Genomic DNA, 44,608 nt, shown 5'->3' with positions numbered 1-44,608 from the left:
GGACTGAACCCATAGACTGTTCCCAGAATAAAAAGAAGGGTAAAGCATTTTAATTGTCAATGGGTTGTGAATGTGTGTGTTGTTTATACCTTATTCCTGAGATTATTTAACCGAAGGTAATATTGTTACAACGCTTCTTATCGAGATTGCAACTAAGATAAAAATTTACTCTAACCACATACGTTAACGACATTGATAAATGAACATCGTAAATATCGCAGGTATCCGCTCACGGCAACAGTAAGGATTGATCCCGTAATCAGCACTGCATTATATACCATGACCATTAATATTAGCAGAGACGGAATAGGAGTTTATTCAAACTCTCTAGTACATAATGGAAGTGATGTAAAATTAGATATCATGTTCAAGGATATAAGAGGTAAGGACATGATGGAAACACTGAAAGGCAAGGTTGTACATAGCTACAAATGGCACTGGGTTTATGTAGCAGGGATTAAATTCAATCAGCTCCTAAGTCAGGATAACACACCGTATTTGCTTGAATATATTGAATATTGTGAGAATAGGGATAATTACTTATGTATCATCCCAGACATCACATGATGTGACTGATACATTTTTGATATAAAATTGAGAATAAAGGTATCAAGAACATTCGGATCAAAGTGTTCCGGTCTGGCCCTGTCATCACATTCTGTTATAATTATTTTAAACGCCATTTGGTGATCAAATGGAGGCTTATAAGGTCTCTCACTCCGCAAGGCATCATATTGATCAATCAACATTATAATCCTGCCTTCCAGCGGAATATCCTCTCCCCTTAATCCCCTGGGATAACCTGATTCATCTTTCTTCTTGATTATTCATATTAGATTTTAACATCAGGAAAGTTGCTGGCTGGAATTTCTCTGACATCAAATAAACCCGTCAATTTGTCATCTTCAAGAAGAATCATCTTTACCTTTCCCTGCCATGCATTTTTAAATGCCTTATGCTCCTCTTCGGTAGCCTGCCCTGTAAGAACCAGTGAAACCAATTCGCCCAGGCGAGGATCTTCGGGCACTACATCTGGATTATAAGTAACCGATACCGTTTTTCCCGTATCCAGCCTCTGGAAGATAAATGTATTGTACTCAAAAAGTTCCTCATCAAATACAAGGAGGTTTCTCCTTCTGAACTTGCGGCCCAATCCAGCAAAACCTGTGACCGGCGCGGCCCCTGTTATTAGGGATATAACCTGTGACATTGGGCCATAAGCGAGATCCGTTGCCTTACCCTTAACGGCAACATGTATTTCCCCCCTGACCGGAGTATCCGTCCCATAAAGAGCAGACAATGCCTTTGCGGTGATTTTATAAGCGCCTGATACAGCAGGACATGAATGCCCCGCAAGTTTGACGGCATCAGGATACTTGAAAACCAAAAGCTCCCCATCCTCCATCGAACCAAGAATATAGGCAAGGGGATCTTTGAGCCTTATAGGCTCGGCCATATCAAAGAAGTCCTGACTCCATTTACTCTGACCTTCTGCCATGGGTTGCATTATATCACAATTTATAAATTTACTATACACATAAACCGGTAATTAAATAAATTCCAGGGTTTTAATCAATGCCTCGGCCTTATAAAGGGTCTCGTTATATTCCCTGACCGGATCTGAATCTGCAACAATGCCTGCCCCAACCTGCACATGAGCCCAGCCATCCTTTATTACGAATGTCCTTATTATGATATTAAAGTCTATATCACCTGTATTGCTGAAATATCCAAGAGAACCAGTGTACGGCCCCCTTGCAGTAGGTTCCAGTTCATCTATTATCTCCATGCAGCGGATCTTGGGCACACCTGTAATGGTGCCTCCCGGGAACACAGCCTGTATAAGATCCATGGCGTCTTTGTCATGTCTTATAGAACCTGTAATATTAGACACTATGTGTGTGACATGGGAATACGGTTCCAGTACCATAAATTCATCCACACGGACAGTACCATATCTGCATACCCTGCCTAAATCATTTCTCTCAAGGTCTACCAGCATGATATGTTCGGCCCTCTCCTTTTCATCTGAAAGAAGCTCCTGCTGAAGCATCCTGTTTTTCAGCAGATCAACTCCACGCGGCCTCGTTCCGGCTATAGGTCTTGATTCTATAATACCGTTATTTAACCGCACAAGCCGCTCTGGCGAAGAACTTACAAGCTGTATATCCCCTGTGTCAAAGAATGCAGAGAAAGGAGAAGGATTTATTTCCCGGAGTATTCTGTATAGATTCAAGGGGTCAATACCCTTTATATGGGCTGATAACCTCTGAGAAAGGTTTGCCTGGAAAATATCCCCTGCAGATATATACTCCTTACAGCGTTTAACCATATCTACATATTCTTTCTTGGTCAAATTGGGCATTACCCTTGTTTTCGAACCCCTTACCCCTATGTTAATTACACCCTTATGCTGACGTATCTTGTCTTCAATCTCTTTAATCCTCTTTCTACACAACACCTCACCGGGCCCATTATCTCCAACAGTTGCAACAATCCACCCCTTCTGCAATACATTATCAAACGAAACCACGAGATCTACATTCATCAGCACAATGTCGGGTATCTGTAAATCATCAATTGCATGGTATGGTAAATTCTCAATGAGATGAGCAAAACCATATCCAAAGTACCCAACTGTACCGCCAACAAAGGGAGGAATACCTTCAATTCGCTGAACCCTGTTTCTCAGTGACAATTGTCTCAACAACTCAATAGAGATATCAGGATCATCTGATTTACTTTTAATAATGATTTTTGGTTCTACTCCGATAAATGAGTAACGGGATATTTTCGGGCTGACAGCATGACTCTCAAAGATAAAAGATGGTCCATCTCCCCTTAAACTGATAAAACTATTAAATGGGTCTGTCCAGGGAATTTCTTTGAAGATGATATGCATTTTTGATAATTATATCAGAAATAAGCAGATAATCGAAGCGGAGATTAGCCATGAACCCAATAAAAGATGATACTAGAATGGAAACCTCAGAATTACCCCTAAACAAGGTTGCTGTTAAGATGGCCGCTGATGTGCTGCAGTCCCTTTCAAAGGCTATCAAGGCTCTGAAACTCTATCCGGACAACAGCCCTGTCAGACAAAAGATTATTTCTGACGTAACCAGTAAATTCTCGAATTTTCTTCAGGAAAATGGAGATCTCATATTAACTGTAAGACCTTTTGAATTCTTGTATATGGGAGAAGTTGTCTACAGTCAGCAGCACAAAGAAGACAGTCTGGCATTCAAATTCTTTGGTGATGGAATACGTGAACTGGCTTTTTCTGAAAATCTGCAGGAGCATGAGCTACTTGCATTTATTGATGTTATTCAGGGCAACAGGGAGCGGGATGACGATGATGACATTGTAACTCTTATGTGGGAAAAGGAGTTTAAAAATATCCGCTATGTCGTTATAGAAGAAGGCGGGGAGACGGATGGGGGTCAAGATACAGCAAATAATAACACAAAAAATTTATTCGGCTCTGCACTAAGCAAAGACGCTTTAATGGATGCACATAAGGCAGAAAACCTGCAGGGCCAAATGCATCCAGGGTCTCATAATCAATCAGCAGGGGTAGAACATGAGATAGAACTGCTTTATGGAAAACCTTTTGGTGAGATATTCGTTATAACTCCTGAGGAGGCAGAGACAATAAAAGAGGAGATGGTAAGGGAATCGAAAATCAATCTTTTTTTAGATATGCTTGATATTCTCTTTCTGATTCTTGAAGTCGAGGAAGATACTGACAGTTATGCAGAAATAATGACTTACATAGAAACATCAATTAAGACAATGATTATGTCAGGAGATTATACACACGCTATAGAATCTTTGAACAAGATCAAGACAATAGCTGAAAGTGAAAAAGAGAATAGACCGAAACATGCTGAATCAGCCTCTGGGGTAATAGATGCACTTGGAAATGAAACATTTCTACAGCAGTTCACCATGTCTATGAATGCGAGCAAAGCTGATAATTTTGATGAGATATATACTATCCTTACAATGCTTAATAAAAAATCAATTTTACCTATGACAAATATGCTTTCATCTCTCGAACAAATGAAAAATCGTCATGTTGTGTGCGATGCGCTTGCTGTACTTGCAAAGGATGATTTAGATTCAGTGCTGAATAAACTTCATGATGATAACTGGTATATTGTCAGAAACATAGTTTATGTACTTGGCCGTATAGCAGATTCCAGGGTACTGAGCCACATTAATAGTATTAAGGACCATAGAGAACCAAGAGTAAGAAAAGAGATAATCCATACTCTGTCTGAGATTAATAGTGATGAGGCAAAAAATATGCTTGTCTTATATCTTAATGACAGTGATAGTTCTGTACGAGTGTCAGCATTAAAAAGATTAACATTAATGGGACACAGAAAAGCAGTTTCGGAGATATTGCGGATAATCACTTCTGAGGCATTTGACAGGAGAGAGATATTTGAGAAAAAAGAGTTGTTTTATTCGCTCGCCGATCTAGGTTCTGAGGATCAATTGCCATTCTTGAAAGAGTTATTAATGAAGAAGTCACGGCTTTTTGGCAGAGCAAGAGTTGATGAGATGAGGTTACTTTCTGTTCATGCACTCAGGAAGATGAACGTCTCTGCCGCTACAGATATCATTAGAGAGGGAGCATCATCCTCTGATAAGGTTATAAGAAAGATATGTGAAGACGCACTTAGAAGCGCGGGGAGGAGGGATATATGACAAGCGGAATATTTGAAGAGAAAAAAGGATCTGCTGCAAAAGATTTCACAAATAATCTGTATAAACTTATCAGAACCGCTCAAATCCATGACTCCATAAATGTTGCAACCATTGCCGTATTGAAGAAGACGATGGAATCTATAAAGATACTGCTGGACAGGGGCGGCCAATTCTCCCTGAGACTATATCAGGAATCTCTATTTATAGATGATGAAAAAATAAGAGTAGATATTGAAAATTTTTTAGCCTGCACAACTCTCATGAATGAGATGAAGAAACTGAGTGTTGGTTCAATTTCATTCTCGCATCAATCAACCATAGATGAGCTCTGCAGGTTTATCTATGCCTTTAATAGTGTTGAATACAAATCTGCTGATCCATTCAAGGAGCTTGAGCACAAACTGACAGCTCAGGGCATTAATAACATTACGGTTGACAGGATCGAAAATGGTGATGTGGAAGATGGAATACACATAATTCAGGATTCTAAAGAAGTGGCAACAAACCTGTACTTCAAAACGCTCTCAGCCGTATCAGATGTAATGGACAGTGCAAAATTAAAGAACGCGGTGGGGATAAAAAAGACCAAAAGGATGATCCAATCAATGGTTGATCTGATTGTGCGGGAAGAAGCGACTGTCCTGGGGTTAACAACGCTGAGGTCTTATGATGAATATACATATAATCACTCAGTTAATGTATCTATTTTATCTATTGCTATAGGGCAGAGGCTCGGTTATGACAGAAAAGCGTTGAGTGATCTCGGCATGGCCACCCTTTTTCATGATATTGGGAAAATTGATCTCCCGCTTGAAGTCCTCAACAAGCCTTCAGAATTCACTCCAGAAGAGTGGAAGATTATGCGGACACACCCGATTAATGGCGTTAAAACACTCCTGAGACTGAAGGGACTTCAGGAACAAGCAATTAGAATGATATTATCAAGTTTTGAACATCATCTGAACTATGATCTTTCAGGTTATCCAAAGCTTGCATCAGCCAGGCGGGTCAGTCTGTTTGGCAGAATTACATCCATATGTGACTGCTATGATGCACTGACATCAGCAAGGGTTTATAATCGTTCACCACTGGTACCTGACAAGGCCCTTTCTTACATGATGAAAAAGAGTTCTATTGCCTTCGACCCCCTGTTATTAAAGATTTTTGTGAATGTAATAGGAATTTATCCTATCGGAACCATAGTACTTCTGAATACGCAAGAATTAGCAGTAGTTGTCAGGGCAAATGCAAATCCTGTTAATATTCATAAGCCGTGCATAAAGATTATAACGGACTCTCACGGAAATGAAACTGATGGGGAAACAATTGACCTGTCCTGGGAATCGAAAACAGCCATCGTCCAGTCTGTTGACCACAGAAAGTACGGCATAGAGGTTAGTAAATACTTCATTAGTTGAATATTATTTTTCTTCTAACAATCAAATTATCCGTGCTGCCCAATTATCCTTGACAAATAATAGTTACTTAGCGTAATATAGTATATCAGTAATAATTACTATTATTATGTCAGGAGGTGATATGGACGTACCAGAAAAGGTTGATTTCAAACTTAATACTCTTGGTCAGCTTTGCCCAATGCCTATCATACTAACATCAAAGAAAATGAAGGAAATGTCGCCGGGCGAGGTGCTTGAGGTGATTTCTGATGATGCAGGAATTAAGAAAGACATGCCGGCGTGGTGCAATACAACAAAGAACGAATTCATTGGACATGTTGAGGATAATATGGTGTTCAGGGTTTATGTAAGAAAGAAAAAGTAATTCATGCATCGTAATTCCAAGCAGAGGAAACTCATCCTGGAGGCTCTAAGGCAAAGCAAGCTCCATCCATCAGCAGACTGGGTATACAGAGAAGTTAAACGGAAGATACCTAACATTAGCCTTGGTACTGTATACAGAAATCTAAGGTTTCTTAAGGAGGCAGGTGAAGTTACAGAGATTTCATGTGACGGCAGTGAAGGCAGATATGATGGAAATCCGCATCTTCACTATCACATAACCTGCTATAAATGCGGGCAGATAAGAGATGTAGACAATATTATCCTGCACGACATTGAAGAAAAGGTAGCTGCATCAACTGGATTTAAAATAACTAATCATTGTGTCGGATTTGCAGGCATATGTAATGACTGCCAAAATGACACTCATTAACAAGGAGGGAAAAAACATGTCACACGAGGCAAAAAAGTTTGAATTAAAGGGTTTGGAAGGACTGACTGAAAGTCAGATTTCTCAGCACAGGGATATTCTCTATGTTGGCTATGTAAACAAGCTTAATGAGATAGAGGACAAGCTTAAGACTGCCGACCGCTCTAAGGCCAATCAGATATACAGTGAATATCGCGGCCTTAAGACAGATGAGACATTTGCATTGAACGGTGTCATTCTTCATGAATTATATTTTGAAAATATGGGAGGTAAAGGAGGAAATCCCGCGGGACAGATAGCAGAACTTATAAAAAGAGATTTTGGCAGTGTTGAACGTTGGATAGAGGATTTCAAGGCCTGCGGAATGGCCGTCAGGGGATGGGTTGTTCTTGCATACAACATATGGGATGGAAAACTGCATAACTATGGCGCTGATGCCCATAATTTCAATTTCCCGGCAATGGCATGGCCTTTGCTGGTAATGGATGTATACGAACATGCATACACTATAGACTATGGTGTTAAGAGACCCCCATATATAGATGTATTTCTGAAAAATATCAACTGGGAGGTTTCAAACAAAAGACTGGATCGTATCGCAAAGTTGATATAATACTCCCATAATCCTTCCCTCTCCGATTATGAGAGGGAAGGATTATGGGTTCTAAAATTCAAGTTTTCATAACGCACTTATATTTGCAGCTAATTGTTCAGCTAAACTCATAAAAACCCGGCTCTGTGGAGAAGCAACATCATCTGCAGTTACAGGCCTGCCTGCATCACCGCCCTCCCTTATTTTAAGGTCAATAGGAACCTCACCCAGGAAGGGTACATCCAGCTTCTGAGAGGCTGACTTCCCTCCACCGTGGCTGAATATGTCTGATCGGCCCCCGCAATGTGGGCACGAAAAGAAACTCATGTTCTCGACAACGCCAAGTATTGGGACATTGAGCTTTCTAAACATGGAAATTCCACGAACCACATCGAGAAGGGCCACATCCTGCGGCGTAGTAACAATGACTGCCCCTGTCAGCGGCACCTTCTGCGACAGGGTAAGCTGCACATCACCGGTTCCAGGCGGAAGGTCCATCAGGAGGTAATCAAGATCGCCCCATTCCACATCAGTAAGAAGCTGTTCAACGGCCTTCATAACCATAGGACCCCTCCAAATCAGGGGGGTATCCTCCGGAATCATAAACCCTATTGACATCAGACTGACCCCGTATTTTACGATCGGTATCAGCTTATCGCCACGTATCTCAGGCTTTTCAGTAACACCCATCATTATTGGGATACTGGGACCATAGATGTCTGTGTCCAGCAAGCCTACTTTTGCTCCCGTCTTCGCCATTGCGACAGCAAGACTTACACTTACAGTTGATTTACCAACCCCGCCCTTTCCACTTGCAACTGCCACGATATTTTTCACTCCGGGCAGTATCTCTTCATTACCGGGCATCCTGTGAGAAGACACATTGGATGTCACTTCCACTCTGACCTCTGCAACACCTTCAATCCGTTTAACTGCCTCTTCAGCCGCCTCCTTTAACTGAGCCTTCATAGGACAGGCAGGCGTCGTCAGCTCAAGCTCAAAAGAGACCTTGCCCTCCTCTATTTTCAAATTCTTAACAAATCCCAGAGAGACCACATCCTTTTTAAGATCTGGGTCTTCAACACTCCTCAATGAATTAAGTACTTGTCCTTCAGTAACTAACATACTCCCCCCTTGGTTTAGCGTTAACATTACAGAAAGTATAAGATTTATCTATTATTATATTACACAAAGACGTGGGAAATTACTATGACTAAAGTCATAAGTAACACAGATTGGTCTGGTTATGATAATCTTTTAAAATGAACCCCTGACGCCGAATCCAATGAAATCTCTATCCAGCATGTAATAGGGGACCAACCGGTCTTCTCCGGTAAGAACACGTACTGCATTCAAAGATGTATGCGTAAGTGCAACCATAAAGATCTTGTCCCTGTCTATCCCGGTAGTCTCGGAAATCCCGATAGGGTCAAACCTTGCATTTTTATAAGGAGCAATATAGAAGGCATAAGTTGAATACCATAAGAAATCTGTCATACTGAAGAACATAAGCGCCTGGTTGTACGTCGTATTATTCTCTCTGTATTTTCTAAGCGCAAATTCAAAAGTATAACTCGACGCCACTTCACCTGCCATGTGATAACCTGGTTTAGCCTTATTTTCTATCTCTGTAACTGTACTCAGGCCAAGAAAAAAACTATTATTTTCCTTAGTAAAGAAATTAAGTGTATTACCCTCAGCGCCTGCCTGATTGGCTATGACATAGTGTCCTGTTTCGTGTATGCCAAGATTTGTAAGGAAGGCCAGCCCAATTAAGGGGATATCTTTTAGATCTGCCGCTGATACCCTTGAAGAACACATTAATGTGATAATAATACATATTGATACAGCTGCAATTTTACACTTCACCTCTATACCCGCCTGAGTTGTCTGTTTAACATCAATATAATTATCGGCGTTCAAGCTCGGCGTCTTAATATGCAAGCTTTTGATGATGAAATGCCATTAAGGTTTTACTCTGCAACTCCGAATGAATTCTAAGTCTTAACATTCTGAATAATCTGATAACCTTACATCAAGAGGGCTCAACTATGAAGATTAATGAAATGAACAACAATGCCTCACTTCAGATAAACAATAATTCTTTGGGTAAAATTGGCCGGAAAAGGAGTGGATTCTCATTAAGCCTTTATGTTAATGGTCAGTCTGAACAGGTCACGGTTAAGATCATAGACAATAAATCTAAAGAAACCATACGCGAGATAACATCTCATGAGTCGCAAGATATTTCTTCTCAGATATACGATATTGCTGGACGATTATATAACGAAAAGGCATGAATCCTCAAAACCTCACTCTTGATGCCTTACAATTCAGGAATCCAACCGGCGCTATCACATAGTGACATTTCACATCCTTAGAGCAGAACAAAATAAGTATTACTTCATTACTATACTTAACCTTGCTCCATCACCATTATTAGATTCTTCCTGAACCTGTTGTCATCTTCTCTGCGTCTGGCCTTCGGCCCTTTTACTCGTCTGCCTCCCCTTCTCTGCCTGGCGGAGGCATGTCTCCTTTCGAGAAGTGAATCCATTGCATGCACTGTATAGATCAGCCCTGAAGGAGACAGGGCAAAAACACCATTACCAAGCACTAAGGACGCTAAACCAAAATCGGAAGTCACTACAATATCCCCTGATGACGCTTTGTTAACTATTGCCATGTCAACGGCCTGAAATGATGAATCCACTCGTAAGACTGACATGCCATCCAGCTCATAAATATTATGGGCCATACTGACAACCATGATGATGTTAATTCCGCGCTTATGTGCCTCTTCGTAAATTATATCCCTTACCGGACAAGAGTCTGCATCAACAAATATCTGCATAATGTAACATTTACCATCCTGTTACGGGTAAAGTCCCCGCGCCAAATGAGCATCAGCAAGTCTTTTGAGTGAAATTGCCATAGACGCCACCCTCATATCTATATTCTCGGAGAGTGAGTAGCTCAATACCCTGTTAAATGCAGTAATTATAATGTCCCTGAGTTTTTCGTTTATCTCCTTCTCCTTCCAGAAATATTTCTGCAAACCCTGAACCCATTCAAAATACGAGACGATGACCCCACCTGAATTGGCAAGTATATCAGGGATAACGAATATTCCCCTGTTTTTTAATATCCCGTCTCCTTCAATAGTAGTAGGATTATTCGCCCCTTCTACAACTATCCGGCATCTTAACCTGTGAGCATTATCTCCCCTGATCTGCCCTGAGATTGCTGCCGGGATTGCAATTGTACAGTCTGACTCAAGAAGTTCTTCGTTTGTAATCATGTCGCCGTCAGGGTAACCCTCTAATGTATGCCTGGCCTTTTTATAGGCAATTACATCAGTTATATTCAAACCACTGCCGTTATAAATACCACATCCGGAATCACTGACCGCTATAACCCTGATTCCGGTTTCCACCAGAAAACGTGAAGCATAGGAACCTACGTTTCCAAATCCCTGAACTACGGCCGTAGCGCCTTCACACTTAATTCCCAGATGTTTCATGGCCTCAATAGCTACATAAACGACTCCCCTTCCAGTCGCCTCATCCCTCCCCAGAGAACCGCCTATACAAACAGGCTTTCCTGTTACAACTCCCGGGACAGAATATCCCCTCTGGTGGCTGTAAGTATCCATCATCCATGCCATGACATTCTCATTGGTTCCAACGTCAGGCGCCAGTATATCATGGTCAGGACCGATAAAAGGAAATATCTCTGCAGTATAGCGTCTTGTGAGGCGTTGCAACTCTTTCCGTGAAATTTTCTTTGGATCGCACCTTATACCCCCCTTAGCTCCACCATATGGCAATCCAGCCAGCGAACACTTCCATGTCATATTCATTGCGAGCGCCGCCACTTCACCAAGACTTACATCAGGATGGTATCGAACACCTCCCTTGGTAGGACCGAGAGCAGAATCATGCTGGACCCTGAATCCCTGAAAGACGTGAACATCACCGTTGTCCATCCTGATAGGCATTGTGACGCAGAGGGCCCTTTGAGGAAGTCTTAGTCTCTTCCAAATATTCGGGTCAAGACAAAGCCACTCAGCAGCAGAATCAAACTGGGCAAGGACATCCCTGTATGAAGGTGTGTTGAATTCTAATGGAATTTCTATCATCTCATTATCCCTGACTAATCTCCATCCCATCATACGCCAGTTCAATACCTGACGGAAGTTCGTGATTGACTTTATGGTGATCAAATGCATGGGAAAGGTGTGTGAGTAGTGCCCGCTCCGGCTTCAGCTCCTTTATTACATCTATGGCCTGTGCAAGTCCATAGTGCTTTGCATGAGGCTGGTAACGGGTCGCATCCAATATAAGAAGTTTAGTTCCTATCAATAACTTTTTTGTATCATCAGGAATTCCACTGCAGTCAGTAAGGTAAGAGACATCATTTATCCTGAACCCAAGTATGGTTGACTCTCCATGAAATATCTTTAATGGTAATATCCTCAGACCGTACAAAGAAAATTCGCTGTCAACAATATTAACCTCGAGTCTCGGGACCCAGTCACGTCTGGCGGAGCCATCGAAAATATAACTGAATTTATGGCGTATAACTTCCATAGTATCAAGACCTCCATAACACGGGATAGGATTACCCTGGATGTGATTAAAGCTTCTGAGATCGTCAATACCATGGATGTGGTCAGCATGAGCATGCGTAAAAAGAACGGCATCTACCCTTTCTACACGGTTTGCCAGGGCCTGGGATCGTAAGTCTGTCGTTGTGTCAACCAGTAAATATTTATCACTTGGAATTTCCCTTTCAAATCCCCCCTTACCCCCCTTTTCTAAAGGGGGGAGTCGTATTTCCCCCTTTGAAAAAGGGGGATTAAGGGGGATTTCAGCAGTTATGAGTATTGAGGACCGCGTCCTCTTGTTCCGCGGGTCGTCTGACTTGCAAACATCACATTTACAACCAATTACAGGCACGCCCGTAGAAGTACCTGAGCCGAGAAACAGGACTTTCATTATCCCCATGCACTATCCTGAAGTACCAGCCTTTCCACAGGTTTTCCGTTTTCAATATGCTGATCTAATATTTCATTAACGTTTTCAGGTTTGACCCCCTGATACCATACAGCGTCAGGATAGACAATTACAATCGTTCCGGCGCTGCACACACCTACACACGTAGAGCCGCTAAGCACAACCTTGCCAAACAGATTTCTCTTCTCCATCTCTTCAGCAAATTTCATTACAACGGGTTGTGCCCCCCTCTCCCCGCAGGAACCCTTCGGGTGACCCGGTGGGCGGGTGTTTGTGCAGACAACAATGTGGTATTTCGGCTTTGGCATTTATTTTCCTCCTCTTTTAAAATATAGAAAAATACGTTAACCTATACGAAGGCTTACTGTCAAGTGCAGCACTTAAACGCTGGAGTCCAGGGCTTTTACAAACCAGATCGAAAGGATTTAATATGAAATTTTCTAAAAACGATATATTAACTCTGATGCAAGGCAAGGCATACCGACCTCTCCTGCTGACAGAACTCATGAGAGTTCTCTCTGTTCCAAAGAAACGGAATGAGGCGTTCTCTGATACATTGGAAAAGATGCTGCATGACGGTTTGATAGTAAAAATACGGGGTGACCGCTACGGCCTTCCTCAGAAGATGAATCTTGTCACAGGTGTCCTTCAGGGACATGCGGACGGATATGGGTTTGTTATCTCCGGCACAGAAGGAGAACCGGATGTGTTTATCCCGCGCAGAAACATGATGGGGGCAATGCATAATGACAAAGTAGTGGCAAGGATTGAGGCATCAGGGAGAGATGGCAAGAAGGAGGGGCGAATTATCCGGGTGCTTGAGAGATTTCACAAAAAAATTGTCGGGCGTTTTGAGAGGGGTAGGAATTTTGGTTTTATTATTCCGACGGATAAAAAAATCTGCTATGACCTCTTTATCGCACCCAAATATATCATGGGGGCTAAAGATGGTGATATGGTGGTAGCAGAAATCACATCTTATCCGCAGAGTGCAAGAAACCCTGAGGGCGAGATAATAAAAATTCTTGGCAAATCAACGACGCCGGGTATTGACACAGAGGTCATTATTGAAGAGTACGGACTTCCGGCCAGGTTTACTCCGGAGATACTTTCAGAGGCAGAATCACTGCCTGACGAGGTTACAGAACATATGTTGCAGGGACGGCAGGACCTCCGCAGTCTGCGGACAGTAACTATTGACGGGGAAAGGGCAAAGGATTTTGATGATGCGGTCTCGATAGAAAAAACTGCTGATGGTAAGTTCATCCTTTGGGTCCACATTGCAGATGTCAGCCACTATGTCGAGTGGGATTCTCCCCTTGATAAGGAGGCATACTCACGCGAGACAAGCGTTTACCTGCCTGACCGTGTCATCCCGATGTTCCCGGAAAAGCTGTCCAACCATATATGCAGTCTGAACCCGAAAAAAGACCGTCTTACCCTGACCGTGGAGATGCTATTCGACCATAATGGAACACGTACAGGTTACAAGATATATGAGAGTGTTATAAACAGCAATGGCAGGATGACTTACACTGATGTAAAAAAAATAGTTGTAGATAAAGATCAGGAACTGATATCACGGTATGAATCACTTGTTGACATATTTCTCCTCATGAATGAGCTCTGTCTTATTATGCGATCCAAACGGATGAAGCGCGGAAGTATAGATTTTGATTTACCTGAACCGGAGATAATTCTGGATCTTCAGAGCAATACTATAGATATTATCAAATCAGAACGTAATATTGCACATCAAATAATAGAAGAGTTCATGATCGCTGCCAACGAGACGGTTGCACAGCATATGTCGGGAAAACCTATACCATCCATCTACAGGGTGCATGAACCTCCTGACGAGGATAAGATATCAGAATTCAATGAGTTCATCTCAGAAATAGGATACAGCCATAAGCTTATGTTCGAAAATCCCAAGACGTTTCAGAGATTGCTGCATAAGTTAACGGGAAAACCAGAAGAGGTATTAATTAATAAGCTTCTTTTGCGTAGTATGAAACAGGCAAGATACTCGATAGATAACATCGGTCACTTCGGTCTTGCGTCACAACATTACACTCATTTTACCTCGCCAATCCGCAGATACCCTGACCTTATCATCCACCGGCTGGTTAAAGAGACTATTAAACGGCGCTACCTTAAAAAAGACATGAAGCAGCATCTTGACACCATATTGGCTGAGATAGCACGCCAGACATCAGCACGGGAACGTAAGGCAATGGATGCAGAAAGGGATGTAATAGAACTGAAGAAACTTCAATATATGCAGAGCAGGACCGGAACTGAATATGACGGGGTAATCTCGGGAGTCACTGCATTTGGTTTCTTTGTTGAACTGAAGGAAATACTTGTGGAGGGGCTCGTCAGAGTAACGTCAATGTATGACGACTTTTACAGATTTGATGATAAAGGTCACAGACTTCTGGGAGACAGGTCCCAAAAGATTTTCAGGCTTGGAGACAGTGTCCGTGTACGTGTGGAGAAGGTCAACATGGAGAATAGAAAGATAGACTTCACTATAGTATAATGCTAAAATATTTTTATGAAATTAAAAAAGGAACGGGTGGCAATCCTGGCGACTAATATCATCGAAGGACTTTTGAAGAGCGGTTTGATTGTACCATCCGTCCCACGGGAAGAACTTATAAAAAAGATTGAAAATACAATAACCGGTGATCTGATGATAGAAGAGAAACTTAATGAAGAGGTTCGGGAGATACTTAAAAGCCACTCAAAGCAGCTTGAAAAGGAGAGTGTGAATTATCAGAGAATGTTTCAGATGGTCAAAGACAGACTTGTTAAGGAAAGGGGAATTATTCTTTAGCATGACACTGAGCGAAGACAAAATAAACCACCTGTCACACCTTATATTAAACAGCCTTAAAAATATTCCTGTTACATTAAATGGAGATGAGGTCACTACCTTACGGGAAATAAAGCGGCTGATTGCCTCAGAAGTCCATCTCGATCAGGAAGTAGATGCCATTGTGAGAAAGAAACTCGCCGTATACACTATGAAGATTGCCGAAGGAACTCCTGACTGGAACCACCAGTACAACCGTTTTTTTGAAGAAGAGATGAAAAAACGACGGAGATAAGCGGATAATCAGTATTGATTATCTTATTCGTCAATATCTTTATCATAGAACCTTCCCTTTATCTCATTAAACTTAGCATATTGCTTTGGGAACATGGTCTTAAGCCTGGACATTTTCCGCCTTATGAATGAGCTTGACCGTGAAAGAAAAACTAACCCGATGATAAATGGGACAAAACCAGGAAAAAATGGAAGCAGGAAGCCTAACAGTCCAATAACTACTAATACGGAACCTGTGGCAAAACAGATAGAGCGTTTAACCATAACCTACTGAATGTCTATTTCTGCTATTGTAATATTTTTATCCACTATATTGAAACTGCCGATCTTTGTTTCCTTGCTGTCATTTATCGAGATAATAATATAGACCGCTTCAGGATAGTAGGCGAGTTCAACATCTGTTCGTGAAGGTAAGGCAGGATGGTTGGGATGAGAATGGTATATAGCCTTCAATTCTATCCCAAGACTCCTCATCTCTTTAAAAACCTTCATCTGCTCAGCCGGGTCCATAAGGTAAGTTACTTTGGATTTGTCAATATTTCTCATGCGGTAGATGTGTGTTGCCTCATCACCCTTACCTCCAAGTATTCCGCAACACTCAAGGGGAAAATCAGTCTTTGCATGTTCAAGCATGGCACTGGAAATATTGGAAGGAACTTTTAGCATAATAAATAGGGACAGCGACTATTTATTTGAAATATAATAAATAGTCGCTGTCCCTATTTATTATATTTTAAGTGTGCAGCTCTGCTCGTAGTCCATCAACTCAGTAATCTTTTGCTCTTTTCCGCACAGGAAGCAGTTGGGGTCTTTCTGGGTCTTTACCTTGAGAAACTTCATACCAAGGGCATCATAAATCAACAAGTGAGACGCAAGCGAACTACCCATTCCAAGCACTTCCTTAACTGCCTCAGTCGCCTGGATTACTCCGACAGTACCGGCAAGTACGCCAAGGACACCGGCCTCCTGACAACTTGGCACAAGACCAGGTGGTGGCGGCTCAGGATAGAGACACCTGTAGCATGGATGACCATCATGAGGCTTAAGCGTAGTCACCTGCCCTTCAAACCGGAAGATACTACCGGATATAAGTGTTTTTTTACTAAAAAAACATGCATCATTTACAAGAAACCTTGTGGGAAAGTTATCTGACCCGTCAAGCACAAGGTCATAATCCTTGATTATATCCATTATATTTGCCGAAGATAACCTCTCCCTGTAAGGAATAACCTTAACATCAGGATTTATGGCCTCTAAAGTCATCTTTGCTGATTCTACCTTAGGCTTATCAATTGTCTTCATCGAATGCAGGATCTGTCTCTGAAGATTCGACATGTCAACAACATCGTCATCTATTATTCCGATAGTGCCAATTCCAGCTGCAGCAAGATACAAGGCTACAGGTGATCCAAGTCCTCCTGCACCGGTAATAAAGACTTTAGATTCACAGAGCTTCTCCTGCCCCTTACCTCCAACCTCAGAAAGGATAATGTGCCTGCTGTAGCGCTTAATCTGATCCTCAGTAAAATCCATTAATCATCTTCCCTCTCTTGCCAGTAGTTGACGCTCAAAAATGTCCTGACGCCGCATGACCCGTTGCAATTGACTTCAGCGCAACGGGTACACCGCCTTTTTCAGCGTCAACTACTCGATAATATTTCTCTCTATAGGCTCTACCTTCACGCCCTTTGCCCTCAGGGATTCAACGGCCTTCTCTATCTCTGCGGAATCACCTTCCAACTCAAGCTCAACCCAACCTGTCTTCTCCCTTACATCCGCCCTTCTTACATTGGTAACAACATTAAATTCGCGGCCTAACTGGTAGATGATTGGCTCCGTAATCTTATCCTCCGGAAAATTAATTCTTATCCTGTAATGTGACATCCGTCTATCCTCCGGCTATGGCAGGGACAATAGAGACCTCATCACCATCTGAGAGGACCGTATCACTGCCCTGTTTAAATCTTATATCCTCTTCATTAACATATATATTCACAAACCGCCTCAGGTTTCCTGCCTCGTCACAAAGCCTATCTTTAATCCCGGGATACCTTACTTCAAGGTCCCCAAGCATCTCCCCTATTGTGTTCCCTGATACATCAACCTCTCCCAACCCGTCGGTTAATCTACGCAGCGGCGTTGGAATCCTAACCTTAATTGCCATGTTCCACCTCTTATGTTTTTCCCCTGATGTTCAACGACTTTTCAAATGAGTCCATAGAAGGATCAATCCTTACAACATCCCCGACAGCGTTTATTACAGCCTCCTGAGTCTTGAGGCCATTACCTGTGACATAGGCTACTACGGTTTCATCCCGGGGAATTAGCCCCTTCATGGCTAACTTCTTTAAGACTGCTATGGTGACCCCGCCGGCTGTCTCGGCAAATATCCCCTCTGTTCTCGCAAGGAGCTTAATACCATCAACGGTCTCTGCGTCAGAGACTGCCTCAATATTACCCTTACTCTCATGCACGGCCTTAAGGGCATAATATCCATCTGCAGGGTTGCCAATCGCTATAGATTTGGCAATAGTATTCGGTTTAACAGGTTTAATAAAATCCCTGCCTTCTTTAAAAGCAGAGGCTACCGGTGAACAACCTTCGGCCTGAGCTCCATTCACCCTGGTAGGCACACTGTCTATCAACCCGAGGTTCTTAAACTCATTAAAACCCTTCCATATCTTTGTCAACAATGATCCTGATGCCACCGGAACAACTACATGCTCTGGCGCCTTCCACCCGAGTTGCTCGGCTGTTTCAAATGCGAGTGTCTTTGAGCCCTCGGCATAATATGGTCTGATATTAATGTTAACAAATGCCCAATTGAACTCTCCCGCCACCTCACTGCACAATCTGTTCACATCATCATAATTTCCGTTCACTGCAACTACTGTAGGAGCATATATAAGGCTTCCCAGTATCTTACCTGCCTCAAGGTCACCCGGTATAAATACGTAACACTTTAGTCTGGCCTCAGCCGCATGGGCTGCCACAGAGTTAGCGAGGTTTCCTGTTGAAGCGCACGCAACAGCGGTAAAGCCTAGTTCCCTGGCCCGTGTAATGGCCACTGCTACGACCCTGTCTTTAAATGAAAGTGTGGGGTGGTTTACAGTATCATTCTTAATATAGAGTTTTTTCAAGCCAAGCTCTTCACCAAGATTCCTTGCCTCAATCAGAGGTGTAAAGCCGGCGTACAAACCAACCGTTGGCGGACCTTCAACAGGAAGAAGATCGGCATATCTCCAGAGACTACCGGGGCCGTTTTCTATTCGTTCCCGGCTGATGTGCTTTTTGATCTCATCGTAATTATAATCAACTTCGAGGGGACCAAAACAGAACTCACAAACGTGCAATGCAACAGCCGGATACAACTTCCCGCACTCCCTGCATTTAAGCCCTTTTATTTTTTGTTTTAAGGTATCAGATGTTGCAGACTTCTTGTTCATAATCTATCAATTCTTTAATCGTGGGATTTTCACCGCATACCGGGCACTTTAGATTTCTCTTAATCTTGATTTCCCTGAATTCCATCTTGCTGGCATCGAAGGTCATCAATCTGTCTTTGAGTGGTTCCCCGATATTCAATATTAATTTTAACACCTCTGTTGCCTGTATAGTCCCCACTACCCCGGCAAGCACACCAACCACTCCAGCCTCCTGACAAGTCGGTATCAGACCAGGGGGAGGCGGGCTATTAAAAACGCACCTGTAGCAGGCGGTCTCATGGGGTACAATAGACATAATCTGGCCGACAAACCTCAATATCCCGCCATGTACGAGCGGCTTACCAGTAAAGACGGCTGCATCATTAGCTAAAAATTTTGCCGGAAAATTATCAGTGCCATCCAGAATAACATCATACTCTTTAAAAAGGCTTAATGCATTATGAGAGGTCAGGAGTTCATGATATGTTTTTACCTCTACATCCGGATTTAACGCCTCGATTTTCTCCTTTGCAGAAATTACCTTTGGCTTATCAATGTCGGATGTCTGATGGATTATCTGCCTCTGTAAATTTGAGAGATCAACGACATCACCATCAATTATACCAAGAACTCCGATACCCGCAGCGGCAAGATAGTATGCCGCTGGTGAACCGAGTCCACCGGCGCCAATTACCAATACCCTGGATTGGCCTATCTTCTTCTGCCCCTTCCCTCCAACCTCAGGCAGGATTATATGCCTGCTGTACCGCTTTATCTGATCGTCAGTGAAGCCCAATCATTTCCTCCAATCACAAGTTCCCAAGTTGACGTTCAAAAATGCACAGTTGCAAGGAAGGATATCAAATTTTAGGCGAGGCGTACTTTTTCGTACGTTGAGCCTTAAATTTAATGTCCTGACGCCGCAAATGGGTATTTTTCAACGTCAACTACATTCTGAAATATTTTTCTATGCTTATATATCTTTCCCCTGTATCACACAACACAGTAACAACATTTTTCCCTGCCCCTAATTTCTTTGCAACTTTCATGGCGGCAAAAACATTTGCACCGGATGATATACCAACCATAAGCCCTTCTTCTTTAGAAAGCAACTTTGCTGTTTCGAATGCCTCATCATCAGTTACCGGTATAATCTCATCAATTATATCCCTGTTTAAGACACTGGGTATAAAACCTGCCCCGATCCCCTGGATCTTATGCGGCCCTGGAGAACCCCCTGATATAACAGGTGATGATGCAGGTTCAACTGCTACGATTTTGATATCCTTTTTCAGCCCTTTAAGAACCTCGCCAACCCCTGTAATAGTGCCGCCAGTACCTACAGCAGCCACAAACGCATCTACCTTTCCATTCATGACATCCCATATCTCAGGAGCTGTAGTTTTTCTGTGTGACTCCGGATTTGCCGGATTTGAGAACTGGTCCGGCATAAAATATCCGGGGTTTTCCTTCAAGAGTCTCTCAGCTTCTATAATAGAACCCTTCATTCCATCTATAGCAGGTGTCAATACTACCTCAGCCCCAAAAGATGAGAGTAGTCCAAATCTCTCTGTACTCATACTCTCAGGCATGACTAAAATAGCCTTATAACCTTTAACTGCTGCTACAAGGGCTAAGCCAATCCCGGTATTACCACTTGTCGGCTCGATTATAGTATCACCAGGGTGAAGCTTTCCTGACTTTTCCGCTTCCTCAATCATGCTTAAACAGATACGGTCTTTTATACTTCCGCCAGGATTAAATAGTTCCATTTTGGCATACACATTCCCGCCATCGAGGCCGGGGATCTTATTTATCCTGACCATGGGAGTATTACCTATAAGATCAATCGCATTGTTGTAAATTTTCTTACTCATATAAGCCTCCTCCCATGAAATAGAGAAATTCTATCTCATCACCATCCTTTAATTGTGTAGTGCCATAATCGTCCCGCTCGATCATCTTAGAATTTACTTCGACAGCTACCATCCTCGGCTCTATATTTCTTTCCTTTAAAACATTCAAAACCGAAACTGCTTCCGTTTCCTCATCCTTGCCATTAATCCTGATTCTCATTGCTCACAACCCCTCCTCAAAGATTATATAAAATAGCAGGAAAGCTTCAAAGTTGTCAAGTATTTGTACACCAAAATATGTTGACAAGTACAAATTAAAGTGTTAGTCATTAATGTAGCATACTTTTTCAAAGGAGGTGATAATTTCTCAGGAAAACTTAATTAATTTACATTCTCAGGAGGTGTATTATGGAATCAAAGGTTAACACAACGTCGGAAAGAATACTGACGTTGGTTAAGGAAAAGGGTTACATATCATTTTCAGAGTTAGAAGTAAGCCTGGATGACTCATATAATGTAATTTTTCTTGCGATTGATAAATTAGTACGGGAAAACAAAATCAACCTCGAACGAAATCGAACAGACTATCTCCTGTCCACCCACAATTTCGGTACAATAGTAAGTGACATCAGTATAGATAAAGTCCTGACGCATTAAGGAAGTATATTGCAGGCCTTAAAACCTATCTACTAACCAGTGTATGGGTATGTATTGCGTCTTTCACTGGCTTTATGATATTTTATCCTATGATCAGGAAACCTGCTGTCGCCGGCTACTTTTATGATGGCTCACCTGATGGGTTAAGAAATCAGGTAGAGAACTATGTAAGCTCAGATGCTGACCGTATCAAATCCATCGGAGTGCTTTCACCTCATGCGGGACTCATATACTCTGGCGCCGTAGCAGGGTCAGTGTTCTCCAGGGTTATCCTCCCCGATACTTTTATACTTGTTGGCCCAAATCATACTGGCAGGGGTGCATCTGTATCTATATTTATCGAAGGTGACTGGTCTATGCCTAACGGGTCTGTTGCGATAGATTCCGAACTCGCAAGGGCTATTGAGGTAAGGTCAAGGTATGCATCTGAAGATTATGATGCACATACAGGAGAACATAGTCTTGAGGTACAAATACCATTCATTCAGTATTTCACCAGGAATTTCAAAATTGTCCCTGTTACAATGATGAGTACAACACTTGAAGTATGCAGGGAAGTAGGTGCAGCGATAAGTCATGCTATCAAGGAAACAAAGAAGGACGTCCTCATAGTAGCAAGCTCTGACATGACTCATTATGAATCTGGCAAATCTGCAATGGAAAAAGATCAGAAGGCAATCAAAAAAATACTCGCCCTGGACCCCGCCGGACTGCATCACACTGTAAAGGAAAACGGCATTACCATGTGCGGATTCGCACCGGCAGTAACTATGCTTTACGCTGCATTAGAACTGGGCGCAACCAAAGCAACCCTCGTAAAATATATGAACTCAGGAGACGTAAGCGGCGACTATGATCAGGTAGTCGGTTATGCAGGGATGATAATAAGCTGAGCCCGCACTATCCCATCTGTCCAAACTCATACTGCAATATGGACAACGCAACGATAGGTGCTGTCTCAGAACGGAGTATGAGATTGCCAAGTGACACAGAGGTGAATCCAACTTTCACTGCAATGTCAACCTCTTCACGGGACAGGCCTCCTTCAGGACCGATAAGTATAATGACTTTTTTTACAATATCCTTAATCTCCTTGATGCCCCTTATGACCTCCTTTATCCCCCTCTTTTTTTCTCCTTCATAAAGCATAAGGTTTAAGTCACCTTTTTTGAATGATGCCATATAGTCATGAAATGAGATTGGAGGTGATATCTCCGGCAGATCCAGACGGTTTGATTGCTGGGCCGCTTCGAGGGCGATCTTTTTCCAGCGTTTTAACTTGTCTTCCACCCGACTCTTATCTATCCTGACGACCGACCTGTCAGATATTACGGGAGCAATAGCCTTAACACCAAGTTCTGTAGACTTTTGAATAATAAAATCCATTTTGGGTCCTTTTGGAACTGACTGGACTAAATAGATAGAAATTGCAGTGTCTTTGTGTCGGCTTGTTGTTTCAATTATTTCACCTATGAACAAATCCTTACCAATGTGGGTAGCAAGGACCCCATATTTAGTCCCTTCCTCGTCAACGCAATATATCATCTCGCCAATCTCAATACGCAATGAGTCGCGCAGGTGCTTTAATAGTTCACCCGTTATGCTGATGTTATTTTCTTTTAACTGATTTTTTTTGATGAAGAATACAGACAAGGCTATTTGCTAAAATATATCCTTTACCTTTTGAAAGAAACTACCGCTTCCCGTATTTATTTCCTCACCGGAAATCCTTGCATACTCTTCGAGAAGTTCTTTTTGTCTTGGGGTGAGCTTCTTTGGAATTTGAACATCTACTTCTACAATCTGATCACCGGTACCATAACCCCTAAGGTCAGGAATTCCTTTGCCTTTAATACGCAGTGTACTTCCCGGCTGAGTCCCGGGCGGAACATTTAGGGATACTTCACCTTTTAAAGTTGGGACTTCTATCTTAGAGCCAAGGGCGGCCTGAACAAAACTTACAGGGATACTGCATAAAACATCATTCCCCTCTCTCACAAAAAACGGGTGTTCTTTTACTGTAATAACAACGTAAAGATCTCCGGATGGCCCCCCCTCTATGCCTGCTTCACCCTCATTGGACAGCCTTAACCTTGACCCCGATTCAACACCTGGAGGAACTTTTATGGACAGCGTACGATCCTTCTGAATCCTCTTTCTGCCATGACATTTATCGCATGGGTCGGTAACGAGACGTCCTTCACCATTACAGTGGGAACATGTCCTTGCAAGTGTAAAAAAACCCTGCTGAAATCTAACCTGACCGGTCCCTTTGCAGGTTGGACATGTCGAGACTTTGGTGGAAGACTTTGCCCCTGTGCCATCACAAGAAGTACATGTCTCCATCCTGGGTATATTTATCTTTGATTCATGGCCAAACGCTGCCTCTTCAAATGATATTTCAAGGTTGTACCTTAGATCGGCACCCTTCTGAGTGCGCCTCCCCCTCCTTGTGCCGGCGCCGAAAAAGTCTTCGAATATGTCCTCAAAGATATCACCAAAACCGCCAAACCCTTCGCCTCCTCCAAACCCTGCCCCACCCATACTATGTCCAAACGAATCATACTTTCTACGCTTGTCCGGATCACTCAATATTTCATAAGCCTCATTTGCCTCTTTAAACTTCTCCTCTTCCTCTTTATTCCCCTGCGTCTTATCAGGATGAAAGCGATGAGCAAGTTTACGATAGGACTTCTTTATATCTTCACTGGATGCATCCCTTCCAACACCCAGCACTTCATAATAGTCTCTCTTAGTGGACAATTCTTAATTACTCCAATATATCCGGTATATTACTTCTTGTCTTTATCCACTTCTTCAAAATCAGCATCAACAACATCTTCTTTTGGCTTACCCTCTGATCCCGATTCTGCCCCTTCACCATGCCCGCCGGCACCAGAATCAGTACCTTCACCTGCCTGCTGCGCAGATGCCTTCTTATACATTTCCTCTGCAAGCTTGTGTGACACAGTGTTTAATTCCTGTATGGCATTCTTTATCGAGTCAACATCATCTGATTCCAATGCCTTTTTCGTTTTATCAATTGCGGCCTGGATACTCGTCTTTTCATCCGCTGATACCTTGTCTCCAAATTCAGCCAGTGACTTCTCAACAGAATATATTACATTATCCGCTTCATTTCTGGCCTCTACAAGCTGTTTCTTCTTCTTATCTTCCTCCGCATGAGACTCTGCATCCCTGACCATCTGTTTAATTTCATCCTCATTTAATCCGCTTGATGCAGTGATCCTGATTGACTGCTCTTTTCCTGTAGCCTTGTCCTTAGCAGAAACATGGACAATACCGTTTGCATCAATGTCGAAGGTCACTTCAATCTGGGGAATGCCGCGCGGCGCTGACGGGATACCCATGAGTTCAAACATCCCAAGCATTTTATTGTCTGCAGCCATCTCCCTTTCACCCTGACAGACTTTTATCGTAACCGCCGTCTGACTGTCTGCGGCAGTTGAAAATATCTGACTCTTCTTTGTAGGGATTGTGCTGTTTCTCTCGATCAACTTTGTAAATACCCCGCCAAGTGTCTCAATACCAAGGGAAAGTGGCGTTACGTCAAGAAGAAGGACATCCTTGACCTCCCCCTTCAATACCCCTCCCTGTATTGCTGCCCCGACAGCAACAACCTCATCTGGATTTACACCTTTGTGCGGCTCTCTTTCAAAAAAGTCACGAACCACTTTCTGCACCTTTGGCATCCTCGTCTGTCCGCCGACTAATACAACCTCATTTATCTCTTTTGCAGTAACACCTGCGTCCTGCATGGCCCTGCGACATGGGACCACGGAACCTTCTACCAGATCATCAGTAAGTTGTTCCAGTTTTGACTTAGTAAGCTTCATCGTAAGATGCTTGGGCCCTGATGCATCAGCGGTAATAAAAGGCAGGTTGATATCTGTCTCCATAGAAGACGACAACTCTATCTTCGCCTTTTCAGCAGCCTCTTTTAGTCTCTGAAGAGCCATCTTATCATTTCTCAGATCAATCCCCTGATCCTTCTTGAATTCATCAGCCATCCAGTCAATAATCCGCAGGTCAAAGTCGTCACCTCCAAGGTATGTATTACCGTTAGTTGATTTGACTTCAAAAACTCCTTCTCCAATCTCAAGGATTGAAACATCAAAAGTACCGCCGCCAAGATCATAAACAGCAATCCTCTCATCCTTTTTCTTATCCAGTCCATATGCAAGTGATGCTGCGGTTGGTTCGTTTATGATTCTCAGCACATTGAGACCAGAAATGCGCCCTGCATCTTTTGTAGCCTGCCTTTGACTATCGTCAAAGTACGCAGGAACAGTTACTACAGCCTCTGTAACTGTCTCTCCCAGGTAATCTTCTGCAGTCTGCTTCATCTTTTGCAGGATCATTGCTGATATCTCAGCAGGGCTGTATACCTTACCCCTTGCCTCGACATGTGCATCACCATTCGGCGCCTCAACTATCTTGTATGGAAGCCGCTTCTTTGCCTCACTTACCTCCTGGGCATTAAACTTGCGGCCGATTAACCTCTTTATTGAAAATATCGTGTTTTCCGGATTTGTTATTGCCTGACGTTTGGCTATAGCCCCAACCAGCCTCTCGCCTTTATCTGTGAAAGCCACTACAGACGGGGTAGTACGGCTCCCTTCAGAATTGGGTATCACAACAGGTTCACCGCCGGTCATAACTGCAACACACGAATTAGTGGTCCCAAGGTCTATACCAATAACTTTTCCCATAATTTAAGTCCTCCTCTATTAAGGTAAAACAGCACAATGTTATATAATCATCATAATGGATGGTTTCAAGTCTCGGTTAAAATATTTTATTGCTGCTCTCCGTTCTTCTTTTTTGCGACACTGACAAGAGAGTGCCTTAGCACCCTGTCATTGAGCAGATAACCTTTACGAAATTCTTCTACTATGACATTATCTCCATGAGAATCTGACTCTACCATGGCTACAGCGTGATGCCTTGAAGGATCAAATAATTGACCTACTGATTCAATGGATTGAACCCCATGTTTTTCAAACACTCCCCTGAACTCTTTCATAGTCAATTCAAGACCATCTAAAAGCGAGTCAAAGTCTTTCTTTTCCCTCGAGTGCGCTATAGCACGCTCCATATTATCTATGACAACCAGAAGGTCACCAAGTATTTTATCATTAGCAAATTTCACAGCGTCATTCATCTCCCTGTTAATCCGCTTTCTGAAGTTATCCATCTCTGCAAGAGTGCGCACATATTTATCCTGCAAATCCCTGCACTCAGCCTCCTTCTTCTCCAGTGCCTCACGAACTGATGCAACGGTCTCTTTACTTTCGTCCTTTTCATCCTGCAAATCCTTATCCCACGCAGTATTGTTATCCTCATCATTTAAATAATTATCTTCCATATTATTTACCTCCGCTCATTCATCTGATAACAGAACCTCTCAGGAATTCTCCATAGTCATCTCGAAAACTAATCTGAGTCCCTCCAGGGTCAGCATCGGGTTGATCTCCTTTATACTTACAGTATGTACTGCTATCGTCTCTGCCAGCCCTCCTGTAGCAACTACATACGGTTCGCCTCCCATCTCTTTTTTTATTTTCCTGACCAATTCATCTACAAGACCAGCGTAACCATATATTATACCGGATTGAAGACTTGAGACTGTGTCCGTTCCAATAACGGCTGAAGGCAGTTCCAAAGCAATCTGTGGAAGCTTTGCCGCCTTCTGTGACAATGCATCAAGCGAAATCGTAATACCGGGTACTATTACACCACCCAGATATTCGGCGTCCTTGCTTATCGCACAAAAAGTTGTTGCCGTTCCAAAATCAATTATTATAACAGCTCCTCCATAAATAGTATAGGCTGCAACAGAATTAACTATGCGGTCTGCGCCTACTTCTTTTGGATTCTTATAGCAGATTCTCAAGCCGGTTCTGGTTTGTTCATCTACAAACATGGGGGTAACCTTAAAATATCTTTCCACCATCTTCCTTATCGTCGTTGAGAGAAGCGGAACCACTGATGCAATAATGACTGCATCTATCTCTAAAACCCTGGCAGTGACAGATTTCACAGCCTCAAGGAAAAATATCCCATATTCATCTGCAGTCTTATGCTTATCCGAGTTAATTCGCCAGTATTCAATGAGCTTCTGATTCTCATATAACCCGAATACTATATTTGTATTTCCAATATCTATAGCAAGAAGCATATGTAAAAACCTCAAATAATACAGCAGATATTTTTTACGAAGTCGTCAGAGAATTGTAACGTCCCCTGCATATATAACCCTTTTTCCCCCTCTGTCAAGGATCATTATAAGCCCGCCTTCCGGTGATAAATCTTCAGCAACTCCTGTTATCTGCTCACCCGGAAGAGAAACCTGTATTCGCCTTTTAAGGATGTCACATCCATTTCGCCATCTTCTGAAGATAGATTTTACACCGTAATTCTTAAGTTCTTCATAGTCCTGTTCAAGTGTATTAATCAACGCAAATAACAGATTCATACGATCCACCCTCTTACCAAGACATTCTGAAAGAGAGGTTGCAGGCATTCGCAGGTCCTCAGGGAAATCCTGTTTTTTCATATTAACGTTTATGCCTATTCCTGCTGCAATGTAGTTTATTCGCTCCTGTTCTGCGTTCATCTCCGTCAGAATACCGGAAACCTTCTTCCTGTCAATAAGTATATCATTAGGCCACTTTATCGTTGTCTCAAGACCAGTAACTTCAGTTATCGCCCGTGCTGTAGAAATTGCAGACATCATTGTCATCACCGGGGCATATTGCGGGGATATATCCGGTCTTAATAATATCGAAATATAGATATTAACATTCCCAGGTGAAACCCATGTGCGCCCCATCCTTCCTTTCCCATGAGACTGTCCCTCTGACAGTATAACAAGTCCCTCTGCCAGCCCTTTTGCCCCGCTCTCCATGGCAACGTCATTGGTCGAGCCCACCTCATCAAAAAAAAGAATCTTCTTGCCTATGGTTTTTGTCTTTAATGTATCTCTAATCTTATCAGGACAAAGACGATCGGGTATTTCAACCAGCCTGTATCCTTTTGACGGCATACTCTCAATCAAGTACCCTTTTTTCCTCAGACCCTCGATATGCTTCCACACTGCAGTCCTTGATATATTTATATTGTTACTTATTTCCTGGCCGGAGACGAAGGAATTCCCGTTTTTTTTAAAGGTTTCAATTATCTGGTCGTTTATGCTTCCAGGTCGCCTCATTTCATCTCAATATCCATGCTTATATTAACCCATGCCGCTGCATGTGTAAGTGCCCCGACAGATATAATATCCACACCTGTCAGTGCGACATCCCTCACCCTGTCAAGACTCATCCCTCCTGAAGCCTCGATCAGTATCTTTCTGTCATTATTCTCCCGTATAATCCTGACAGCCTCCCGCATCATTGAAATATCCATGTTATCAAGCATTATTATATCTGCCTCACACATTACAGCAACCTTGACCTCATCCAGGGTTTTTACTTCGACCTCAACCTTCATGGTGTGAGGGCTGTTTATTTTCGCCATTGAAACAGCCTTTTCCACCCCTGAAGTTAATGCTATATGATTTTCCTTGATAAGGACACTATCAAATAAACCATACCTGTGATTAAAGCAACCTCCAGCCCTTACTGCATATTTCTCCAGGGGCCTCAGCCCGGGGGTTGTCTTTCTGGTATCTGAGATACGTACTGGCAGTCCCATTACTGCATCTGCATACCTTCTTGATAGTGTAGAAATTCCTGAGAGTCTCTGCAGAAAATTGAGGGCGACCCTCTCCGCTGAGAGGAGCGCTCTGCCTTTACCGGATACACGAGCGATGACACTCCCGGCTTTTATCAAGTCCCCGTCTGATGCAAGCCCATCAAAAACTGCATCCTTGTCGAGTTGTTTAAACACCTCAGCTGCAACGGGAAGTCCGGCTAATACAATATCGTCCTCCGCAATTAGCATTCCTATGGCAATTATGTCATCCGGGATAAGTATGGATGAGGTAATATCACCATGACCGATATCTTCTGATAGGGCTGAGTCTATTATTCTCGTAATATCTGGCGACATATCCACAATGGCGGGGTCAGGTCTTGATTTTTGACTTTTATAGTCAAAATTCAAGACCTGACCCCCATCCATACCATCCTTATTTTAACCATGAAAGGTTTGATTCAATTCTCTCCTTCTGATCCATCAACTCCTTATGCTTTTCCTTTTCTTTCAGGACTACCTCCTGCGGCGCTTTTTCAACGAAGCTGTTATTCGACAGTTTCTTCTCAATCCTGCTTATCTCATCCCCAATATTCTTCAATCTCTTCTCCAGGAGTCCCTTCTCTTTATTTATATCAATTATGCCTGCCAGGGGCAAATATATCTCTCCACCTGCGAAGACCAGGATGGCTGAAAGCTCAGGCCGTTTTATATCAGCGCCTTTTATTACATTACCGGCTGAGGTTAATCTTTTAATATAGGTCATCTGTCCATCAACGAGACCACTCACAACATCACTGTCAATTTTAAGGTAAACATCAACCTCCTTAGACGGAGGTATATTCAACTCTGCTCTTAGGCTCCTTACATTCTTTATAATATCCATGACAGATTCCATCTGTGATTCAACCAGTTCATCCATTAATGCATCTTCAGCAGACGGATAAGGCGCAGTCATAATTGAGGAGCTGTGAAGCTGATGCCATATCTCTTCGGTAATGAAGGGCATAATCGGATGAAGCATACGAAGGGAAGTATCCAATGTATTAACCAGGACTGCAACTGTGTTATCTCTGATATCGCCGCCTTCCTGAATCTGAATCTTCGCAAACTCAACATACCAGTCACAAAACTCCCGCCAGAAAAAACTGTATATAGTGCCTGCCGCAAGATCAAACCTGTAGTCCCCGAGCATCTTTGTAACATCCTTAACTGTCCTGTTCAGGCGGCTTAATATCCACTTGTCGGGAAGGGATAATGCTGTATGATCAATGGCGGCAGTCTCATCCTGCATATTCATGAATATGAATCTTGCTGCATTCCAGATCTTGTTGCCAAAATTCCTGTAGCCTTCTATACGGTCCTCGGCAAGTTTTATGTCACGCCCTGGTGAGGCCATTGAGGCCAGCGTGAATCTGAGGGCATCAGTGCCGTATTTGTCCATAATAATGAGCGGATCAATGACATTACCCCTGGACTTACTCATCTTCTGCCCCTCGGCATCCCTTACGAGGGCATGTATGCACACATCCCTGAATGGCGCTTCACCCATAAACTTAAGACCCATCATCATCATACGTGCAACCCAGAAAAAGAGTATATCAAATCCGGTCACGAGGACCGATGTAGGATAATAACGCTTGAGGTCTTCTGTTTCATTTGGCCATCCCAGCGTTGAAAACGGCCACAGGGCAGAGGAAAACCATGTATCCAGCACATCCCCGTCCTGATGAATGTCATTACTACCGCAATGCCCGCACGATGACGGGTCAGTCCTGGATACAGTAATTCCGTTACAGATGCCGCAATACCATGCCGGGATCTGATGCCCCCACCAAATCTGCCTTGAAATACACCAGTCCTTAATATTGTTCATCCATTCAAAATAAGTATTCTCCCATCCTTTTGGTATAAATCGGACTGATCCGTCCTCTGCGGCCCTGATTGCAGGCGCAGCAAGGGTCTTCATCCTGACAAACCACTGTTTTGATATGTTTGGCTCTATTATTGTTTTACAACGATAACAATGACCTACTGCATGAACATGATCCTCTTCCTTAATCAGTGTTTCACTGTCAGACAGGTCTTTGAGTATTGCCTTTCTGCATTTAAAACGATCCATCCCCTTATACGGTCCTGCTTCATCATTCATTACACCATCATCACCCATAACTTTTATCTTTGGTAAGCCATGCCTGTTACCAACCTCAAAGTCATTCGGGTCATGAGCCGGGGTTATCTTCAATGCACCGGTACCAAACTCCATATCAACAACTTCATCAGCAATAACAGGTATCGCCCTGCCAATAACTGGTAGAAACAGTGTCTTGCCTATGAAATCTCTATACCTGTCATCTTTAGGATTTACCGCAACCGCTGTGTCCCCGGGTATAGTCTCAGGTCTCGTAGTAGCAACAATCAGCGACCCTGAACCATCTGTAAGGTCATATCGAACATGATATAACTTCCCCTGCAGATTCTCATGTTCCACCTCTAAATCAGACAATGCCGTCATACACCTCGGGCACCAGTTTATAATATAACTATCACGACAGATCAGGCCTTCTTCATAGAGCCGTACAAAGACCTCCCGCACTGCCGCAGACATCCCTTCATCCATTGTAAAACGCTCCCTGCTCCAGTCACAGGAGCCACCGAGACGTTTAAGCTGATACACAATGGTACGGCCGTACTGCTCCCTCCATTTCCAGACCTTTTCAATAAACTTCTTTCTGCCGTATTCATTCCTGCTGCTCCCCTCTGAGGCAATCTCGCGTTCAACGACGTTTTGAGTTGCAATTCCGGCATGGTCTGTACCAGGCAGCCAGAGGGTATTGAATCCTGACATCCGCTTCCACCTGACAATGATATCCTGAATGGTGGTATTAAGGGCATGTCCCATATGTAGTGAGCCTGTAATGTTCGGGGGCGGGATTACTACAGAAAATAAAGGCCGGTCTTCCTTGTAATTCGCACGGAAATAACCCTGATCTTCCCAGAATTTATACCATTTTTCCTCTACATCTTTAGGATCGTAAGTTTTATTCAGTACCCTTAAGTCGCTCAATTTCTTTTATTATCTCTCTCTCTGCTATATCAGGAACTAATTCCCTTGCAACCCTTTCGACGACATCAACCGCAATCTTTCTGACCATATTCTCTATCATCTCATCAGTGATCCTGCTTTTTAGACCCACCTCCACATCTGCTGCTTCATCAGGTTCGCTTACGGCTGATTCGTTAATGGGATCATAAAATTCTTCTGCCCTGGAATTATTTTCCACCCTGTCATTTCTGTGTTCGTCTTTTTCTTTATATTCTATTTCTTCACTGTTTACAACGACTTCACTGCATACCATACCTTCACTGTCATCCCAAACTTGTTGCGGGCTCTCCTGACCATGCATAGTTTGAGTCCCTGTGACGGGTTCAGCATACCGTACATGATTCTCATCATGCGTTGTCATCTCACAGACCATGGACCTTCCAACAGAAAGACCTTCTCTGCCATTCCAGTCTTCATCCCGAACCAGCTTAGATACACCCTTACCAAAAGACCCTGAAACAAACTCCGGGTGACATACCGGAGTTTCGTAATCATTTGCAGGCCATGGGTTCACTGGTGCTTGACGTGAAAAACCCGTCTGTCTGTCATCATCCAATTCATCTCGAGATTGTTTCGGGATCCCCTCCTCATATGATCCTGATACGAGTTCATGCTGATATCCCGGAGTCTCATCTGCAGGGTGAGTGGTTAGGCTGACCTCTGTACCATTATCCGGGACGTTAATTATTCCGGACAACATTTCGGTAATGTCAAAAGTTCCCTTCACGGACCTATCCTGATGGTATTCTTCTGTCTTATGCAGCAACCTCTTGTCAGGAATATCCCATCCAAGTAGTTCCTCAATACTCTTTAAAGATTTCACGACATCATCTGCAGAAATTGACTCTGCTGAAGGATCCGGCCTTTTCTCTATAAACTCGTTTACTGTATTAACAAGCTTAGTAGGATCAATAGGCTTATTGACAGTACCGAATTTCTCATACAGATCCGGGATGTTATTGAGCAACGGTTCGTCGCTTTCAGAAAGAAATATTATGGGAATTGCTTTATATTGCGGTTTTTCTTTGATAAATTGACTAACCTCCACTCCATTAAGACCAGGAAGATCAGGGGACATGATGATGACATCCGGAGAGATCTTTTCTATCGCCTCCATTGCAGAAACACCATCACCGACTACCTCCACTTCAAACCCCTCCAACTTCAGGAAATATGATACCACCTGCAGCACAACGCTATCTGAGTCTGCAACAAGAATCTTCTTACCCATAGCTGTTCCTCCTTCTAAATATATGGACGCTAACATACTCCGTTGCAGGGTGTCAAGCTGGATGGCCTGACAGTAGCAATTCCAGATAATGTCTTACCCCACAGGCCGATGCTGATCAACTATATCTCGCCTGCTGCTATGAGCGGCGCTTTCTAACCGCCCATGGGGATTCGTTGCTCAATATTTCACCGGGAATAGCTGCCCTGTTAGTATATTATCCGCTTAATTCTGATTTTTCTTTAATGCAAGAGATCTCTGATAGAGAGTTACTGCCTTATCATGTTCATCAAAGTTATTAGAAAAGTAATGCGTTCCGTCATTCATGGATACGAAGTAGAGATAATCAACATCCGCAGGATATAATGCTGCATGAAGCGAACCGATAGTCGGACTGCCTATTGGTCCCGGAGGCAGCCCTCGCTGCAGATACGTATTATATGACGACTTGAACCTGAGATCATTTTTTTTGAGATCTCCGTCAAACCCCTCTCCGAGTGCGTAGATAACAGTCGGGTCACTCTGAAGGGGCATCTTGAGCCTCAGCCTGTTATGAAAGACTGCAGATATCAACGGTCGTTCAGATTCACTCCCTGACTCTTTTTCAATTACTGATGCAAGAGTAACCACATCTTTCACCGACATTTTCAATTCTGCAGCCCTTCGTTCCATATCAGGTGTAAAAAGTTTTTTAAACCTCATCACCATCTTTCTCACTACCCTGTCAGGTGTACTACCCTTAATAAAGTAATATGTATCCGGATACAGAAATCCCTCAAGGCTGTCTATCTCTGTATCCAGATTAAGCAATTTTATTAATCCCTGGTTTCTGGTAAGCTGCCCGAATGTCTCTTTATCCACTAAACCCTCATCCTGAAGAATTTCTCCTATCCTGTCAATCTTAGCGCCATCGGGTATTGTCACTGTGCGATAGTTTACCTTACCCTCCTGGAAGGCTGAAATTACCTCAATCAGACTCATATCCACTGTGAAAAGGTACTCGCCTGCCTTCACATATTTATCTGATAATAAAAACCTCCCGGCCAACATAAACAATGTACTATTGGAAATAATGCCCTCTTTTTCAAGTCTGCCGGCAATCCACTTAACTGTCACACCCTCAGGCACCTCGAATATTCGAACCTCTTTATTACTACTCCTCATGGCAAACAGGCTGCTGTAGCTGGCCAGAAAAATGAGAATAGCGAGGATTACAATTATTCCGATAACAGTATTGACCTGGTTAGTCTTCATCCGGAAATGTCTTTTCAGATCCCCCTATACCTCTAATGCGAAGATAGTCCTGAAGGATAATAACTGCAGCCAGCTTATCTATAACCTTGCCCCTTTTTTTTCTGCTGACATCAGCATCAATTAATACCTTTTCGACATAACGGGTACTTAACCTCTCATCCATGAACATTACCGGAACCACTACCTCTTTCTTCAGCTCTTCAACAAAGCTTGATACCTTCTCACCCTGAATCCCCATGGTTCCATTCATCATTACAGGCATACCGACAACAATTTCTTCCACATTGTATTCTTCGATGATTTCTTTAATACTTGCAAAAACATGGTCGGGATCTGAACGGTGAATAGTAGTAAGGCTATGGGCCGCTATTTCAAGCTCGTCACTTATCGCAACCCCAATCCTTTTATCTCCTACATCTAAGGATAGAATACGCATCTGCAGGGCTGGAAGCTAACTGGATTCTTCCAGATTTTTTACCCGGTTTGATAGCTCCCGGATACTTGTTTCAAGCTTCTCAACGTCTTTTTTACTTGGCAGATTGAGTTTATCAAAGGTTTTTTCTACCACCTCACCAATCTTTTTATCTATCTCTTCACCACTTTTTTCAGCCTTTGACATCACCTCATTCATCAATTTAGCTGCATCACTCTGGCTCAATTCTCCTTTTCTGACAAGCTCCTCAACAAACTCTTTGGCCCTCTCCTGCGCTCCAAGACCTGCTAACAACGCTTTACGAACGATATCAAGCATGATAAACCTCCTTATTTTTTGACATTTTCTCGATCACTTCAACTACCTTATTCAATGCCTCCTGCAAACCTTCCGGTCTTTTACCGCCTGCCTGGGCCATTTCAGGCCTGCCGCCACCACGGCCATCAACCAGACCGGCTATCTCATTCATTATATCACGTGCGCTGAATTTATTCGTCAGATCTTCAGTTACCATAATTAAAATAGCGGCCTTACCATCAACTTCTGCTCCCACAGATATAATTCCGGATCCTATTCTGGAACGCATCGAATCACCAAATTTCCTCAATTCATCTATACTCATTCCATCTATCTTTTTCGATAACAATTTGATGCCGGCAACTTCGAGGATATCAGATGCCACATCCTTTGCCCTGGATGACGCAAGCATATCCTTCAACCGCGACATTTCTTTTTCCTGCTCCCTGATAGTGGATATCAGCCGATCTGCCTTTGCGCAAGCATCTTCACGAGTTGCCTTTACTGCATCACAAATCTCCCCGAATATGTTCTCTGTCTCTTTTAAATATTTCAGGGCTGCCTCGCCTGTAAATGCCTCTATTCTCCTGACACCGGAAGCTATCCCGCTCTCTGAAATTATCTTTATTAAACCTATTTCACCAGTTGCCTTACAGTGTGTCCCGCCGCAAAGCTCCTTACTGAAATCCTGAACCTGAACGACCCTGACCTGATCGCTGTATTTCTCTCCAAAAAGAGCTGTAGCGCCACCCTTTAGTGCGTTGTCAATATCCATAACATCAGTAGTAACCGGCAGATTATCCCTGATTTTCTCGTTTAATACCCCCTCGACATCACCGATCTCACCTGCAGATAACGGTTTAAAGTGTGTAAAATCAAAGCGCAGTCTGTCCGGTTCCACGAGCGAGCCGGCCTGCTTAACATGTCCGCCAAGAATCTGCTTCAACGCAGCCTGAAGCATATGAGTTGCAGTATGGCTCCTCGCAATGCCTCTCCGCAGCCCATTGTTCACCTTCAGTACCCACTCTTCTCCGACCATAATAGACCCGTTATTTACCTTTGCCTTGCTGACAATGATATCGAGCGCTTTTATAGTATCAGTGATTTCTATGCCTCCTTCCGGCCCTATTCCAACACCTTTATCACCTGCCTGACCGCCTGACTCTCCATAGAAGGGGGTCTTTTCAAATACAACCTCTATCTCATCTCCCGCGGCCGCCCTTTCGACATTAACACCGTCTTTTATTATGGCTGCCACCTGACCGGTTGATTCAATCAGGTCATAACCAGTAAACTTGGTTGTGACCACTGACTTAAGGGCCTGGTAAGCTGGTTTTATCTTTTCCTGCCCTACCCAGGCGCGCCTTGCACGTTCCCTCTGGGTTTCCATCTCATTCTGAAAACCGGCGTCATCAAGAACCAGTTCGTGTTCCCGTGCAATTTCTGCCGTAATATCCAGAGGGAACCCATAGGTATCATACAGCTTAAATAGTATCTCCCCGGGTATGGTCTTTGTCCCTCTTTCTTTAACCTTTATGATTACATCATCAAGGATCTTCATCCCTTGTTCAAGTGTGTTGATAAAGCCCTCTTCCTCCCTGTGCGTGACAGTTGAGATAATCTCCCTGTTCATATAAAGTTCCGGATAGTGTCCTTTCATCAGCTCAATGACATATCCAACGTTTTTGAACAAAAATGGTTCATGGATACCAATAAGCCTCGCATGCCTTGCTCCTCGCCTGATTATCCTTCTCAGTACATATCCTCGTCCTTCATTGGATGGCATAACCCCATCGCTGATCAGAAAAGCCGCAGCCCTTATGTGATCTGCAATGACCCTTATTGAAACGTTGTGTGAAGAGTCATAGGATACAGAGGCATTCCCTGCAATTGCAGTAATAAGAGGCATAAACAGGTCAGAATCATAGTTACTCTTTACACCCTGTACCACAGCGCTTATTCGCTCAAGCCCCATACCGGTATCAATGGACGGACTTGGGAGGGGAGTAAGTTCTCCTGACGCCTTTTTCTCATATTGCATAAACACTAAATTCCAGAGTTCAAGATATCTGTCACAGTCACAACCTACAGCGCATTCAGGTCTGCCGCATCCGGTACCAGACCCCTGGTCAATAATTATTTCGGAACATGGGCCACATGGACCGGTATCCCCCATCTGCCAGAAATTATCCTTCTCAGCAAGACGAACGAGCCTCTCCCGTGGAAAACCGATCTTCTTCTGCCATAGGTCATAAGCATCATCATCATTCTTATACACGGAGACCCAAAGTTTCTCTGCGGGTAATCCGAGGACCCGGGTTAGAAACTCCCAACTCAACCCGATAGCCTCTTTCTTGAAATAGTCGCCGAATGAGAAATTTCCGAGCATCTCAAAGAAGGTATGGTGTCTTGAGGTAAATCCGACATTCTCAAGGTCATTATGCTTTCCTCCTGCCCTCAGACACTTCTGTATTGAGACTGCCCGTTTGTAACTTCTCTCTTCCTCACCTGTAAACACCCTTTTAAACTGAACCATTCCGGCATTTGTAAAAAGGAGCGTCGGATCATTCTGAGGGATAAGAGAAGAACTTGTAACAACTGTATGATCATTCTTCCCAAAGTATTCAAAAAATGAGCTTCTGATTTCAGCTGATGTTGTCATCCTGTTCTATCCCCTTTAAAACACCTCTAATAATATCATATGAGAAACCTCTTCGTCTAAGGTAATCTGACAGCCTCCTGATCTCAGCCCTTTCCCTTGGGACACTCCCGATCCTCAACCTCCTGCCAAGGGCCCTCCGGGCTATATCAGCCTGTGCATAGTCATTTGATACCTTCATGAGGATATCGTCAATTATGTCTCTTGCTATCCCTTTTTTCTGCAATCCTGAGCTTATCATCTGCGGACCAGCATCTCTTCTGTTAACAGCGTCTGAAGCAAACCTCTCGGCAAACCGGCGGTCATCAATGTACCCGAGGGACTCCATTTCATCAGCGACAGCCTCTGCTATTGCTGCTGAAAAACCTTTCCTGATCAATCTCTCTGTCAGATCCTTCTTACTCCTGTCACATAATCCGAGCAGCCGTAGGGCAGCATCTCTCGCCTTTCTGCTCTCATCAAGGTTCATCCGAAAATAGCCTTTCAAATCCCCCCTGCCCCCCTTTTCTAAAGTGCGGTGACTAATTTCCCCCTTTGAAAAAGGGGGATTAAGGGGGATTATTTTCATGTACCTTACTTTACCCATTTCGTGTCACTATCCGACTGGACACCTTTCACCTTCAATGCAAAATCATCCGGATTGTTACAGCGCACTACTGCCTCATCAAAAGTAATCAGATTTTCCGTATATAGCTTATAGAGAGACTGGTCAAAGGTCTGCATACCGTAATGAGAGGCGCCGGCGGCTATAACATCATGTATCTTCCTTGTCCTGTCTGGGTCCAATATACATTCGCGAATTGTTGCTGTAGCGACCATTACCTCGACTGCGGGGACTCTCCCCATCCCATCGGCCCGTGGCACAAGCCTCATAGAAACCACGCCTTTAAGAACAGAGGAGAGCTGAAACCGTATCTGCTTTTGCTGATATTGCGGAAAAATGCCGATGATCCTGTTTATAGTCTCTACCGAGTCTACAGTATGGAGGGTGCTCAGTACGAGATGTCCTGTCTCAGCCGCTGTAATTGCGGTAGATATCGTCTCAAAGTCCCTCATCTCCCCGACAAGTATTACATCGGGGTCCTGCCTTAATGCACTCCTCAGTGCAGAAGCGAAGGATTCTGCATCCTGACGTATCTCCCGCTGGTTTATCAGACTCTTCTTGTCCGTATACAAATACTCTATAGGATCTTCTATGGTCATAATATGTAACGTTCTGTGCATATTAATATACTCAATCATGGCCGCAAGTGTCGTGGATTTACCACTCCCCGAAGTCCCTGTAACCAGAATCAAGCCCCTTGGTTCCAGGGAAAGTTTCTCCAGTATCTTTGGTAGACCCAGTTCTGCTACAGTCACTGTTTTCTCCTGGATTACGCGAAAGACCATACCAATTGAGCCCCGCTGCTTGAAGACGTTCACCCTGAATCGCCCAAGACCTGACACACTATATGAAAAATCCACCTCCTTCTTTTCCTCAAAGCGGATTTTCTGTGAATCACTCATCAGGACGGAAGCAATAACTGAGGCAATCTCTTGCGTGAACTTCCCGACGCCTTCAATTGGCTTTAGATCACCATTAATCCTGACTACAGGGAAACTCCCGACTTTAATGTGCAGATCGGATGCATTTAGTCCTACCACTGTTTTCAGAAGCTGATTTATATCCATAGATTACTCCCGTATGACTGTTATCAGCCTTTCTTTTCGGAAGGCTTTGCCTCAATCTTTTGCAGGCCGCACGCCTCTTTAATGCTGACTTCTATTTCTTTTGCCATTGGCGCATTCTCCTTCAACGTCTGCCTTGCATTCTCCCTGCCCTGGCCAATCCTGTCACCTTTATAAGAATACCATGAACCGCTCTTCTCTATAATCCCCTTATCAACTCCCAGATCAATCAATTCACCAAGCCTTGAGATCCCCTCATTAAACAGTATGTCAAACTCAGCCTGTTTAAACGGAGGGGCAAGTTTGTTTTTTACAATCTTCACCCTGACCTTGTTTCCTGTAACATCCTGTCCCTCTTTAATCGTTTCCACCTTTCTTATATCAAGCCTTACGGATGAATAAAACTTTAATGCATTACCACCGGTAGTAGTCTCAGGATTCCCGAACATCACACCAATCTTCATCCTTATCTGATTGATAAAGATTACCGTTGTCATAGACTTGCTGATCGCTGCGGTCAGCTTCCTTAATGCCTGAGACATCAGCCTCGCATGGAGTCCCATGTGGGAATCACCCATCTCACCTTCTATCTCGGCACGAGGGACAAGGGCAGCTACAGAATCAACTACAATAACATCAATCGCACCGCTCCTCACGAGCGTCTCAGCAATCTCAAGCGCCTGCTCACCTGTATCCGGCTGTGAAATCAGGAGATCATCTATATGTACACCAAGCTTTTTTGCATAACCGACATCGAGCGCATGCTCGGCATCAACAAACGCCGCCACCCCGCCATTTTTCTGTGCCTCCGCTATTACATGAAGGGAAAGAGTGGTCTTTCCTGATGATTCAGGACCAAAGATCTCAACCACCCTGCCCCTCGGCATACCGCCTACTCCAAGCGCAATATCAAGCCCCAGGGAACCCGTAGATATAACAACTGCATCAGCCAGCACACCATCTGTCCCCAAACGCATAATAGCCCCTTTACCAAATTGCTTCTCAATCTGTGAAAGGGCCAAATCCAGCGCCTTCATCTTCTGCTCTTTCTCACCCATGTTCATTCTCCTTTCATTGTTTCATTTGAAATGATTCATTAAATTTTACCCTTTGCCCCCGAGCTTAACATAACGGAAAACAGTTCAGTATAAACAGCCCCGGAAGGTTTTAATTCACTCTTTATAAGATGTATCTCCGAAACCGGAAATCCACCCGGGTCACTTCTCTTCTCATCATCAATCAACCTTAACAATTTCTCAATGTTTTTATCAGTCCTAATACGCCCTAACGTTATATGCGGTGTAAAACTCCGGCCCTCAGCGGGAAACCCTCTTTTTTTAAGCTCTGCTTCTACACCCTTTTGAAGTCTAATCACATTATCCCCTTCCTCCTTCAAACCAACCCACACTACCCTCGGTCTTCTCATATCAGGGAAAATTCCCAGTCCTGATACACTCAGAGAAAAGGGTACTATGCCATCAACTGCCATGTCTAATGCCTTCTTAATATCAGGTATCTTCACTTCATCTTTGTCACCCAGAAACTTAAGTGTAAGATGCATCCCTTCCTTTCTGGTCCAGGACACATCGGCACCAGCAGCCTTTAGCTTCTCCTGAATACAGGATATCTTAGACTTCAATTCTTCAGGCAATGATACAGCTATAAAACATCTCAAATGATATACCGCCTTTGTCCAACCTGTAATAATGATTATACAATCACAGGTTCCTCCAGCAACTTTCTGAGCATATTCAGTGCAGCTTCAGAAGCCTGCAACTTGATTATTTCCCTATCCCCGTGAAATCTGAATTCTTTACACTCTACACGAACCGGCGAGGACAATGCAATATATACAAGACCAACGGGTTTTGCCGTTGTTTCACCTCCAGGGCCGGCTATGCCGGTGACTCCTATACCTACCTCAACGCCTCTCAATTTCCTTATACCCTCCACCATTGCTACAGCAGTCTGACGGCTTACGGCGCCATATGTCTTGATTGTCTCCTCATGTACATTCAATAGCTTTCTCTTGGCATCGTTGCTGTAAGTAATTACCCCGCCATCATAATAATCAGAACTACCGGGGACATTGGTAATCCTGTGCCCGATCAATCCCCCAGTGCATGATTCTGCTGTTGAAAGCCTCCACCCCCTCTTACGAAGAAGCCTGCCGATTATCACTTCTATTATCTCCATCTCCTGTCCTACAGCCATCCTGTCCCCCATCCAATCAACCTGATAAGTAAATTGGCATAAATACCTGCTAAAACGTCATCAAACATTATACCCCATCCGCCCTCTATTTTCTCGTCTATCATTCTGATGGGATATGGCTTGAGGATATCAAAAAAACGGAATGCCAGAAAACCTGCCAGCAGAAAACCAAGATCTTTGGGAATATATATAAAAGTAAAGAATATTCCTGCGATTTCGTCAATAACAATATGCGGGCAGTCTTTTGCCTGATAAATCTTCTCCGCTTCACCTGCTATGTAAATACCGGCAATTAGAATCAGTATTACTATGATTACATATGTACTGAACGGGACATCCCGAAGGAGAAAACAGGCCAGGATGCCTGCAAGACTGCCAATAGTTCCAGGGGCTACCGGAAAGTAGCCTGCAAAGAAGCCTGAGGAAAGGAATTTGATAATGAGTTGCCGCTGAAAGATAACCACACCTGTCGGTTACAGACATGATATTAACATTATACTTTTTATAGTGTCAACATTTTTCAATAAGCTGTCAAGCCAAGTTAGAAATGTCTGCTTTGTTTCAGGTGTAAACGGGACGTTTCTATAGTGTTGTAAAGCTATAATCATCGCTCTCAGTCATCCCTCCCTTGCCATCGTCAGCCACTACCTTCCAGTAATACGTTGTCTTCGGCTTTAGATTGGTGACCGTGTACGTCATATAATCCTTACTCTCAGCACGACTGCCGCTGTAATCATCTGCTGCCCTGCCGCATGAAGTAAGTATGGAGCCGCCAAGAAATATGACTGCCATAATGAACATGCCGAACCTTCTTTTATCTCCGGCTAACCCTCCGAAGGTGATTATCCCCAGCAGCCCTATCAGGCCTACTGAGTATCCTGCGGCCTTTGCAGAGTTATTGTTTGATGTGTTGGAAACAATTATAGGGTCAACGCCTGCAAAGCCTGGGTCAGGTCCAATGTAGAGCCAGTAGGTTATCTGGTCTCCATCCATATCCTCTGATATTTCCCATTTCAGTAAATATGTCGTAGTTATAGAGCTGACTCCATTTGCAGGTTTAGCAAGATTTGGCTTTGTCGGCACGTTATTGCTGCCGGGTGTTACAGAGCCTCCCAGGGTAATAGTCACCGGGTCTTCATCAGGGTCATTCGACTGGATGTTAAAGCTTGAGTTAAATGTCCCTGATCCAATTGGAGTAAACCTAACCTTCATTGCACATGATTGATTTGGTGCAAGGGTATGATTAGAGCAATTATCTTCAGCGGTAATAATGCTAAATGGCTCGGATGGTGTGCTGCTGCCCGAAATTGCAAGTGGGCTGCTTCCCATATTGCTTATAATTATCTCCTGATCAGCAGTCGCTCCCGCTGAAATATTAGGGAAACTAATGTCAACTGACGAGATATCAATGTCAGGACTGCCCACGCTCGCTCCCGTTCCTGTAAGAGATACCGCCACTGGGTTTTCATCCGGGTCATTGGACTGGATATTAAAACTGCTGTTGAGAACCCCTGAAGATGCAGGAGAAAACCTGATGGTTATTGTACAACCTGAGGAAGGAGATAGTGTCTGGCCAGAGCAGCTATCTGATACCTTGCTGTATGATGAGGACGGATTTGTAATACCGGTAATGGTCAGGCCCGCATCACCATCGTTTCTTACAGACACCGTCTTCTCTGATACTGAATCAACATTGACACTGCCATATGGGAGGGTCGTCGGGCTGACGGTTATATCAGGAGTAGTCGCTTTCTTAGTAATACCCTCATCCACCTGCCCGTTACAGTTGTCATCCATACCATTGTCTGTCTCAACTGCACCGGGGTTGATTGAGGACTTGCTGTCATTGCAATCAGCTCTGTTTGTGACATAACCTGATGGTTGTGAACATGCCTTAATCGTAACCGCAGCGCTGCCATAGGTATCCCCATCCGCATCACGATAATACGTACTCAATAACCCTTCGTCTATCTGACCATCTAAATCATTGTCTGCACCGTCGCAGACTTCCGGAGTGCTATCTTTATTTAAAGGATCACTGCCTGCGGCAATCTCATCTATATCACTATAGCCGTCGCCGTCAGAGTCAAGAAGCTCAGCCGTAAAGTCTATCCCGGCCACATCCCCCCCTGCAATTGTTACTGGAATACCGGGCGGTGTAAAGGTATAGCCATCCAGCTTAGGTGTGATAGTACAATCCCCATCGGCAAGGCCGGAGAAGCTGTATCTCCCGTCAGGAGCTGTGTCTGCTTCGGCAGAGGCACAGCCGCTGAGTGTCATTGTTACCTCTCCGAGGCCGGTCCCGCTTACTGTAACAAATCCAAGTATCGAGTGGATAAAGATATCCTCTACATCCGGCGCATCTTCCGGGGCAGTTGGTGTAGGTATTACAGGTAAAGCTACTGCTTGAAGCCCTGTGCCATCAACTGCATCAAAGTAATAAGTATAGTCAGCCCCTGCGGTCAGTGTTGTACTAAAT

Annotated in this window: 50 protein-coding genes; 12 read left to right on the top strand and 38 right to left on the bottom strand. The window is 43.5% G+C overall.

Annotated elements, in window-relative coordinates; all coding sequences use genetic code 11:
* The first annotated feature begins 192 nt into the window (after positions 1-192).
* Positions 193-567, top strand: a complete 375-nt coding sequence (locus tag IT392_12120) for a PilZ domain-containing protein (GenBank protein MCC6545221.1) — start codon at positions 193-195, stop codon at positions 565-567.
* On the opposite strand, the gene IT392_12115 is transcribed toward IT392_12120, so the two are convergent.
* Genes IT392_12115 through IT392_12105 form a run of 3 tightly spaced genes read right to left on the bottom strand, consistent with a single transcriptional unit; the run spans position 537 to position 2,902 of the window.
* Entirely contained in the window at positions 537-827 is a 291-nt protein-coding gene (locus tag IT392_12115; protein MCC6545220.1) for a hypothetical protein, read from the bottom strand. The two genes, IT392_12120 and IT392_12115, sit on opposite strands and share 31 nt — an antisense overlap.
* Before the next feature lie 5 nt (positions 828-832).
* A complete protein-coding gene (locus IT392_12110) occupies positions 833-1,498 on the bottom strand; it encodes a hypothetical protein (protein ID MCC6545219.1) in 666 nt (221 codons plus the stop codon).
* A 51-nt stretch (positions 1,499-1,549) separates the two neighbouring features.
* Entirely contained in the window at positions 1,550-2,902 is a 1,353-nt protein-coding gene (locus IT392_12105; protein MCC6545218.1) for an anthranilate synthase component I family protein, read from the bottom strand.
* Positions 2,903-2,952: 50 nt separating this feature from the next.
* Between IT392_12105 and IT392_12100 the strand changes: the two genes are divergently transcribed.
* The 5 genes from IT392_12100 to IT392_12080 all read left to right on the top strand — a co-directional run bounded on the left by IT392_12100 (position 2,953) and on the right by IT392_12080 (position 7,501).
* Complete coding sequence (locus IT392_12100) at positions 2,953-4,719, top strand: HEAT repeat domain-containing protein (protein ID MCC6545217.1); 1,767 nt, start codon at positions 2,953-2,955, stop codon at positions 4,717-4,719.
* A complete protein-coding gene (locus tag IT392_12095; protein ID MCC6545216.1) occupies positions 4,716-6,137 on the top strand; it encodes an HD-GYP domain-containing protein in 1,422 nt (473 codons plus the stop codon). The genes IT392_12100 and IT392_12095 overlap by 4 nt, the downstream gene beginning before the upstream one ends.
* Positions 6,138-6,258: 121 nt before the next feature.
* Positions 6,259-6,501 (top strand): sulfurtransferase TusA family protein, encoded by a 243-nt coding sequence (locus IT392_12090; GenBank protein MCC6545215.1) that lies wholly within the window; start codon positions 6,259-6,261, stop codon positions 6,499-6,501.
* Positions 6,502-6,504: 3 nt separating this feature from the next.
* Entirely contained in the window at positions 6,505-6,891 is a 387-nt protein-coding gene (locus IT392_12085) for a transcriptional repressor (GenBank protein MCC6545214.1), read from the top strand.
* A 16-nt stretch (positions 6,892-6,907) separates the two neighbouring features.
* Positions 6,908-7,501 carry a superoxide dismutase gene (locus tag IT392_12080; protein ID MCC6545213.1) on the top strand — a complete coding sequence of 198 codons (594 nt, stop codon included), beginning with the start codon at positions 6,908-6,910 and terminating at the stop codon, positions 7,499-7,501.
* A 66-nt stretch (positions 7,502-7,567) separates the two neighbouring features.
* On the opposite strand, the gene apbC is transcribed toward IT392_12080, so the two are convergent.
* Positions 7,568-8,605, bottom strand: a complete 1,038-nt coding sequence (apbC, locus tag IT392_12075) for an iron-sulfur cluster carrier protein ApbC (GenBank protein MCC6545212.1) — start codon at positions 8,603-8,605, stop codon at positions 7,568-7,570.
* A gap of 132 nt (positions 8,606-8,737) precedes the next feature.
* Positions 8,738-9,349 carry a hypothetical protein gene (locus tag IT392_12070; GenBank protein ID MCC6545211.1) on the bottom strand — a complete coding sequence of 204 codons (612 nt, stop codon included), beginning with the start codon at positions 9,347-9,349 and terminating at the stop codon, positions 8,738-8,740.
* A gap of 182 nt (positions 9,350-9,531) precedes the next feature.
* Here IT392_12070 and IT392_12065 point away from each other — a divergent pair, with 182 nt between their 5' ends.
* The gene (locus tag IT392_12065; GenBank protein ID MCC6545210.1) at positions 9,532-9,780 is read left to right on the top strand and encodes a flagellar protein FlaG; all 249 of its coding nucleotides are present in this window, start codon (positions 9,532-9,534) and stop codon (positions 9,778-9,780) included.
* A 116-nt stretch (positions 9,781-9,896) separates the two neighbouring features.
* Here IT392_12065 and IT392_12060 read toward each other — a convergent pair whose 3' ends face one another.
* From IT392_12060 to IT392_12045, 4 genes are read right to left on the bottom strand one after another with little or no spacing between them, the layout of a single operon-like run.
* Positions 9,897-10,334: a YaiI/YqxD family protein gene (locus IT392_12060; protein ID MCC6545209.1), complete on the bottom strand. Its 438-nt coding sequence runs from the start codon at positions 10,332-10,334 to the stop codon at positions 9,897-9,899.
* Positions 10,335-10,355: 21 nt separating this feature from the next.
* Positions 10,356-11,621 carry a Glu/Leu/Phe/Val dehydrogenase gene (locus tag IT392_12055; protein MCC6545208.1) on the bottom strand — a complete coding sequence of 422 codons (1,266 nt, stop codon included), beginning with the start codon at positions 11,619-11,621 and terminating at the stop codon, positions 10,356-10,358.
* Positions 11,622-11,625: 4 nt separating this feature from the next.
* A complete protein-coding gene (locus IT392_12050; protein ID MCC6545207.1) occupies positions 11,626-12,480 on the bottom strand; it encodes an MBL fold metallo-hydrolase in 855 nt (284 codons plus the stop codon).
* A complete protein-coding gene (locus IT392_12045; protein MCC6545206.1) occupies positions 12,480-12,806 on the bottom strand; it encodes a (2Fe-2S) ferredoxin domain-containing protein in 327 nt (108 codons plus the stop codon). The genes IT392_12050 and IT392_12045 overlap by 1 nt, the downstream gene beginning before the upstream one ends.
* 122 nt (positions 12,807-12,928) lie before the next feature.
* Between IT392_12045 and rnr the strand changes: the two genes are divergently transcribed.
* From rnr to IT392_12030, 3 genes are read left to right on the top strand one after another with little or no spacing between them, the layout of a single operon-like run.
* A complete protein-coding gene (gene rnr / locus IT392_12040; GenBank protein MCC6545205.1) occupies positions 12,929-15,043 on the top strand; it encodes a ribonuclease R in 2,115 nt (704 codons plus the stop codon).
* Positions 15,044-15,058: 15 nt separating this feature from the next.
* The gene (locus IT392_12035; GenBank protein MCC6545204.1) at positions 15,059-15,340 is read left to right on the top strand and encodes a DUF507 family protein; all 282 of its coding nucleotides are present in this window, start codon (positions 15,059-15,061) and stop codon (positions 15,338-15,340) included.
* Positions 15,312-15,614 (top strand): DUF507 family protein, encoded by a 303-nt coding sequence (locus IT392_12030; protein ID MCC6545203.1) that lies wholly within the window; start codon positions 15,312-15,314, stop codon positions 15,612-15,614. Before IT392_12035 ends, IT392_12030 begins: the two co-directional genes overlap by 29 nt.
* A gap of 23 nt (positions 15,615-15,637) precedes the next feature.
* Here the strand turns inward: IT392_12030 and IT392_12025 are convergent, their stop codons facing one another.
* From IT392_12025 to thiS, 9 genes are all read right to left on the bottom strand, one after another.
* Positions 15,638-15,877 (bottom strand): hypothetical protein, encoded by a 240-nt coding sequence (locus IT392_12025; GenBank protein MCC6545202.1) that lies wholly within the window; start codon positions 15,875-15,877, stop codon positions 15,638-15,640.
* A 3-nt stretch (positions 15,878-15,880) separates the two neighbouring features.
* Positions 15,881-16,279, bottom strand: coding sequence for a M67 family metallopeptidase (locus IT392_12020; protein ID MCC6545201.1), 399 nt, complete (start codon positions 16,277-16,279; stop codon positions 15,881-15,883).
* Positions 16,280-16,339: 60 nt separating this feature from the next.
* Positions 16,340-17,146 carry a molybdopterin-synthase adenylyltransferase MoeB gene (gene moeB / locus IT392_12015; GenBank protein ID MCC6545200.1) on the bottom strand — a complete coding sequence of 269 codons (807 nt, stop codon included), beginning with the start codon at positions 17,144-17,146 and terminating at the stop codon, positions 16,340-16,342.
* Between the two features lie 111 nt (positions 17,147-17,257).
* Positions 17,258-17,497, bottom strand: coding sequence for an NIL domain-containing protein (locus IT392_12010; protein ID MCC6545199.1), 240 nt, complete (start codon positions 17,495-17,497; stop codon positions 17,258-17,260).
* 4 nt (positions 17,498-17,501) lie between these two features.
* Positions 17,502-17,777, bottom strand: coding sequence for a MoaD/ThiS family protein (locus IT392_12005; protein ID MCC6545198.1), 276 nt, complete (start codon positions 17,775-17,777; stop codon positions 17,502-17,504).
* Between the two features lie 10 nt (positions 17,778-17,787).
* Positions 17,788-19,059, bottom strand: coding sequence for a threonine synthase (locus IT392_12000; protein MCC6545197.1), 1,272 nt, complete (start codon positions 19,057-19,059; stop codon positions 17,788-17,790).
* Positions 19,034-19,834 carry a molybdopterin-synthase adenylyltransferase MoeB gene (gene moeB / locus IT392_11995; GenBank protein ID MCC6545196.1) on the bottom strand — a complete coding sequence of 267 codons (801 nt, stop codon included), beginning with the start codon at positions 19,832-19,834 and terminating at the stop codon, positions 19,034-19,036. The genes IT392_12000 and moeB (IT392_11995) overlap by 26 nt, the downstream gene beginning before the upstream one ends.
* Before the next feature lie 151 nt (positions 19,835-19,985).
* On the bottom strand, positions 19,986-20,915 hold the full coding sequence (cysK, locus tag IT392_11990; protein ID MCC6545195.1) for a cysteine synthase A: 930 nt from the start codon (positions 20,913-20,915) through the stop codon (positions 19,986-19,988).
* The gene (gene thiS, locus IT392_11985) at positions 20,908-21,114 is read right to left on the bottom strand and encodes a sulfur carrier protein ThiS (GenBank protein ID MCC6545194.1); all 207 of its coding nucleotides are present in this window, start codon (positions 21,112-21,114) and stop codon (positions 20,908-20,910) included. The genes cysK and thiS overlap by 8 nt, the downstream gene beginning before the upstream one ends.
* 188 nt (positions 21,115-21,302) lie before the next feature.
* Between thiS and IT392_11980 the strand changes: the two genes are divergently transcribed.
* Positions 21,303-21,551, top strand: coding sequence for a hypothetical protein (locus tag IT392_11980; GenBank protein MCC6545193.1), 249 nt, complete (start codon positions 21,303-21,305; stop codon positions 21,549-21,551).
* Between the two features lie 89 nt (positions 21,552-21,640).
* A complete protein-coding gene (gene amrB, locus IT392_11975) occupies positions 21,641-22,444 on the top strand; it encodes an AmmeMemoRadiSam system protein B (GenBank protein MCC6545192.1) in 804 nt (267 codons plus the stop codon).
* Positions 22,445-22,451: 7 nt separating this feature from the next.
* Here the strand turns inward: amrB and IT392_11970 are convergent, their stop codons facing one another.
* From IT392_11970 to IT392_11875, 20 genes are all read right to left on the bottom strand, one after another.
* Positions 22,452-23,204 (bottom strand): 16S rRNA (uracil(1498)-N(3))-methyltransferase, encoded by a 753-nt coding sequence (locus tag IT392_11970; protein MCC6545191.1) that lies wholly within the window; start codon positions 23,202-23,204, stop codon positions 22,452-22,454.
* 9 nt (positions 23,205-23,213) lie between these two features.
* Positions 23,214-24,314 (bottom strand): molecular chaperone DnaJ, encoded by a 1,101-nt coding sequence (dnaJ, locus tag IT392_11965; GenBank protein MCC6545190.1) that lies wholly within the window; start codon positions 24,312-24,314, stop codon positions 23,214-23,216.
* Positions 24,315-24,343: 29 nt separating this feature from the next.
* Positions 24,344-26,284, bottom strand: coding sequence for a molecular chaperone DnaK (gene dnaK, locus IT392_11960; GenBank protein ID MCC6545189.1), 1,941 nt, complete (start codon positions 26,282-26,284; stop codon positions 24,344-24,346).
* 86 nt (positions 26,285-26,370) lie between these two features.
* Complete coding sequence (gene grpE, locus IT392_11955; protein MCC6545188.1) at positions 26,371-26,940, bottom strand: nucleotide exchange factor GrpE; 570 nt, start codon at positions 26,938-26,940, stop codon at positions 26,371-26,373.
* 39 nt (positions 26,941-26,979) lie between these two features.
* On the bottom strand, positions 26,980-27,753 hold the full coding sequence (locus IT392_11950) for a type III pantothenate kinase (protein ID MCC6545187.1): 774 nt from the start codon (positions 27,751-27,753) through the stop codon (positions 26,980-26,982).
* A 45-nt stretch (positions 27,754-27,798) separates the two neighbouring features.
* A complete protein-coding gene (locus IT392_11945) occupies positions 27,799-28,785 on the bottom strand; it encodes a biotin--[acetyl-CoA-carboxylase] ligase (protein ID MCC6545186.1) in 987 nt (328 codons plus the stop codon).
* The gene (gene nadC / locus IT392_11940) at positions 28,782-29,627 is read right to left on the bottom strand and encodes a carboxylating nicotinate-nucleotide diphosphorylase (GenBank protein ID MCC6545185.1); all 846 of its coding nucleotides are present in this window, start codon (positions 29,625-29,627) and stop codon (positions 28,782-28,784) included. Before nadC ends, IT392_11945 begins: the two co-directional genes overlap by 4 nt.
* 79 nt (positions 29,628-29,706) lie before the next feature.
* On the bottom strand, positions 29,707-32,337 hold the full coding sequence (locus IT392_11935; protein MCC6545184.1) for a valine--tRNA ligase: 2,631 nt from the start codon (positions 32,335-32,337) through the stop codon (positions 29,707-29,709).
* Positions 32,312-33,607 carry a response regulator gene (locus IT392_11930; protein MCC6545183.1) on the bottom strand — a complete coding sequence of 432 codons (1,296 nt, stop codon included), beginning with the start codon at positions 33,605-33,607 and terminating at the stop codon, positions 32,312-32,314. Before IT392_11930 ends, IT392_11935 begins: the two co-directional genes overlap by 26 nt.
* Positions 33,608-33,829: 222 nt before the next feature.
* Positions 33,830-34,858: an endolytic transglycosylase MltG gene (gene mltG / locus IT392_11925; GenBank protein ID MCC6545182.1), complete on the bottom strand. Its 1,029-nt coding sequence runs from the start codon at positions 34,856-34,858 to the stop codon at positions 33,830-33,832.
* Complete coding sequence (gene ruvX, locus IT392_11920; GenBank protein ID MCC6545181.1) at positions 34,848-35,294, bottom strand: Holliday junction resolvase RuvX; 447 nt, start codon at positions 35,292-35,294, stop codon at positions 34,848-34,850. The genes mltG and ruvX overlap by 11 nt, the downstream gene beginning before the upstream one ends.
* A gap of 15 nt (positions 35,295-35,309) precedes the next feature.
* Positions 35,310-35,609 (bottom strand): phasin family protein, encoded by a 300-nt coding sequence (locus IT392_11915; protein ID MCC6545180.1) that lies wholly within the window; start codon positions 35,607-35,609, stop codon positions 35,310-35,312.
* Positions 35,602-38,250, bottom strand: coding sequence for an alanine--tRNA ligase (gene alaS, locus IT392_11910; GenBank protein MCC6545179.1), 2,649 nt, complete (start codon positions 38,248-38,250; stop codon positions 35,602-35,604). Before alaS ends, IT392_11915 begins: the two co-directional genes overlap by 8 nt.
* Positions 38,234-38,734, bottom strand: a complete 501-nt coding sequence (locus tag IT392_11905; protein MCC6545178.1) for a regulatory protein RecX — start codon at positions 38,732-38,734, stop codon at positions 38,234-38,236. The genes alaS and IT392_11905 overlap by 17 nt, the downstream gene beginning before the upstream one ends.
* Positions 38,735-38,820: 86 nt before the next feature.
* Positions 38,821-39,918, bottom strand: a complete 1,098-nt coding sequence (locus tag IT392_11900) for a type IV pilus twitching motility protein PilT (protein ID MCC6545177.1) — start codon at positions 39,916-39,918, stop codon at positions 38,821-38,823.
* A 23-nt stretch (positions 39,919-39,941) separates the two neighbouring features.
* Positions 39,942-40,973 (bottom strand): recombinase RecA, encoded by a 1,032-nt coding sequence (gene recA / locus IT392_11895; GenBank protein ID MCC6545176.1) that lies wholly within the window; start codon positions 40,971-40,973, stop codon positions 39,942-39,944.
* 38 nt (positions 40,974-41,011) lie between these two features.
* Entirely contained in the window at positions 41,012-41,590 is a 579-nt protein-coding gene (thpR, locus tag IT392_11890) for an RNA 2',3'-cyclic phosphodiesterase (GenBank protein MCC6545175.1), read from the bottom strand.
* Between the two features lie 35 nt (positions 41,591-41,625).
* Positions 41,626-42,129 (bottom strand): CinA family protein, encoded by a 504-nt coding sequence (locus tag IT392_11885; GenBank protein ID MCC6545174.1) that lies wholly within the window; start codon positions 42,127-42,129, stop codon positions 41,626-41,628.
* The gene (locus tag IT392_11880; GenBank protein MCC6545173.1) at positions 42,120-42,593 is read right to left on the bottom strand and encodes a phosphatidylglycerophosphatase A; all 474 of its coding nucleotides are present in this window, start codon (positions 42,591-42,593) and stop codon (positions 42,120-42,122) included. Before IT392_11880 ends, IT392_11885 begins: the two co-directional genes overlap by 10 nt.
* 118 nt (positions 42,594-42,711) lie before the next feature.
* Positions 42,712-44,608, bottom strand: a 1,897-nt coding sequence (locus IT392_11875; protein MCC6545172.1) for a choice-of-anchor D domain-containing protein, incomplete at its 5' end; no start/stop codon positions are given.

Source organism: Nitrospirota bacterium (assembly GCA_020846775.1).
Classification (GTDB): Bacteria; Nitrospirota; 9FT-COMBO-42-15; order HDB-SIOI813; family HDB-SIOI813; genus RBG-16-43-11.
This window is presented reverse-complemented; position numbering and strand designations above follow the sequence as displayed.

Excerpts from the sequence above, each read along its gene's own strand:
- IT392_12110 (MCC6545219.1), bottom strand. The coding sequence starts at position 1,498 with ATGGCAGAAGGTCAGAGTAAATGGAGTCAGGACTTCTTTGATATGGCC.
- IT392_12105 (MCC6545218.1), bottom strand. The coding sequence starts at position 2,902 with ATGCATATCATCTTCAAAGAAATTCCCTGGACAGACCCATTTAATAGT.
- IT392_12100 (MCC6545217.1), top strand. The coding sequence starts at position 2,953 with ATGAACCCAATAAAAGATGATACTAGAATGGAAACCTCAGAATTACCC.
- IT392_12095 (MCC6545216.1), top strand. The coding sequence starts at position 4,716 with ATGACAAGCGGAATATTTGAAGAGAAAAAAGGATCTGCTGCAAAAGAT.
- IT392_12090 (MCC6545215.1), top strand. The coding sequence starts at position 6,259 with ATGGACGTACCAGAAAAGGTTGATTTCAAACTTAATACTCTTGGTCAG.
- IT392_12085 (MCC6545214.1), top strand. The coding sequence starts at position 6,505 with ATGCATCGTAATTCCAAGCAGAGGAAACTCATCCTGGAGGCTCTAAGG.
- IT392_12080 (MCC6545213.1), top strand. The coding sequence starts at position 6,908 with ATGTCACACGAGGCAAAAAAGTTTGAATTAAAGGGTTTGGAAGGACTG.
- apbC (MCC6545212.1), bottom strand. The coding sequence starts at position 8,605 with ATGTTAGTTACTGAAGGACAAGTACTTAATTCATTGAGGAGTGTTGAA.
- IT392_12065 (MCC6545210.1), top strand. The coding sequence starts at position 9,532 with ATGAAGATTAATGAAATGAACAACAATGCCTCACTTCAGATAAACAAT.
- IT392_12060 (MCC6545209.1), bottom strand. The coding sequence starts at position 10,334 with ATGCAGATATTTGTTGATGCAGACTCTTGTCCGGTAAGGGATATAATT.
- IT392_12055 (MCC6545208.1), bottom strand. The coding sequence starts at position 11,621 with ATGATAGAAATTCCATTAGAATTCAACACACCTTCATACAGGGATGTC.
- IT392_12050 (MCC6545207.1), bottom strand. The coding sequence starts at position 12,480 with ATGAAAGTCCTGTTTCTCGGCTCAGGTACTTCTACGGGCGTGCCTGTA.
- IT392_12045 (MCC6545206.1), bottom strand. The coding sequence starts at position 12,806 with ATGCCAAAGCCGAAATACCACATTGTTGTCTGCACAAACACCCGCCCA.
- rnr (MCC6545205.1), top strand. The coding sequence starts at position 12,929 with ATGAAATTTTCTAAAAACGATATATTAACTCTGATGCAAGGCAAGGCA.
- IT392_12035 (MCC6545204.1), top strand. The coding sequence starts at position 15,059 with ATGAAATTAAAAAAGGAACGGGTGGCAATCCTGGCGACTAATATCATC.
- IT392_12025 (MCC6545202.1), bottom strand. The coding sequence starts at position 15,877 with ATGGTTAAACGCTCTATCTGTTTTGCCACAGGTTCCGTATTAGTAGTT.
- IT392_12020 (MCC6545201.1), bottom strand. The coding sequence starts at position 16,279 with ATGCTAAAAGTTCCTTCCAATATTTCCAGTGCCATGCTTGAACATGCA.
- moeB (MCC6545200.1), bottom strand. The coding sequence starts at position 17,146 with ATGGATTTTACTGAGGATCAGATTAAGCGCTACAGCAGGCACATTATC.
- IT392_12010 (MCC6545199.1), bottom strand. The coding sequence starts at position 17,497 with ATGTCACATTACAGGATAAGAATTAATTTTCCGGAGGATAAGATTACG.
- IT392_12005 (MCC6545198.1), bottom strand. The coding sequence starts at position 17,777 with ATGGCAATTAAGGTTAGGATTCCAACGCCGCTGCGTAGATTAACCGAC.
- IT392_12000 (MCC6545197.1), bottom strand. The coding sequence starts at position 19,059 with ATGAACAAGAAGTCTGCAACATCTGATACCTTAAAACAAAAAATAAAA.
- cysK (MCC6545195.1), bottom strand. The coding sequence starts at position 20,915 with ATGAGTAAGAAAATTTACAACAATGCGATTGATCTTATAGGTAATACT.
- thiS (MCC6545194.1), bottom strand. The coding sequence starts at position 21,114 with ATGAGAATCAGGATTAATGGCAAGGATGAGGAAACGGAAGCAGTTTCG.
- IT392_11980 (MCC6545193.1), top strand. The coding sequence starts at position 21,303 with ATGGAATCAAAGGTTAACACAACGTCGGAAAGAATACTGACGTTGGTT.
- amrB (MCC6545192.1), top strand. The coding sequence starts at position 21,641 with ATGATCAGGAAACCTGCTGTCGCCGGCTACTTTTATGATGGCTCACCT.
- dnaK (MCC6545189.1), bottom strand. The coding sequence starts at position 26,284 with ATGGGAAAAGTTATTGGTATAGACCTTGGGACCACTAATTCGTGTGTT.
- grpE (MCC6545188.1), bottom strand. The coding sequence starts at position 26,940 with ATGGAAGATAATTATTTAAATGATGAGGATAACAATACTGCGTGGGAT.
- IT392_11950 (MCC6545187.1), bottom strand. The coding sequence starts at position 27,753 with ATGCTTCTTGCTATAGATATTGGAAATACAAATATAGTATTCGGGTTA.
- IT392_11945 (MCC6545186.1), bottom strand. The coding sequence starts at position 28,785 with ATGAGGCGACCTGGAAGCATAAACGACCAGATAATTGAAACCTTTAAA.
- nadC (MCC6545185.1), bottom strand. The coding sequence starts at position 29,627 with ATGTCGCCAGATATTACGAGAATAATAGACTCAGCCCTATCAGAAGAT.
- IT392_11930 (MCC6545183.1), bottom strand. The coding sequence starts at position 33,607 with ATGGGTAAGAAGATTCTTGTTGCAGACTCAGATAGCGTTGTGCTGCAG.
- mltG (MCC6545182.1), bottom strand. The coding sequence starts at position 34,858 with ATGAAGACTAACCAGGTCAATACTGTTATCGGAATAATTGTAATCCTC.
- ruvX (MCC6545181.1), bottom strand. The coding sequence starts at position 35,294 with ATGCGTATTCTATCCTTAGATGTAGGAGATAAAAGGATTGGGGTTGCG.
- IT392_11915 (MCC6545180.1), bottom strand. The coding sequence starts at position 35,609 with ATGCTTGATATCGTTCGTAAAGCGTTGTTAGCAGGTCTTGGAGCGCAG.
- alaS (MCC6545179.1), bottom strand. The coding sequence starts at position 38,250 with ATGACAACATCAGCTGAAATCAGAAGCTCATTTTTTGAATACTTTGGG.
- IT392_11900 (MCC6545177.1), bottom strand. The coding sequence starts at position 39,918 with ATGGATATAAATCAGCTTCTGAAAACAGTGGTAGGACTAAATGCATCC.
- recA (MCC6545176.1), bottom strand. The coding sequence starts at position 40,973 with ATGGGTGAGAAAGAGCAGAAGATGAAGGCGCTGGATTTGGCCCTTTCA.
- IT392_11885 (MCC6545174.1), bottom strand. The coding sequence starts at position 42,129 with ATGGCTGTAGGACAGGAGATGGAGATAATAGAAGTGATAATCGGCAGG.